Below are 54,321 nucleotides of genomic sequence, written 5' to 3'. Positions count from 1 at the left end.
GATCTTCGAACTCGCCCTCGCCCCCGGCGAGCGCCGCACCCTGCTGGTCGAGACCCATTGCATCAGCGATGCCGACGCGGCGCCAGGTGCCGAGCGGGACGAGCCGCGCGAGGCCGCCGGCGCCGCCTTCCTGCGCGCCCTCTGGGAGGACAGCCGGGCGCGGCGCGCGGCGCAGGCGCGCTCGGCCTCCGTCGTCACCGCCGATACCGGCTTCAACGAGATGATCGGCCGCTCGGTCGCCGACCTCGCCATGCTCAGCACCCACACGCCGCACGGGCCCTTCCCCTATGCCGGCGTGCCCTGGTTCAGCACCGTCTTCGGCCGCGACAGCCTGGTGACCGCCTGGCTGACCCTGTGGCTCGACCCGGCGCTGGCGCTCGGCGTGCTGCGCCACCTCGCCTCCATGCAGGCGACGGAGTCCGATGCCGCGGCGGATGCCGAGCCGGGCAAGATCCTGCACGAGATGCGCCATGGCGAGATGGCCGATCTCGGCGAGGTGCCCTTCGGCCGCTATTACGGCAGCGTCGATTCGACGCCGCTCTTCGTCGCGCTGGCCGGCGCCTGGCTGGACCGCACCGGCGAGGCCGAGGCGCTGCGGCCGCTCTGGCCCAACATCGAGGCGGCGCTCGGCTGGATCGAGCATTACGGCGACCGCGACGGCGACGGCTTCGTCGAATACGGGCGCCGAACCGAGACGGGCCTCGCCAACCAGGGCTGGAAGGACAGCTGGGATTCCATCTCGCATGCCGATGGCACGCTGGCGCAGGGGCCGATCGCGCTCTGCGAGGTGCAGGCCTATGTCTACGCCGCCTGGCAGGCGGCCGCCCGCATCGCCCGCGCCCTCGGCCTGCCGGAGGCGCGCGCCGCGGCGATGGAAGCGAAGGCTGCGGCGTTGCGCGAGCGCTTCGAGGCCACCTTCTGGTGCGAGGAGCTCGGCCTCTACGCCCTCGCGCTCGACGGCACCAAGCATCGCTGCCAGGTGCGCGCCTCGAATGCTGGGCATGTGCTGCTCGGCGCGCTCGCCGCGCCCGAGCGCGCCGCCAGCGTCGCGCGCCACCTGCTGGATGGCAGCTTCCATTCCGGCTGGGGCATCCGCACCCTGGCCACCACCGAGCGCCGCTACAACCCGATGAGCTACCACAACGGCTCGGTCTGGCCGCACGACACGGCGCTGATCGGCATGGGCCTCGCCCGCTACGGCCATCGCGCCGCGGCGGCGCGGTTGCTCGAGGGGCTCTCGGCCGCCGCGGGCAAGCTCGACCTGCGGCGGCTGCCGGAGCTGTTCTGCGGCTTCCCGCGCCGCGGCGGCCAGGGGCCGACCGCCTATCCGGTGGCCTGCGCGCCGCAGGCCTGGGCGGCGGCGGCGCCGATCGGGCTGCTCGGCGCCTGCCTCGGCCTCTCCTTCGATCCGGCGGCGCGGCTGGTGCGGCTCAACCGGCCCGTGCTGCCGGCGGGGTTGGACCGGGTGCTGCTGCGCAACCTCATGCTCGGCACGGCCAGCATCGATATCGAGCTCACCCGCGCCAATGGCGATTCGGTGGCGATGAACGTGGCACGGCGCAGCGGCGAGATCGCGGCGGTATTGTTGGCGTAGCTCCCGACGACGTCGCTGCGCGTCGCCACGCAGGCCCGTTCCTCCGCTCAGGGCCCCGTATGCGTCACAGCCTGCCGCGGCGAAGCCGCGGCAGGGCAGCGGGAGGCGACAGGGTGACGCTGGCCTGGACCATGATCCGTTCACTCCGGTTCACGGGCCATGGTCCAGGCCGTTGTTTGATCGCGTGATTCACGCGTTTCGGTGAGTCCACCTCAAGCGATCACGCTCTAGGCCGGCGCGCCTCCGCCTGGGTACTCCTCGTTACGGCGGCTGGCCGCCAGCTCCACGCCGGCCCAGCCCTCGGTGAGGCGGGCCAGCGCCGTCACGTCCTCGCCCGCGCCGCCGCCGGCCATCGCCAGCCCGTAGAGCGCCTGCGCCGCCCGGCTGGTCGGCATGACCAGGCCGAGCGCCTCCGCCTCCTGCAGGGCGAGGCGCATGTCCTTCGCCATCAGCTCCATCCGGAAGCCGAAGTCGAAGCGCCGCGACAGCAGCGGCCCGGTGGCGAAGCGCTCGGTCGGGAAGCTGCGGCCGGAGCTGCGGTTGATGACCGAGACCATCAGCTCGGGATCGAGCCCGGCCTTGGCGCCCATGGCCAGAGCCTCGCAGGCCGCCGCCCAGGTGGTCGCCGCCAGCAGGTTGTTCACCAGCTTCAGCGTCTGGCCGAGCCCGACCGCCTCGCCGACATAGACGGTGTTGCTGCCGATCACCTCGAGCACCGGCCGCATCTCGTCGAAGGCGGCGCGCTCGCCGGCCGCCATGACCGAGAGGCTGCCCGCCTCCGCCCCGGCGACGCCGCCCGAGACCGGCGCATCGAGCGCGGCGACGCCATGCGGCGCGAGGCCGGCGGCGACCTGCTGCGCCATCTGCGCGCCCGTGGTGGAGAGATCGGCATAGATCCGCATCGCCCCGCCGCCTTCGAGGCCCTCGCGCAGCCCGCGGGGGGCGAGCGCGACCTGCTGCACCACGGCCGGCGTCGGCAGGCTGACCAGCACCGCGGCGGCCTCGGCGGCGATCGCCGCCGGGCTGTCGCGCCCCGCCGCGCCGCGCGACACGGCGGCGGCCATGGCGGCCGGGTTCACGTCATGCACCAGCACCCGGTGCCCGGCCTCGAGCAGCCGGCGGACCATCGGCGCCCCCATGGCGCCGAGGCCGATGAAGCCGAGCGGGCCCGATACGCCCGCCGATATACCCCCTGGCACGGCCGCGCCGCTCATGGCGCCACCAGCGGGCAGCCGCCCTCGTTCAGCGGCCGGAAGGCCTGTTCGCCGGGGATGGTGGAGACGATGCGGTAGAGATCCCAGGGGCCCTTCGACTCCTCGGGCTTCTTCACCTCGACCAGATGCACGTCATGCACGTGCCGGCCATCGGCGCGGACCCGGCCGTTCCTGGTGAAGACGTCCTGCACCGGCAATTCGCGCATCTTGGCCGCGACCGCCGTCGCCTCGTCGGTGCCGGCGGCCTCGACCGCCTTCAGCCAGTGCCGCACGCCGGAATAGACGCCGGTCTGGTACTGCGTCGGCATCCGGCCCTGGTGCCGCTCGGCGAAGCGCTTGGCGAAGGCCCGCGTCTCCTCGTCCTGGTCCCAGTACCAGGCATCGACCGAGACCACGCCCTGGGCCGTCGGCAGGCCGAGCGCCTTGATGTCGGTGATGTTGACGAAGAAGCCGACCAGGCGTTGGCCCTGCTTGGTCAGGCCGAACTCGCCGGCCTGCTTGATGGCGGTGACCGTGTCGGTGCCGGCATTGGCCAGCGCCACCACCTGCGCGCGGGAGGCCTGGGCCTGCAGCAGGAAGGAGGAGAAGTCGGCGGTGTTCAGCGGGTGCCGGGCGCGGCCCATCACCTTGCCGCCCTCGGCATTGATCACGACCTCGGAGGCGCGCTCCTGCGCATAGCCGCCCTCGTAATCGACGGTGAGGTAGTACCAGCTCTTGCCGCCCTGGCGCATGACGGCGCGGGTGATGCCGCTGGTCAGCGCGTAGCTGTCGAGCACCCAGTGGAAGCCGACCGGCGAGCACTGCTTGCCCGTCAGCTCGGTGGTGGCGGCCGAGGTGTTGATGATGATGCGGCTGCGCTCCCGCCCCACCTGCTGCACGGCGAGGGCGACGGCCGAGTTCGGCATGTCGATCACCATGTCCACCCGGTCGGTGTCGATCCAGCGGCGGGCGAGCGCGGCGCCGACATCGGGCTTGTTCTGGTGGTCGCCGCCGATCACCTCGATCGGCTTGCCGAGCACCCGGCCGCCCATGTCCTCGGCCGCCAGCCGGGCCGCGACCACCGAGCCGGGGCCGGCGAAATCGGCATAGGGGCCGGAGAGGTCGTTGAGCACGCCGACGCGCAGGACATCGTCGGAGACCTGCGCCGTGGCCAGGCCCGGGACGAGCACGGTCGCGAGCGTCAGGGCGAGCGCGCGGAGCGCGCCCCCGGAACGGGACATTTCCTTCCTCCTTGGTGCGGGCGCGCTGCGGGGCGTACCCCGTGTCACGCCACGTGTCGCGCCAGCCTATACCGGCGCGGCGCGGCGGCAACCCGTTCCACCGCCGATCATGCGGGGCGGCGGTGCTTCAGGCCGAGCGGGGCTCGGTGCCGCCCCGCGTCGGCAGCGTCGCCGGCCGCTCCTCCCCCGCCGTCAGGCCGAGGCGGCCGGGCAGGGCGACGAGGTAGGACAGCGCCCGGGCGTAATCGAGCACGATGCCGGGCGTCCAGGCCATGGTGGCGGCGCGGCGCCGCAGCTGCCCGGCGATCCAGAGCTCGGGGCTGAACAGCAGGCGCAGCAGGACGTAGGGCCGGCCGGCATGGGGGGCGAGGATGCCCTCGAGCCCGGCATCGAGCGCGGTCGCCACCGTGCTGGAGCAATTGCGGCTGGTCAGGTTGTAGGTCGTATCGGCGCCATAGACCTCCCAGAAGCGGCGCAGCGCCTCGGCGTCCAGGCCCGGGATCGCCACCTTCATCGTCGATTCGCACCAGCCCGCCGCTTCCTCAGCATAGCTCGGCTGGAAGCGTCCGGGCACGTCGTTGTCCTGCGTCGCGCGGAGGGTGCGGCGGAACTCGTCCGGCGAGCGCTCGATCTCCACCGCCGGATAGTGGCTGATATAGATCCCCGCCGCCTCGAGCGCGGCATGCCCGGTCGAGATCACGCCCTGCGCGTCGCGCGCCGCCACGTAGCGGCTGACGGCGCGGTCCACCGAGGCGAGGGCGCCGGTCGGGGTCCAGACATGCACCGTCGCGGTGATGCGCGGGCCGGGGGTGATCGGGCGGAGCGACGGCAACGACTTCGTCATCGTCAGGCCGCGGCCGCGCTTGAGGATGCCGCGGGCGACCGCGCGCGAGATCGGTGCGCCGGGCGGCAGCCAGGCGAGGCGCCAGGCGAGGGCGCAGATGCCGAGCGCCGAATACATCAGGAGCAGCCCCACATCCTCGCCCACCTGGCCGCGCCAGCGCGTCGGCCAGGGGATGAAGGACCAGACGGCGAGGGCGATCTCGAAGGCGGCGAAGCCGATGGCCCGCCGCCATCCCTGGAACCGCACCACATAGGCGCTGCTGGCGCGCCAGCCGCCATCGACCAGGAGGAAGAGGCCGACGGTGATGCCGATCACCATGTCGGCGCGCCCGGCCGTCGCATAGATGAGCAAGGCAAGGAAGAGGAACAGCCCGGCCTTGGCGTAGCGCAGCCCCTTGCCGGCGCCGATGCTGGCGAAGGCGGCGCCGAGCGAGAGCAGCCCGTCGATGACGAGGGGGATGGCGAACCAGACCGGATTGATCCGGACTTCCTCCAGCAGCGCGTTGACGAAGATCGCCAGGCCCAGCCCGAACCACAGCAGGCCGGCCAGCGCCAGCAGCCACCAGCGGCGCCGCACCACATCGGCGCCGTAGAGGATGAGCACGAGTTCCACCATCGATCAGCTCCGGCCCGTGGCAGGCGACGGTCCCGACGCGCGGGGCGCCGCCCGCATGCCCGATCGCGCGACATGCCTGGACCATATCGTTCCTCTATTGCATGAAAACGATATCGGTAAGGAAAAGGCAAGCGCGATGCGGCTAGAGACGACCGCATGACCCGTGACCTTGAGGAGGCGCCGGTGCAGGACGGTCCCGGCATCGCCGGGCGCGCGCGATTGCTCTCGCTCGTCGCGGTGATCGGCGCGGCGACGATCTTCGGCCTGACCTACAGCCTCGCCGCGCCGCTGCTCGCCCTGAACCTCGCCGCCCGCAGCGCCGGGGAGACGCTGATCGGCCTGAACGCCGCCATGCACGCCGTCGGCGTGCTGCTCGTCGCCCCGGTCCTGCCGCGGCTGGCGGGACGGTTCGGCGCCCGGCCGCTGATCCTCTTCGCCCTGCTGCTCACCGCCCTGCTGCTGCCGCTGTTCCCGGCGTTGCCGCTGGTCTGGGTATGGTTCCTGCTGCGCATCGGGCTCGGCATCGGCGCCGAGATCCTCTTCGTGCTGACCGAGACCTGGGCGAGCGAGCTCAGCGACGACGCGACGCGCGGCCGCATCATGGCGGCCTATACCGCGCTGCTCTCGCTCGGCTTCGCCGGCGGCCCGCTGCTCCTCTCCCTCACCGGGGCGGAGGGGCTGCTGCCTTTCGCGGCCGGCAGCGGCGCCGCGCTGCTCGCCCTGCTGCTGATGCTGCATCCGGGCGTCGTGCGGCCGCCGATGCAGGCGCATGGCCATGGCAACCTGCTGCGCTGCCTGCGCCTCGCGCCCGTCGCCATGGCGACAACGGCGCTCAATGCCGGGGTGGAGACGGCGGGCCTCTCCTTCCTCACCCTCTATGCCGTCCGGCTGGGCTGGGAGGAGCAGGCGGGCACGCAGCTCATCACCACGCTCATGCTCGGCGCCATCCTGCTGCAGCTCCCGGTCGGCTGGCTCTGTGACAAGATGGACCGGCACCGGCTGATGCTCGGCCTCGGCCTGCTCGCCACGCTCGGGGCGCTGGCCTGGCCGGTGCTGCTGCGCGCGCCCTGGATAGCCTATCCCGCCCTCTTCCTCTGGGGCGGCGTCTTCGTCGGCATCTACACCACCATGCTGGCGATCATCGGCGCCCGCTTCCGCGGCACCGACCTGGTCGGCGTCTATGCCGCGATGGGCCTGCTCTGGGGGGCGGGGGCGCTGCTCGGGCCGAGCCTCGCCGGCCTCGCCCTCGATCTCTCGACGCATGGCCTGCCGCTCGTCGTCGCGCTGGCCTGCGGCGTCTTCACCGCCTTCCTGCTGCGCCGGCGGGAGGCGCATGGCGGCCAGGCCCGGGAGGCATCCGCCACATGACCCTTTCCTCGATCTGGCGGCGCGGCCTGGCGCTGCCCGGACTGCTGGCCGCGGCCGTCGTCCTGGCCGTCGCGGTGCCGGCCCTGGCGCAGGAGCCGCCGGATTTCGGCCAGAAGCGTCAGGGGTTCGAGCTCAATCTCGGCGCCGGCGCGACCTTCTGGCCGGCCTATCCGGGCAGCGCCGTCACCCGCGTGCGGCCCTTTCCCTTCATCAATGGCGGCTATGGGGAATGGCTCGATTTCGACGTGCTGGACGGGCTGCGGCTCTCGGCGCTGCGCGGCCACGGCGTCTCCTTCGGGCCGATCCTGCGCTTCCGCGAGGGGCGCGACTCGGATTCCAGCCGGCGCAACCTGACCGGGCTGCGCAGCTTCTCCGACACGGTGGAGGCAGGCCTCTTCGTCGCCTACGAGTCCGGCCCCTTCTACGTCGATGCGAGCTTCACCCAGGACGTGGCGCACAACCATCGCGGCGCGGCGCTCGATGCCCGGGCGCTGGTCTCCGTGCCGGTCGGCCGGGTGGCCTTCTCGATCGGCCCGGAGCTGCGCGTGGTGACGCAGCGCTTCGCGCAATCCTTCTACGGCGTCAGCGAGGCGGAGGCGGCGACCTTCCGCTACCAGCCCTACCGGGCGGGCGGCGGGCTCGAGCGCATCGGCGGGCTGCTCGCCGTGCAATGGAAGGTGACGGAGCGCTGGAACCTGTTCGGCTATGCCGAATACGGAAGGCTGCAGGGCGCGGCTGCCGATTCGCCGCTCGTGCGCACCACCGACGGCTCCGCCGACCAGGTGCTCGGCGGCCTCTTCCTCTCCTATCGCTTCTATTGAGCGCGGCCTCAGCCGCGCGGCGCCGCCGCCCGCGCCAGGCGATCGTTGATGGCGGCGCCGAGGCCGGTCTCCGGCACCGGCATGACGGCGATGCCGCGGCAGCCCTGGCGCGTGCCCTCGGCATCGAGCCAGCGCAGCCCGGCGAAGAGCCGCGCCGCCGCCTCCCGCAGGTCGCCGCGCTCGGAGAGGTTCCAGGCGACCGCGGCACCCTTCAGCGGTGGGCCGAAGGCGAGCAGCGCCTCGTCGCGCCCGAGGCTGGTGGCGCCGAGCCGCACCGGCAGGCCCGGCGCGTAATGCGAGAGCAGCAGCCCCGGCGAGCGCAGGCTTTGCGTCGCCGCCGCGGCCGCGACCGGCAGGGCCCGGCCGATCGGGCCGAGTAGCGCCTCGATCGCCTCGACCGGCACGCCGCCCGGTCGCAGCAGCACCGCCGCGCCATCCGCCTCGTTGCCGGTGAGGTCGAGCACCGTGCTCTCGACGCCGACCTCGCAGGGCCCGCCATCCAGCACCGCGGCGATGCGACCGCCAAGGCCGTCGAGCACGTGCTGCGCCGTGGTCGGGCTGACCTGGCCGGAGCGGTTGGCCGAGGGGGCGGCGACCGGCCGGCCGACCTCCGCAAGCAGGGCGCGGGCCAGCGGATTGGCCGGCACCCGCACCGCCAGCGTGTCGAGCCCGGCCCCGGCCAGCAACTCGACCCGGCAGCCGGCGGCGCGCGGCAGCACCAGGGTCAGGGCGCCGGGCCAGAACCGCTCGGCCAGCCGCCGCGCCCGGTCATCGGCGCGCACATCGGCGAAGGCCGCCTCGGCCGAGGGATAATGGCAGATCAGCGGGTTGAAATGCGGCCGGCCCTTGGCGGCGAAGATGCCGGCCACCGCCTCGGCATTGGTGGCGTCGCCGCCGAGGCCGTAGACCGTCTCGGTCGGGAAGGCGACGAGGGCGCCCTGGCGCAGCAGCGCCGCGGCGCGGGGGAGCTCCGCCGGGCCGAGCTGCTCGGTCATGCCCCGGACCCGCCATGGCAGACGAAATCGGGGTTGCGCCAGCCCGGCTTGCCGTAGCGCAGCGGCCGGCCATCGACCAGCGTGACGCTGCCGCCCGCCGCCTCGACGATCGCCTGGCCGGCCGCCGTGTCCCATTCCATGGTGCCGCCGAAGCGCGGGTAGAGATCGGCCGCGCCCTCGGCGACGCGGCAGAATTTCAGGGCCGAGGAGACGGCGCGCCGCTCGGCGATCGGCCGGCCGGCGAGGAAGGGCTGCATGCGCGGGTCCTCGGCATAGGTGCGGCTGGCGAGCACGGTGAGCCCCTCGGGCGGCACCGCGCGCACGGCGATCCGCCGCCGCCCGCCGGCATCCTCCTTCCAGGCGCCGTCGCCGCGCCGGCCGGCGAAGAGCTCGCCGCTCGCCGGCAGGGCGATGGCGCCGAGCAGCGGCCGCCCGTCCTCAACCAGGCCGATGCAGGTGGCGTATTCGCTGCGGCCCTTGGCGAAGTCGCGCGTGCCGTCGAGCGGATCGACCAGCCAGGTGCGGGTGGCGGCGGCGGTGACGATGCCGGCCGCGACCTCCTCCTCCGCCACCACGGGGTAGTCGGGCGTCGCCTCGCGCAGCGCCTCGACGATCAGCACCTCGGCGATGCGGTCCGCCTCGGTGACCGGGCTTTCGTCCGTCTTGCGCTCGACCGCGAAGCCGGCGCGCTTCACCGCCTCGATGGCGGCGGCGGCGCGGCGGGCGAGGGAGGCGGCGAGCTCCAGCAGGTCGGCATCGGTCATGCGATGGGTGTAGCAGGGCTGGCGGGGCGGCAGAACCGGTCCTGGCCCGTCATGGCGCCTCCCAGTGGCCCCTCCTATATGGCCCCTCCCGCTGGCGGCCCGGCGACCGGGTGCTATCCTCGGGCGCGGCCGTCAGCCAAGGATTCCTGCAGGATGCTCGACATTGCCTTCGTGAAGCCCGCCCTGCCGCGCAGCGGCGCCCTGGTGCTGCCCCTGGCGGAGGGGGCCGAGGGCGTGCCGGCGCTTGCGGGCCTCGCCCAGGCGATCGATGCGGCGAGCGGCGGCGCCATCGCCCGCGGCCTCGCCGCCGCCGGCTTCAAGGGCCGCAAGGGCCAGAGCGCGACGCTCTGGGCGCCGGCGCTCGAGGGCGGTGCGGCCGGCCCGGCCCGGGTGGTGGCGATCGGCCTCGGCAAGCCGGGCGAGTTGACGCCGGAGGCGGCCGAGGCCGCGGGCGGCGGCACCCTGCCGCTGGTCGGCGCCGAGCGCGAGGCGGTGGTCGCCGCCGAGGCGCTGGCGGCGCCGCATGCCGCCGCCTTCGCCTTCGGCCTGCTGCTGCGCAGCTACCGCTTCGACCGCTACCGCACCACGGTGAAGGAGGAGGACAAGCCGAAGCTCGAGCGCGTGGCGGTCGCGACCGATGCGGCGACGGCGGCCAAGACCGCCTGGGCGCCGATGCGGGCGGTGGCCGAGGGCGTCTTCCTCTCCCGCGACCTGGTGTCCGAGCCGCCCAACATCCTCGACCCCGAGGAGATGGCCGAGCGCTGCAAGGTGCTGGAGAAGCTCGGCGTCGATGTCGAGGTGCTGGGGCCGAAGGAGATGCGCAAGCTCGGCATGGGCGCGCTGCTCGGCGTGGCGCAGGGCTCGGTGAAGGAGCCGCGCTTGGTCGTCATGCAGTGGCACGGCGCGGGCGGCGGCAAGGGCAAGAAGGCGACGACCAGCCCCGTCGCCTTCATCGGCAAGGGCGTGACCTTCGACACCGGCGGCATCTCCATCAAGCCCGCGGGCGGCATGGAGGACATGAAGTGGGACATGGCCGGCGCCGGCGCCGTGGTCGGGCTGATGGCCGCGCTCGCCGGCCGCAAGGCGAAGGTCGATGTGGTCGGGCTGGTCGGGCTGACCGAGAACATGCCCTCCGGCGCGGCGCAGCGCCCGGGCGACGTGGTGCGGACCATGAGCGGCCAGACGGTCGAGGTGATCAACACCGACGCCGAGGGCCGACTCGTCCTCGCCGACGTCATCCATTATTGCCGGGAGCGATTCGAGCCGCGCTTCATGATCGACCTCGCCACCCTGACCGGCGCGATCATCGTCTCGCTCGGCCATGAGCATGCCGGGCTGTTCAGCAATGACGACACGTTGGCGCAGCAGCTCGCCGCGGCTGGCAAGGCGGTCGGCGAGCAGGTCTGGCGCATGCCGATGGGCGAGGCCTACGACAAGGCGCTGAAATCCGACATCGCCGACATGAAGAATGTCGGCGGCCGGCCGGGCGGCTCGATCACCGCGGCGCATTTCATCCAGCGCTTCGTCGGCACCAAGGCCGGGCCGATGCAAACCCCCATCCCCTGGGCGCATCTCGACATCGCCGGCACCGCCTGGAGCAGCAAGGACCTGCCGACGGTGCCGAAGGGCGCGACCGCCTTCGGCGTGCGCCTGCTCGACCGGCTGGTGGCCGACCATTACGAGGGCTGAGGCGCCCCAGGGACGGCCTCGGCGGCGAACGGGGCGGCGGGCCGCGGCGGCGCGCGGATGCTGAAGGTCCGGCTGCGGCAGGCGCCGCGCGGCGGGGGCGAGCCGCGCCTGCTGCCCGTCGGCGAGCCGGCCGGGGTGCCGCATGCGCTGCGGGCCGCCGCCGCCGCTTCCGGCTTCACCGGCGCCGCCGGCCAGCGCCTCGACCTGCCGCTGCCACCGGGGGAGCCGGAGGGCAGGCTGCTGCTCATCGGCACCGGCGCGGCGCGGCGGGCGCTCGACTGGGAGCGGGCCGGCGGCGCCGGGCTCGCCGCCCTGCTCGCCTCGCGCCCAGGCTCAGGCCCGGGTCTGAGCCGGGGACCGGTGCCACGCCTCGCCCTCGATGCCCGCGGGCTGCGGCCCGAGGCCGCGGCGGCGCTGGCGGCCGGCGCCTGCCTGCGCGCCTGGCGCTACGGGGCCGCGCGCCCGGAGGCGGCGCCGGCGCCCGAGGCGCTCGACCTGCTGGTCGACAGCCCGGAGGCGGTGGCGCCGCACTGGGCGCGCGCCGCCGCCGCGGTGCGCGGCTGCCTCTTCGCCCGCGACCTCACCGCCGAGCCGGCGAATCGCCTGACCACCCGCGCCTTCGCCGCCCGGCTGGAGGCGCTGGCCGAGCATGGCATCGCCGTCGACGTGCTCGGCCGCAAGCGGCTGGCGCGGGAGGGGCTGGGCGGGCTGCTCGCGGTTGGCGGCGGCAGCGTCAACCCACCGCGCCTCGCCGTGCTGCGCTGGCGCGGCAGCCATGCCGCGCCGCCCATCGCTTTCATCGGCAAGGGGCTGTGCTTCGACACCGGCGGCATCAGCCTGAAGCCCGCCGCGGGAATGGAGGCGATGCGCGCCGACATGGCCGGCGGCGCCGCCTGCGCCGGCGCCATGCTGGCGCTCGCGCTCCGCCACTCGCCGGCCCCGGCGGTCGCGGTGCTGCCGCTGGCCGAGAACGCCATCGGCGCCGCCGCCTACCGGCCCGGCGACGTGCTGCGCATGGGATCGGGCCGGACGGTCGAGGTCGTGGATACCGATGCCGAGGGGCGGCTGGTGCTGGCTGATGCGCTGCATGTCGCGCGGCGCTTCCGCCCGGCGGCGATGCTCGACCTGGCGACGCTGACCGGCGCCATCGTCACCGCCCTCGGCGCGCATCGCGCCGGCCTCTTCGGCACCGATGCGGCGCTGATGGCGCAGGCGGCGGCGGCGGGCGAGGCGGTGGGGGAGCCACTCTGGGCCATGCCGATCGGCGCCCGGCACCGCGAGGACCTGAACAGCGCCATCGCCGACCTGAAGCAATGCGCCAGCGGCCGGCTGCTGCCGGATGCCTGCCACGCCGCCGCCTTCCTGCGCGAGTTCGCCGGCGACTGCCCCTGGGCGCATCTCGACATCGCCGGGGTCGAGGCACGGGCCAGCGCGGATGCGCTCGGGCCGAAGGGGCCGAGCGGCTTCGGCGCGCGGCTGCTCGATTCCCTCGTCGCGCACTACTTCGAGGATCCCGATCGGCACTAGAGCGTGATCGCTTGAGGTGGAAACACCGGAAAGCGTGACTCACGCGATCAAGCCACGGCCTGGACCATGATCCGCGACCCCGTGCGAGCGGATCATGGTCCAGGGCGGATCGCAGGAGGGCGTGAACGCCCGGAGACGTGAATCTGCCCGGAAAGCAACAGACCGGGGCATTTCCTGAAAACGCAGGTGAACGGAAATGCTCCGAGCGCGCCCGGCAACGTGCCGTGCCGCGCCGCGTTGGCGCCAGGATGGCCGAAGGCGATCGGGAGGGCGGATGCAGGACGAGACGGTGAGGCCGGGCACGGAGCCCGATGCGGAGACCCTGGCCCTCGCCCGTCGTGTCTTCCAGGCAGCGCGCGCCGGCGAGGGAGAGGTGCTGGCGGAGCTGCTGCGCCGCGGCCTGCCGCCCAACCTTCGCAACGAGAAGGGCGACAGCCTGCTGATGCTCGCCGCCTATCACGGCCAGCTCGAGGCGGTGCGGGCCTTGCTTGACGGCGGCGCCGATCCGGACCTCGCCAATGACCGCGGCCAGATGCCGCTCGCCGCCGCGGCCTTCAAGGGCGTGGTCCCGGTGGTGACGCTGCTGCTCGATCGCGGCGCGGCGGTGGACGGGCGCGGCGAGGGCGGCCGCACGGCGCTGATGGTGGGCGCGATGTTCAATCGCACCGAGATCGTCGAATTGCTGCTCGCTCGTGGCGCCGATTCTTTCCTCGAGGACGGCGCCGGCCATACCGCGCTGAGTGCCGCCGAGCAGATGGGTGCGCAGGACACGCCGGAGCAGTTGCGCGAGGCGATGGATTGGCGGGCGCGCCAGGCGGCTCAACGAGCGACCAGGTGATCGGGATGCCGGGCGGGTCGCTCCCGCCGACGGGCCGCGACAGGGCAGATCGCGGGAGGGCGAGACCGCCCGGACGCGTGACTCTGCTCTGAAAACAACAGGCTGCAGCGAGGCGGCGTTCAATCTTGAACGCAATCCGCTGTAGTCTCGGCCGGCCATGGCCGAGATCGCTTTCTATCACCTGACCCGCACGCCGCTGGACCAGGCGCTGCCGAAGCTGCTCGGCCGCGTGCTGGCGAGCGGCGGCCGCGCCCTGGTGCTCTGCGGCAGCGAGGAACGGGTCGCCGCGCTCGATGCCGCGCTCTGGCTGAGCAGCGATCCCGACTGGCTGCCGCATGGCAGCAAGGCGATGGGGCATGCGGCGCAGCAGCCGATCTGGCTCACCGCCGAGGATGTGGGCGAGGCGGGCGCGGCGAATGGTGCGCGCTTCCTGGTCCTGGTCGATGGCGCGGAGAGCGCCCGGCTGGCGCTGTTCGACCGCGTGCTCGACCTCTTCGATGGCGGCGACGAGGCGGCGGTCGCCGCGGCGCGGCGGCGCTGGAGCGCGGCGCGGGCGGCGGGGCATGCGCTCTCCTACTGGCAGCAGGGCCCGCGCGGCTGGGAGAAGAAGATGGGCTGATCGCTGGCGTGGCGATTGCAAGGCCGGGCGCCGAGAGGGAGCCTGGTCCATGCTTCTGCGCCGCCGTCGCCGCCTGCCGATGCCTCGCTTCGAGGCACCGCGCCCGGAAAGCGCCTCGCCGCCGCGCACCGGCCACAACAACGGCCCACCCCTCGATCCGGAAGAGAGCTGGCGCGGCTTCGTCTGGCGGAAGAAATGCAAGCAGGCCTGGAAGGTGCCGCGGGAGATCGCGCTGCGCCGCCTCGCCCGGGCCGAGGCGCTGGGCATGAGCTACCGCGACTACACGCTCGAGATCCTGGAGCGCGGGACGTACCTCTGACCGTTCCCGGCGACGCCGCTGCGCGGTCCTATCCCTCCAGCCGGATGCCGGTGAGCTCCACCAGCCCGCGCCAGCGCTCCACCTCCGCCCGCTGGAAGGCGGCGAAGGCCGCGGCCGGCAGCGGCGCCGGCAGGAAGCCGAGATTGGCCAGCCGCGCCGTCATCTCCGGCTCCGCTAGGATGCGCGGCAGCGCCTCGGAGAGGCGGTCGATGATCGGCTGCGGCGTCTGCGCGGGCGCCCAGAGGCCGAACCAGGCGTCGACCGCCATATAGGGCGCGCCGGCTTCGGCGAAGCTCGGCACCTCCGGCAGCTCGGCCAGGCGCTGCGGCGCGCCCAGGCCGAGGCAGCGCAGCCGCCCGTCCTTCACCAGCGTCACCACCTGCGGCCAGGTGGAGACGAAGAAGTCCACCGTGCCGGCCACCGTATCCGTCACCGCCTGGGCGCCGCCGCGATAGGGCACATGGGTCGCCTGCAGCCCCTCGCGCCGCACGAAGCTCTCGGCGATGACATGGCTCGCCGAGCCGACGCCGGAGGAGGCATAGGTCAGCCGCCCGCCCTCCCGCCCGCGCGCCGCCAGCGCGGCGAGGCTGCGGACGGGGGAGCTGGCCGGCACGACCAGCGCATGGTGCACCTCGGCGAGTCGGCCGATCGGCGCGAAATCCTCGACCGGCCGGTAGGGCAGGCCCTGCACCATGGCGGCATTGGCCGCATGCGTCTGGTTGTTGCCGAGGCTGAGCGTGTAGCCGTCCGGCGCCGCCACCGCCGCGGCCTGGGTGCCGACCACCGCCGCGCCGCCCGGGCGGTTCTCCACCACGAAGCCGGGCCCGCCGATCGTCGCCGCCAGCCGCTCGGCCAGCGTGCGCGCCAGCACATCCGTGCTGCCGCCGGGCGGGTAGGCGAGGAGGATGCGAACCGGGCGGTTCGGCCAGGAGTCGGGCGCTGCCGGTGTCTGGCCCTGGCCCTGGCCCTGGGCCCGCGCCAGCCCGGCCGGGATGAGGGAGACGGCGAGCAGCCGGCGACGGGCGATCATGGACGCATCCTTCTCGAGACTCGGCGAGGCCGATGGCGGGCTTGCCGCAGGCGCGGCGGCTTGGCCAGGGGTGGCGCCGGCCGACGATCAACCCCGCAATAATCACTGTGTTGTGCAACCCACACCGGGGCGAAAGCTGCACTTGGAAACATCTGGTATTATTTCCGCCGTCATTACTCCACGACAGTTGTGCGATACTCTTCTCGCAACCAGGGGTACGGGCTATGTCGGGCGAGGACGCATCCCCTCTCAGGATGAGCCGGAGGTGACGCGCATGGACAAACGCGTCGATCCCTGGGGCGACTTCCTGCGGCGGTTGCTGCTCTCGGCCAGCCTCGCCGGCACCGCCCTGCCGGCCGCCGCCGCCGCTGAGGAGCCCGAGGCGCCATCGGCCGAGATGGCGGGGGCCGAGCCGGCTGCGCCGCCGCATCCGCCGCAGCCAGCCGCCGCCACAACCTGACCTCATCGTAATTGTTGCGGAGTGGCATGGCGTTGCACTGAGCGCCGCCGCCCCTCAGCGCCGGGCGGCGAAGAAATCGCGCAGCAGCGCCGCGCAGTCCGCCTCCCGCAGCCCGCCCACCACCTCGGGCCGATGGTGGCAGGAACTGGCGGCGAGCACGCGGGCGCCATGCTCCACCCCGCCGCCCTTCGGGTCATAGGCGCCGAAGACCAGCCGCCCGATGCGGAAGAAGCTCGCCGCCTGGGCGCACATCGGGCAGGGCTCGAGCGTCACGGTCAGGGTGCAGCCGGCGAGGAATTTCTCCCCCCGCCCGGCGGCGGCGGCGCGCAGCGCCAGCATCTCGGCATGCGCCGAGGGATCGTGCCGTGCCTCCACCTCGTTGCCGGCGGCGGCCAGCACCCGCCCGGCGGCATCCGTCACCACTGCGCCCACCGGCACCTCGCCGCGCGCCGCCGCGATGCGGGCCTCGGCCAGGGCGTGTTCGATGGCGGGGGCGACCGGGCGCGGCATCGACGAATCTTGTACCGGTAAGGTGTTCAGGTCTAGCAACCGCGCATGCGCACCCGCCCCGTCATCGGCGTCACCCTGGATGCGGAGGAGCCGGGCGGCTACTCCAAGCTTCCCTGGTACGCCCTCCGCAAGAACTACTTCTCCGCCCTGGCCGAGGCGGGGGCCCTGCCCATCGCCCTGCCGCACCATCCCGAGCTCGCCGAGACCTATCTCGACGAGATCGACGGGCTGCTGATCACCGGCGGCGCCTTCGATGTCGATCCCTCGCTCTATGGCGGCGGCCCGACCCATCCGACGGTGACGCTGAAATCCGGCCGCACCGATTTCGAGCTCGCCGCGACGCGCGGCGCGCTGGCCCGCGACATGCCGGTGCTCGGCATCTGCGGCGGCCAGCAGCTGCTCGCCGTCGCCTTCGGCGGCACGCTCATCCAGCACATTCCCGATTCGGTGGCCGATGCGCTGGAGCACGAGCAGCCCAATCCGCGGCACGAGCCGGGGCATGAGATCGCCATCGCCGCGAACACGCTGCTCGCCCGCATCACCGGCCGGCCGCGCATGGCGGTGAACAGCGCGCATCACCAGGCGGTGGCGACGGCCGGCCCTGGCGCCGTCATCAACGCGCTGGCGCCGGACGGCGTGGTGGAAGGGGTCGAGCATCCCGGGCACCGCTTCGCCCTCGGCGTGCAGTGGCACCCGGAATACGCCGTTGACCCGGCCGATCCGCTGATCTTCCGCGCCTTCGTCGCCGCCTGCCGTGGCTGAGCCGGCAGAGGAGGCGGCCCCGGAGGCGCGGGGCGAGCGCATCGCCAAGTGGCTGGCCCGCGCCGGCGTCGCCAGCCGGCGCGACGCCGAGGCGATGATCGCCGAGGGGCGGGTGAAGCTGGAGAACCGCGTCGTCGAGTCGCCGGCCACCTTCATCCGGCCGGGCGACCTCGTCACCGTCGATGGCCGCCCGGTCGCCGAGCCGCAGCGCAGCCGGCTGTTCCGCTACCACAAGCCGGTCGGGCTGGTGACCACGCATCGCGACGAGAAGGGCCGGCCGACGGTCTTCGATTCGCTGCCGCCCGGCCTGCCGCGCCTGGTCTCGGTCGGCCGGCTCGATCTGAACTCGGAGGGGTTGCTGCTGCTGACCAATGACGGCGCCCTGGCGCGGCGGCTGGAGCTGCCGGCCAATGGCTGGCTGCGCCGCTACCGGGTGCGGGTGAACGGCTTCGTCGACGAGCGGGCCCTGGCGGCGCTGGCCGGCGGCGTCACCGTGGAAGGCGTGCGCTACGCCCCGATCGAGGCCGGGCTCGACAGCCGCAAGGGCGCCAATGCCTGGCTCACCGTCGCCCTGCACGAGGGCAAGAACCGCGAGATCCGGCGCGTCATGCAGCATCTCGGCCTGAACGTCTCCCGCCTGATCCGCACCGCCTACGGGCCCTTCCAGCTCGGCGCCCTGCCGCGCGGCGGGGTCGAGGAGGTGAACCCGAAGGTGCTGCGCGAGCAGCTTGGCCTGAGGGCGCCGCCGCGGCCCCGGCATGGCGGCGCGGCGGAGGGCTGAGGCGCGGGCGGGGGCGCGGCCATGCGCATCATCGCCGGACGGCATCGTGGCCGGCGCCTGCTCGCCCCGGCCGGCGCCGCCACCCGCCCCACCGCGGACCGGGTGCGGCAGGCGCTGTTCGACATGCTCTGGCACGCGCCCTGGGCCGGGCGCGGGCGGGTCGAGGGCGCCACGGTGCTCGACGCCTTCGCCGGCACCGGGGCGCTCGGCCTCGAGGCGCTGTCGCGCGGCGCCGCCGCGGCCAGCTTCCTCGAGACCGACCGGGCGGCCCTCGCCGCGCTGCGCGCCAATATCGCCGCCTGCCGCGAGGAGGCGCGCTGCCGGGTGCTGGCCGCCGATGCCACGCACCCGCCCCGCGCCGCGGCGGCCTGCGACCTGCTCTTCCTCGACCCGCCCTACCGCGAGGGGCTGATGGCGGCGGCCCTCGCCGGACTCGGTGCCGCCGGCTGGATCGCGCCGGGCGCCCTGGTCTGCGCCGAATACGGCGCCGCGCCCGAGGCGCCGCCGCCGGGCTTCGCCCTGCTCGCCGAGCGGGCGCATGGGGCGGCGCATCTGCTGGTGCTGCGCGCCGAGGCGCTGGCGTGACGCCTGGTGCGCCAAGGGGAGGGCCAAGGGGCGGGCCAGGTGGGGGCGTCTCGCGCATCCTGCTGGCCCTGCCCTCGGTCGGGCTGGGCGGCACGGAGCGGCACAGCGCCGTCCTCGCCGCCGCGCTGGCCGCCGCCGGCGTCGCGGTCACGGTCGCCCTGGCGCCGCCGCTCGCCGCCGGCTTCGCCGCCATGCTGGAAACGCCAGGGGGGACAGGGGGTAGGGCCGAGGGGCGGGCCGCGGTGCGGTTGCAGCCGGCGCCGCTCGCCTGGCGGCCCGATGCCTCGGCCGGCGGCGGGATCGAGGCCGCCATCCGGGCCCAGGCAGCGGCCCTCGCCCCGGTCCTGGCGGCGGTGCGGCCGGACCTCGTCCTGTTGCCGCTGCCCTGGCCGGATCACGGTCTCGGCCTGTTCCAGGCGGTGATCGAGGCCGGCCTGCCGGCCCTGGCCATTCACCACCTCGCCCCGCGCGAGCCGGAGCCGCCGCTGCCGGCGGCGGCGCTTTCCGTCACCGCCCGCCTCGCCGCGGCGCCGCTGCGCTTCGCCGCGGTCTCCGCGCCGGTCGCCGCCCGCGCCGCGGCGCGGCTCGGCCTGCCGGCGGCGCGCTTCGCCGTGGTGCCGAACGGCGTGCCGGTGCCGCCGGAGGATCCCGCACTGCGGGCGGCGGCCCGGGCGCGGCTGCGCGGCCGGCTCGGCCTGCCGCCGGGGGCGCGGCTGCTGCTCTTCGCCGGTCGGCTGGAATGGGAGAAGGGCGCCGACCTGCTGCCCGGCATCGCCGCGCGGCTGCGGACGGCCTGCGACGCCACCCTGGTCGCGCTCGGCGACGGCTCGCTGCGCGAGACGCTGCGCCGCAGCCCGGCCGCGCGCGAGGCGGCGCTGCGCCTGCCCGGCCATGTCGCCGACGCGCCGGACTGGATGCTGGCCGCCGATGCGCTGCTGCTGCCCTCGCGCCTGGAGGGCTGCCCGCTGGTCTTCCTCGAGGCGGCGGCGCGGCGCTGCCCGGTCATCGCCTCGGGCGATGCGATGGAGGGGTTCGGCGAGGAGGCCGACCGTCTCGCCGCCATCGCGCCTAACGGCGGCATTACGGACTTGACGGCTCTATGCGCGGTAAGGTTGAACAACCATATGATTTCGTGCGCATGTGTTGAGTCGGCCTACCGCCTGGCCCTGGCCACGGACCAGGCCGCCATGCTGCGCCGCTATGCCTCGCTGATCCGGGCCGCCTTTGCCTGACACCCACTCCCTCGGTCCGGTGATCGCCATGCCGGCGCCGGCGGGCGCCGCGGCGGTGCGAATCGCCGTCATCATCCCCGCCTGGAACCAGCCCGGCTTGCTGCCGGAGGCGATCGCCTCCGCCCTGGCGCAGGAGGCGGCCCCACCCTTCGCCCTGGTGGTGGTGGATGACGGCTGCCCGGCGCCGGAGACGGCGGCGACGGCGCTGCACCTCGCCGCGGCGCATCCGGGCCGCATCTTCCTGCTGCGGCAGCGCAACCAGGGCCTCTCGGTGGCGCGCAATGCCGGGATCGACTTCGCCCTCGCCGCCTTCCCGGCCTGCGAGGCACTGTTCTTCCTCGATGCCGACAACCGGCTGCGGCCGGGTTTCCTCGCCCGCGCCTTCGCGGCGCTGCGGGCGGCGCCGGCCTCGATCGGCTGGTTCTATCCCGACATCGACAGCTTCGGCATGGGCGAGGGCTGCGCCTGCGGCGGCGAATTCTCCCTGCTGCAGCTCCTCGTGCAGAATTACTGCGAGGCCGGCAGCCTGGTGCGGCGCGCGGTCTTCGAGCGCGGCCTGCGCTTCGACACCACGGCGATGCGCGCCGGCTTCGAGGACTGGGACTTCTGGCTGCAGGCGGCACGCGCCGGCTTCCGCGGCGAGCACCTGCCGGGGGCGGGCTTTCTCTACCGGCGGCGGCCGGAGAGCATGCTCGCCGCCGCCGAGCGGCAGCGCGAGCACCTGCTGCGGCTGCTGCGCGAGCGGCACGCGCCCCTGCTGCGGCCGCGGCACCTGATGACGCTCGAGGCCGAGGAGGCGCCGCGCTTCGCCCTCTTCGCCGCCGATGCGGCGGAGGTCGATCTCTTCCTCGATCCCGCCCACCCGGCGCCGGTCGCGCCCGCCGCCATCCGGCACCGCCTGCGGCAGGCGGCGGCGGCGCCGGGGGCGGTGCATGCGCCCGCCATCGCCCTCTTCGCCGCGGCGGGGGCGGTGCCACGGCTGCGCGCCCTCGGCCTGCTGCCCATGCTGCTCTGGTGGGTGGAGCGGCTGCTGCGGGAGCATGAGGCGGTGACGCTCGAACTCGTCGCCGCGACGGGGACGGAGCTGGCCCTGGAGCAGCCGCAGGAGGCGGCGTCGGGCATCGCCGGCGCGGCGCTGCTGGCGCTCGGCACGGAGCGGCTCTGGCAGCTTGCGGAGGATCCGCTCTCGCCCGGGCTGGCCAGCCTGGAGGCATCGGGCCTGGATGGGTCGCGGTCCGCCCTGCGCATCGCCCGGCTGCGGCTGCGGCTGCCCGGCGGGGCGCCGCAGGCGGGGCCGGCGGCGCTGCGGCGGCTGCAGGCGGAGCTGGCGGCGCTGGCCGCGCTGCGGACGGCCGCGGGGATGCCGCCGCGGCCCTGGCGCACCGATTGGCGCGGGCCGCGCAGCGGCATGGCGGCGGCGGCGCGGGCCGGCCTCGGCCTCGGCGCCACGCTGCCGCTGCTGCCGGATGCGGACCGGCGTGACATCGCCTTCCTGCTGCCGGTCTTCGCCTTCGCCGGGCTGGAGAAGGTGGTGCTGCGCCAGGCCGCCGTGCTGCGCGCCCGGGGCTGGCGCACGCATCTCGTCATCGCCGGGGCGATGCGCATGGAATGGGCGCCGGAGATCGCCGCGAGCTTCGACACGGTCAGCCTGTTCCAGGGCCTCGGCGAGGACCGGCTGGCCCATGACGAAGGGTATTTCGGCGGCACCGTCTCGCGCATGGCGGAGCATCCCGGCGCCCGCGACGCGCTCGGCCTGCTCGCGCAATGCCATGTCGTGGTGAACACCCATGCGGTCGGCTGCCACGCCCTCGCCGCGCCGCTGCGGGCGCTCGGCGTGCGGGTCTTCGGCGCGCTGCACCTGGTGGAGCGCACGCCCTGGGACGAGCCGCACGGCAATCCGCACATGCTGGCCGCCTACGAGCATGCCTATGACGGCGTGCTGGTGATCTCCGAGGCGCTGCGGCGCTGGTGCCTGGCGCATGCGGTGCCGGCGCAGAAGCTCATCCTGGTGCCGAACGCCCCCGGCTACGCCAGCACGCCGGCGCGGCGGCAGGCGGCGCTGGCGGCGCGGCCGGGGCGGGAGGGGAGGCTGCGCGCGCTCTTCCTCGGCCGGCTCGATGCGCAGAAGGGGATCGACCGCCTCGCCGCCATCATCGCCGCCACCGACCCTGCCGCTGAGGGGCCAGATGGGGGGCCAGATGGGGTGCCAAACATCGCCTGGCGCGTCGTCGGCCGGCCGGTGCTCGGCGATGCGGCACCCCATGGGGCGCCAGGCGGGGCGCAGCCGCTGCTCGCCGTGGCGCCGGAGCCGCCGGTGCAGGCGCCGGCGGCACTCGACGATCTCTATGCCTGGGCCGACCTGCTGGTCCTGCCCTCGCGCTTCGAGGGCGTGCCGCTGGTGATCCTGGAGGCGCAGCGCATGGGCTGCGTTGTCCTCGCCACCGATGTCGGAGCGGTGGCGGAGATCGTCACGGACGGGGAGGACGGCATCCTGATTCCCGCCGATCTGCCGGAGGAGGCCATCATCGCCCGCTTCATCGCCGCCATCCGCAGCCTCGAGGCCGACCGGACGGGGCTGCGCACCCTCGGCGCCCGGGCCGCGGCCCGGGCCGGCGCGCTCGACTGGGAGGCCAATCTGCGCGCCTTCATGGCGCGGCTCGACGCGCTGGTGCCGCCCCCGGTGCCGGATGCGGCGCCGCGCGGGGCCCGGCAGCCGGCGGCGGTGGCGTGATGCTGGCCGGCGCCGCGCCGATGGTCGCCCGTGGCCGTCTCGCCGCCCTCTTCGACGGCGGCCCGAAGCTCATCCTGCTGCCAGGGGTGGCGGCGCCCGAGGTCCTGGCCCTGCCCGGCCTCACCCTCTGGGAGGCCCGACTGCAGGGCGGCCTGCCCTGGTTGCAGCCATGGGGCGCCGAGGAGGCCGCCGCCGAGGGGCTGCCGCTGCCGGCCGCGCCCGGCGGGGTGCTCGCCCTGGTGACGCCCGCGCCCGAGGCAGCGGCCGCGCTGCGTGACTGGTGGGAGAGGGCGGCGCCACAGGCGGTGCCGCCGCTGCTCCTGGCGGCCGATGGGGCGGCGGCGCTGCCGGGACTCGCCGCCCATGCCGTGGCCGCGCTGGCGGCGAGCGCCCAGGCGGCGGCGGCGGCGCGGCAGGCGCTGGTCGCGCTGCGCGGCGAGCACGAGGCGCTGCGTCTCGCCCAGGCCCGGCTGCGCCAGGCCAGCGCGCAGCTCCAGCCGCCCGCGCCGCCGGTGCTGGTCGCCGCGACCATGCCGGCCGAGAGCGGCGAGGCGGTGGCGGCGGCGGAAGGACAGCTCGCCCTCGGCCAGTCGCTCGGCGTCAAGCTCGAGGGGCTGGCCGCCATCGCGCTGCATCTTCGCCAGGCCGCGCTCGGCCCTGCTGGCCTGCTGCGGCTGCGCCTGCTCGGCGCCGAGAGCGGCCGCATCCTCGGCGCCTGGCGGGTGCCGGGGGAGGCGCTCGCCGAGGGCTGGCTCACCCTCGATCTGCCGGAGCCGGTCGGGCCGCTGCGCGAGACGGCCTGGCTGGAGGTGAGGGCGGCCCTCGGGCCGGGGGATCGCCTCGCCCTGTCGCTCGCCGGGGAACCGGCCGGGCCGGGCGGCGCCGTCGCCGTCGCGGGCGGCCCGCCGCAAGAACGCGCCCTGGCCCTCGCTCTCTGGACCGCCCTGCCGGGCCGGCGCCTGGTGCAGGCCGCCTGGTGGGATGACGAGGCGATCAGGCTGCCGGCGCCGCCCGCCGGCGCGCCGGTCGAGCTGCCGCAGCAGATCTGGCAGGCGGCGCGGCTGGCCGAGGGCCGGGTCGAGCGGGTGGCGATCGGCCGGGAGGCGGCGCGGCTGGTGGCGTCGTTGGGGCCGGGCGAGCGGGCGCTGGTGGTGCTGCCGGGGGTGCCGCTGCACGGGCTCGACCTGCTGCGGGCGGAGCTGGTGGTGGCGCTCGGCGACGCCGCCTGGCTGGATGCCGCGCTCTGGCTGCAGCCGGCGGGGCGCGAGATCACCGCGGTGGCCGATCTCTCGACCACCGCACCCGGCGCCGGCTGGTCGGGCTGGCATGCCGGCCAGTCCGGCGAGGCGGAATGCCGGCCGGTGCTCACCCTGCCGCCGGAGACGTCGCGCCAAGCGGTGGTGGCGCTGGTGCTGCGCAACCGCAACACGGCGCCGGAGGCGGTGCTGCAGGTGGAGATCGCCCGGCTCGCTGGTATCCGCCGGGTGCAGCCGCCGCCCGGGGCGATCCCCGAGACGATCCGGCAGGCAGCGCCGCCGCGGCCGGTTTCGCAGGCGCCCGAGGCCCCCGCCGCCGCCAGGGTGCGGCTGATGGAGTGCTATCGCAGCGAGGGCGGCGGCTACCGCCATCTCGACCTGCTGCTCGAGGCGGTGCAGGCGGGCGCGCAATCCTGGCCGCGGCTGCGCTGCAAGCTGGCGCTCAACGGCAAGCAGCCGCTGCTGGAATTCCGCCAGCGGCCGGACTGGCCGGTGGTGTTCGAGCGCTGGCCGGCATCGACGCCCGTCGATGCCGCCGGCCCCTATCTGCACCTGCCCGAGACGCGGCTGACCGGCGGCTTCGCGCGGGAGCTCGCCACCGAGCGCGACCGGGCGGCGCTGCTCGCGGTGCTGCGGCTGCTGCCGGCGGCGGTCGCCACCGCGGCGCGGGACGCCACTACGGATCCGGAGGAGTACGAGCGCTGGATCGGCGCCGCCCGGCAGCTGGCGGCGACGGCGAGCCGAACGGAGGCGGTCGCGGCGGCCTGAGGCCGGACCCGGCTACGACAACGCCGGGCACGGGGCCCGGCGTGGCGATCCCGGCGCAGCGGAGCTGCGTCGAGGGCTACTAGAACAGTCGCTTCCCGTGGCCCTGCCCTGGCAGGCTGCGCCATGCCTCGGGCCTGCGAAGCGCCATTGGGATCCTCTCGAAGCCGCGCAGTGGCTCCGTGGGAGCGTTTTCAGGCCGCGGCGGCGGCCTTCTTCGCCTGGGCGCGCTGGATGCGGCGCTTCAGCACCTGCGCCTCGTTCGGCAGCTTGCGGTTCGGCGTGCCGAGCAGGAAGGCGTCGAGCCCGCCATTGTGCTCGATCGTGCGGATGCCGTTCGTGGTCAGCCGCAGCTGCACGCTCGTCGCCAGCACGTCGGAGAAGAAGGACGTCTCCTGCAGGTTCGGCAGGAAGCGCCGACGCGTCTTGTTGTTGGCGTGGCTGACGTTGTTACCCGTCAGCACGCCCTTGCCGGTGATGCCGCAGCGGCGGGCCATGGCGCAAAATCCCGAATACAGCAGCACGCGGCGGAGGCCGCCGCGTGCGGGTGGGCGAAGAAGGTTGCGGCGTATGGCCCGCAGCGCCGCGGGAGTCAAGCGGCGGCGGGGGCGGTCCGCCGCCGCCCGCTCAGTTCCCCGGCGGCTGGTCCGGCATCTGCTCGCGCATCTCCCGCAACTCGCCGGATTCCACCGACATCAGCGCGTTGCGCAGCACGCCGGCGATGGCGCGGTCGTCCATGGTGCGGGCGAGCAAGCCGAGGGCGCCGCCGAGCAGCGCCGAAGCCACCGAAATGGGCGCGATCTTCTGGTCCATCATGTATTCGATGGCCTTGTCCACCACCGAGCCGGCATGGCTGAGGTCGTCCGGGGCCATGCCCTGGGGGTCAAGTTGCATGCAGCGCCCTCCTGTCGCCAAGGCAGATAGGCAGCGAAGCACCGGCATGGAACCCCTATCGATCCGCACCTCGATCCACCCCTGGCCACATTCGCCGGCGGCGGGCCTCCGCCAGGGGCGGCATCAGGGAGGGCTTCAGGGGCCGGGGCGCTCGATGCCCTCGATCACCGGCTCCGGCCCGTCCGGCAGGCTGGCCTCCGTCGCCGCCTCCACCGGGGCCGCGGCCTGGCCGGCGGTGCCGCGCAGCACCGCCGCCCGGCCCTGGCGCGGCTGGTCGAGATCCGCTGCCGCCTGCGCCGCCGCGGCCGCCTCGGCCATCGCCACCGCCTCGGACTGGCGCCGCCACATCTCGGCATAGAGGCCGCCGGTGGCGATCAGTTCGGCATGGGTGCCGCGCTCGGCGATGCGGCCCTCCTGCAGCACGATGATCTCATCCGCCTCCACCACGGTGGAGAGGCGGTGCGCGATGACCAGGGTGGTGCGGTCGGTCGAGACCTGGCGCAGCGCCGCCTGGATCTCCTGCTCGGTGCGGGTGTCGAGGGCGCTGGTCGCCTCGTCGAGGATCAGGATGCGCGGATCCTTAAGGATGGTGCGGGCGATCGCCACGCGCTGCTTCTCGCCGCCGGAGAGCTTCAGGCCGCGCTCGCCGACCATGGTGCGGTAGCCCTCGGGCAGCCGCATGACGAAGTCGTGCACCTGGGCGAGCCGGGCCGCCCGGATCACCTCCTCGTCGGTCGCGCCGGGGCGGCCATAGGCGATGTTGTAGCGGATGGTGTCGTTGAACAGCACCGTATCCTGCGGCACCACGCCGATGGCGGCGCGGAGCGATTGCTGCGTCACCCCCTCGATCGGCTGGCCGTCGATCAGGATGCGGCCGCCGGTCACGTCGTAGAAGCGGAAGAGCAGGCGGGAGATGGTGGATTTCCCGGCCCCCGTCGGACCGACGATGGCCAGCGTCCGGCCGGGCGGGACATGGAAGGTGACGCCCTGCAGGATCGGCCGGTCGGGGCGGTAGGCGAAGCGCACATCCTCGAAGGCCAGGGCGCCCGGGCCGGGGGCGAGGTCCGGCGCGCCGGGGCGGTCGGACACCTCCTGCGGCTCGCCGAGCAGGGTGAACATCGCCTCCGTGTCGGTCAGCCCCTGCTTGATCTCGCGGTAGGCGAAGCCGAGGATGTTGAGCGGCATGAAGAGCTGGATGAGATAGGTGTTCACCAGCACGAAATCGCCGACCGTCATCTCGCGGGCGAGCACGCCGCGGGCGGCGAGCAGCATCACGGCGGTCAGCCCGAGGGCGATGATCGCCGCCTGGCCGCCGTTCAGCATGTTCAGCGTGGTCTCGGAGCGCACATAGGCGCGCTCGTAGCGGGTGAGGCTCTCGTCGTAGCGGCGGGCCTCATGCGCCTCGTTGCCGAAATACTTCACCGTCTCGTAGTTCAGCAGGCTGTCGATCGCCTTGGTGTTCGCCTCCTGGTCCGTCTGGTTCATCTCCCGCCGGAAGCGCAGGCGCCAGTCGGTGAAGAGCAGGGTGAAGGCGACGTAGAGGCCGACGGTGACCAGCGTGACCGCGGCGAAGGTGAGGCTGAACATCCGCCAGAGGATCGCGGCGACGAGCAGGATCTCGAGGATCGTCGGCAGGATGTTGAAGAGCAGGAAGTTGAGCACGAAGGTGACGCCGCGCGTGCCCCGCTCGACGACGCGCGAGAGGCCGCCGGTCTGCCGGTCCATGTGGTAGCGGAGCGAGAGCGCGTGCAGGTGCACGAAGACCGCGAGCGCGATGCGCCGCGCCGCCCGCGCCTGCACCTTGGCGAAGACGGCGTTGCGCAGCTCGCCGAAGCCGCTCGCCGCCAGCCGCAGCAGGCCGTAGCCGACGATCAGCGCGACCGGCACCGCGAGCGCCGCGGCCACCGCCTCCTTCGGCGCCAGCGCGTCCACCGCGCGGGCATAGGCGATCGGCACCAGGACATTCGCCGCCTTGGCCGCGACCAGGCAGAGCAGCGCCGCCCCCACCCGCAGCCGCAGCCCCCTCTCGCCCACCGGCCAGAGCCAGGGCAGCAGGTCGCGCAGGGTCTGCCAGTGGGAACGTTCGGCCGGCAGGGGCGGGGCGGCGGCAGGGGGCAAGGGATCGGCTCTCCGGCGGGGCCCCCGGACATAGGCCGGATGGGGCCGGTGACAAACCGGCCATCCGGCTCCCCGTTGCCGGCGGCGGGGCGTGCAATTGCCGCCGGGATGGGCTGTAGATCGAGCGATGAACCCCTTCCAGCGCCATATCGACGCCTGCAACAGCCTCGGCTCGACCGAGGGCCTGCTGCCCTTCTCGATCGCCGGCCAGCAGGTGGGCTGGCTCGGCCCCGACCTCGCCCGGGCGCTGACCTTCTTCCCGCGTGAGCTGCATTTCGACGCCACGGGGGCCAGCCTCGCCGGGCGGCTGCGCAGCCCCGCCGCCCGCAGCGAGGCCCTGGCCGGCATCGCCCGGGCGCTGGCCGGGCGCGGGCATTTCAAGCTGCGGGACGAGCCCTTCGATGTCCGCGCGGCGCCGGAGGGGCCGGTGCTCGCCACCCTCGACCGCGGCGCGCTGCCCGCCTTCGGCATCCGGGCGGCGGGCGTGCATGTGAACGGGCGGGTGGCGCGGCCGGACGGGCTGCATCTCTGGATGGGCTGGCGCTCCCGCCACAAGGCGGTGGCGCCGGGCAAGCTCGACAACCTGGTCGCCGGCGGCATCCCGGCCGGGCTCGACGAGCAGGCGACCTTGCTGAAGGAGGCGGGGGAGGAGGCGAGCCTGCCGCCAGACCTCGCGCGGCAGGCGCGGCGGGTCGGCCGCGTCTCCTACGCCATGCGGGTGGAGGAGGGGGTGCGGCGCGACCTGCTGCACTGCTTCGACCTCGACCTGCCCGAGGATTTCGAGCCGCGGCCGAACGACGACGAGGTGGAGCGCTTCGAGCTCTGGCCGATCCGCCGCGTCCTCGAGGCGGTGCGGGACACGGATGACGTCAAGTTCAACGTCAACCTGGTGCTGATCGACCTCTTCCTGCGCGAGGGGCTGATCGATCCCGACAGCGCGGAGGGGCGAGCCCTTCGCGCCGGTCTCGACCAGGGCGGCTGACCGGGCCGGCCGCTACCAGCCCCAGCCATAGGCCGGCTGGTAGGGCACCGGCGGCGGCGGGGCGTAATAGGCGACCGGCGGCGGCGCATAGACCACGGCTGGCGGCGGCGCGTAATAGGCCGGCGGCGGGGGCGGCGGCGCGGCGAGGGCCGCGGCGCCGAGGGCACCGAGCGCCAGACCACCGATGATGCCGGCGGCGATGGCGCCGCCCGAGCCGCCGTGATGCCGCGGCGGGCCGCCCCAGCCGGGACCGCCCCAGCCGGGACCGCCCATCGGCCTGCCCATCGGGCCACCATGCGGCGGGCCGCCGGCGAAGCCCGGGCCGGACCCGCGGCCCCAGCCCTGCGCCTCGGCGGCGGTGGGGGCCAGCGGGGCGGCGAGGGCGGCGGCGAGCAGGGCGACGGTGGCGATGCGGAGCTTCATGATCGAGACCCTCCTGGGTCTATGCCCAGGAGAAGACACCCCAATCGCGCCCGGATCATGGCGGGAAGCCGGCGGAACGAGGCTGTTTCGACAAATCAACGGACTGGTCGCCTGACCGGTCCGAGGCCCCGGACGGGGCCCGCCGCAGATGCGGCGAAGCCAGGCAGGCCGGAGGTTTGCGCCCGGCGTTTGAGGGGGACGTCGATGCGCCAGCATCAACGGCCATCGGCATCAGAGCCCGTGCAGGAAGCCGAGCAGCGCCGCGTTCACCGCCTCGGGCGCTTCCTGCTGCACCCAGTGGCCGGCGCCCTCGACGATGACCCGGTCGCGCAGCGCCGGGGCGGTCCGCGGCAGCGCCTCCACCGCCTTGCCCGCCCAGCCCAGCACCGGGTCGCGGCTGCCGGCGAGGAAGAGCGCCGGCACCGTGACCTTGGCGCCGAGGAAGGGCGCCATCAGCGCCCAGTTGCGCTCGATGTTGCGGTACCAGTTCAACCCGCCGCGGAAGCCGGTGTGGCGATAGGTCTCGACATACTGGGCGAGTTCGGCCGGCGGCATCCAGGCGGGCGGGGCGGGCGGCTCGTGCAGGCTGGCGAGGAAGCCGTCCTCGGGCAGGTCGGGGTTCCAGCGCTGCGCCTCCGGCGGGTCGCCGGAGAGGGTGTAAAAGGTGCGGCGCAGGGTGAGCGCCGGGTCGGCTTCGAGCTGCGCCTCGGCCTGGCCGGCTGGCTGGAACCAGAGCTGGTAGAAATTGCGCCGCCCGGCGCGGCGCAGCGCCTCGAAGGGGCTGACGGGGCCGCGCGGCGCATAGGGGACGGAGAGGGCGGCGACGGCATGGAACAGGTCCGGCCGCAGCAGCGCCGCGTTCCAGGCGACCGGCGCGCCCCAATCATGCCCGACGATGACGGCCCGCGGGATCTCCAGCGCCCCGAGCAGCCCGACCATGTCGCCGACGAGATGCAGCAGCGTGTAGTCCTCGACCGCCGCCGGCGCCTCCGTTCCGCCATAGCCGCGCATGTCGGGGGCGATGGCGCGGTAGCCGGCCGCGGCCAGCGCCGCCATCTGGTGCCGCCAGGAATGCCAGGCTTCCGGGAAGCCGTGACAGAGCAGCACGGTCGGCCCCTCGCCGGCCTCGGCGAGGTGCAGGCGGATGCCGTTGGCGGCGATGGTGCGGTGGCGGATCTCCATAGCGGCCCTTTCCCGATCCTTGAGGCGGGAGGCTCAGCGCGCGAAGTCAGGCGCCTCCTGCATCAGGATCCGCTTGACGCTCTCCAGGTGCAGCCGCGCGCTCTCGCGGTCGCCCTCGCGCATCTGCTCGTAGGTCCTGGCCGCCAGCGCCGGCGGCACCGGCTTCAGCGCCCGCCCCGTCGCCATGGCGAGCCGCTGCACCTCGCAGGCGCGCTCCAGGTAGTAGAGATCATCCCAGGCCTCGGCGATGGAAGGGCCGAGCACCATGACGCCGTGATTCTTCATGAAGACGACATCCGCCTCGCCGACCGAGGCGGCGATACGGTCGCCCTCCGCCTCGTCCAGCGCCAGGCCGCCATACTCCTCGTCGACGACGGTGCGGCCGTAGAATTTCAGCGCCGTTTGCCCGGCCCAGACCAGCGGCGGGCCCTCCAGCATCGCCAGCGCCGTCGCGTTCGGCATATGGGTGTGGAAGCAGGCGCGGGCCCGGGCGACGTTCTTGTGGAGGCGGGCATGGATGAAGAAGGCGGTCGCCTCCGGCACACCCTCGCCGGCGACGACATTGCCGTGGAAGTCGCAGACCAGCAGGCGGGAGGCGGTGATCTCCGAGAAGCCCCAGCCATAGGGATTGACCAGGAAGAGGTCGTCGCGGCCCGGCACGACGAAGCTCAGATGGTTGCAGATCCCCTCATGCAGGCCGAGCTTCGCCGCCATGCGGAAGCAGGCGGCGAGATCGATCCGCGCCTGCTGCACGGCATCGGCATCGAGGTCGCTGTTGCGGAGAAGGGCGGGCGCCTTGGCGCCCCCGAAGGCATGGGCCATGTCCAGGGCTCCCGGTGGGTGGGGGGACGCTAGAGCAGATCGCGGGAGGGCGTGAACGCCCGGACGCGTGACGCTGCTCTGGAAACAACAAACTACAGCGGAGCAGCGTTCAATCTTGAACGCAATCCGCTGTGGAGCAGATCGCGGCGGGGCGCGAAGGCCCGAGATGGGCGGGGAGGAGGACGCATGGCGGTCAGGCGCATCGTGGCGAACATCGCGGCCGGGGACCTTTCGGCGGCCGCCGGCTTCTATGGCGGGGTGCTCGGCCTCGATTGCGTCATGGACCATGGCTGGATCGTGACCTTCGCCGCGCCCGGCGCCGCGCCGCCGCAGGTCAGCATCGCGCGGGAGGGCGGCAACGGCACGCCGGTGCCGGACCTCTCCATCGAGGTCGACGACCTGGAGGCGGTGCTCGACCGGGCGCAGGCGGCAGGCTGCGCCATCGCCTATGGCCCGGTGCGCGAGGCCTGGGGCGTGCGCCGCTTCTTCCTCCGCGATCCCTTCGGTCGCCTCCTCAACATCCTGCAGCACGACTGAGCCGCCCGCTGCACCCTGTCGCCCCCGTTGCCCTGCCACGGCAGGCTGTGGCGAATCTCGGGTCAGAAGTAACGTCGCGGGGAACTCTAGAGCGTGATCGCCTGAGGTGGACTGAGCGAAAAGCGTGAATCACGCGATCAAACAACGGCCTGGACCATGATCCGCGACCCTGTGTGAGCGGATCATGGTCTAGTACGGGTAACTGCGCCAGCCCTGCCGACGCCAGCGCTGGTAGTCCCAACGCTCGAACTGGTCGCGGCTGAGATTGCGCCGGGCCTCGCGCGGGCCGTTCCAGAAGCGGTCCTCCGCCTCCTTCTGCTGCTGCCGCGCCCAGAAGGCGTCGAGCTGGCGCTGCCGCTCGGCCGGGCTGGTCGGGGAGGGCGGGTCCTGCAGGCCTTGCTGCGCCGCGGCGGGCCGCGCGGCGATGACGAGCGCGGCGAGGAGGGTGCGGCGGCGCATCCCCGCCATATCGGGTCGCCCCCGGCCATCGGCCAGGGCCCGCGCGCGCCGCCGGCATGGGACTTGCGCGCGCCACCGGCATGGGACTTGTGCGCGCCGGCGGCGCGGGGCCAGGATCGGGCATGACCGATGCCCCGCCGCTCGCCGGCGTGCTCGAGACCGCCCTCTACGTCGAGGACATGGCCCGGGCGCGCGGCTTCTACGAAGGCCCGCTCGGCCTCGCTCCGATGTTCGCCGATGAGCGCCTGACCGCCTATCCGGTCGGCGGCCGCAGCGCGCTGCTGCTCTTCCTGCGCGGCAGCACCACCGAGACGGTGCACCTGCCCGGCGGCACCATCCCGCCGCATGACGGCCATGGCCCGGTGCATTGCGCGCTGGCCATCGCCGCTGCCGACCTGCCGGGCTGGGAGGCGCGGCTGGCCGCCCATGGCGTGGCGGTGGAGGGGCGCACCCGCTGGCCGCGCGGCAGCGAGAGCGTCTATTTCCGCGACCCCGACGGGCATCTGATGGAGCTTGCCACGCCTGGCCTCTGGCCGGTCTGGTAGGGCTCGGCTACACAGAAGTGGAACGAGCGGCCCGCTGCGGCCCGCCGGAGCGTCTTCCGTTCACACGGATTCACGGAAGCCGCTCCAGCTTGTTGTTTTCGGAGCATCGTCATCCGGTCGGGCATCCAGGCCTGGCCGGGATCTGCTCCAGGACGCGTCCAGGGAACGAGAACATGCCGCTGCCAGGGCTTGAAGGCCTCGAATGCTACCGTCTGGAGGTCGCGGATTTCGTCGCCACCGCGACCATCGACCGGCCACCGGTGAACGCCCAGAACGGCCGCTTCCGCGAGGAGACCTGCCGTCTCTTCGACGTGCTGCATGACAGCCCGGAGGTGCGCGCGGTGGTGCTGACCGGCGCCGGCCGCGCCTTCTCGGCCGGCGCCGACCTGAAGGAGCGGGGCGGCATGGCGGAGATCCGCGGCGCCTATCCGCGCCACAACCGCCTGGTGCGCGCCGCCTTCGACTCGCTGATCGAATGCGACAAGCCGATCATCGCCGCGGTGAACGGCGCGGCGATCGGCGCCGGCGCCGCGCTCGCCCTCTGCGCCGACATCATCCTCGTGGCCGAGGACAGCTTCATGTCGATGACCGAGGTCGATGTCGGCCTCGCCGGCGGCGTGAAGCACATCCTGCGGCATTTCGGCCAGTCCGATGCGCGGCTGATGATCTACACCGCGCGCCGCATCAGCGGGCCGGAGCTGCTGCGCATGAACGTCGCCTCGGCCTGCCTGCCGGCCGCCGAGCTGCTGCCGGCGGCGCAGGCGATCGCGCGCGAGATCGCCGGCAAGGTGCCGCTGGCGGTGCGGGCGGCGAAGCGCTCCTTCACCCTGGTCGAGGACATGCCGCTGCACGAGGGCTACCGCTACGAGCAGAGCCAGACCGTGGCGCTGGCCACCACCGAGGACACGCGGGAGGCGCAGCGCGCCTTCGCCGAGAAGCGCAAGCCGGTCTTCAAGGGCCGCTGAGGGGGGGCTGCCGTGATCATCCCGCTTCCCCGCCGCGCCCTGCTGACCGGCCTCGGCGCCGCCCTCGCCGCGCCGCCTCTCGCCCGGCCGACGCTCGCCCAGCAGCGCACCGTCCGCGCCCTGCTCGGCTGGCCGCCCGGCGGCTCCTCGGATGTCGTGTGCCGCACCGTCGCCGAGCGGCTGCGCGGGCCGCTGAACGCCAATATCCTCGTCGAGAACCGCCCCGGCGCCGGCGGCCGCATCGCGCTGGAGGCGGCGAAATCCTCGCCGACCGATGGCAGCTTCTACGTCCAGACGCCGGCCTCGATGCTGGTGATCTACCCGCATCTCTACAAGTCGCTGCGCTACGACCCGGATGCCGATTTCGTGCCGGTGACGCCGGTCTGCGCCTTCCCCTTCGCCTTCACCGTGCGGGCGGACCATCCGGCGAAGACGCTGGCCGAGTTCATCGCCTGGGCGAGGGGGCGGCCGCAGATCGACTGGGCCAGCCCCTCGCCGGGGACCATGCCGCATTTCCTCGGCGTCGAGCTCGCCCGCCGCGCCGGCCTCGCCCTCAACCACGTGCCCTATCGCGGCGGCGCGCCGGTGATGACGGATGTGCTGGCCGGCGTCATCACGGCCGGGATGAACGTGCTCTCCGAGCCGGTGCCCTTCCACCTGGCGGGCCAGATGCGCATCCTCGCCGTCAGCGCGCCGCAGCGGGTGCCGCGGCTGCCGGACGTGCCGACCTTCGCCGAGGCCGGCTTCCCCGAGCTGACGCGGCAGGAGTGGTTCGGCATCCTGCTGCCGGTGGGGGCGAAGCCCGAGGTGGTGCAGCCGCTGCATGCGGCGCTGGTCGCCGCGACGCGCATGCCGGAGACGCTGGAGGTGCTGGGCAAGCTGGAATTCACGCCCGACACGATGGAGCCGGCCGCCTTCGCCGAGCGCATCCGCAGCGAGCGCGAGAGCTGGGGCCCGATCGTCGCCGCATCCGGCTTCAAGCCGGAGGAGTAGATCCCCACGAAGCCGCTGCACGTCTTCGCGGGGGCTCCGTGATTCGCCTCTGATGCAAGGTGCATCACAGCCTGCCGCGGCGAAGCCGCGGCAGGGCAACGGATGACGACTTTGCTGCGTGCGTGTTGTGTGCCCGGCCTGCGTAGGTTCAGCCCGGCTTTTTCGGGGCGGCGTCGAGGAAGGCGGAGAGGGCGGCGGTGCGCTGGCGCGGGCCAGCCTGGTCGGCGGCCATCTCCTCGTAGAAGCGGGCGATCGCCTGGTAGATCGCCGCCGCCTCGGGCCCGGTGAAATCGGCGATCTCCTGCATCTCGCCGACCCAGCGATAGGCCTTGTCGTACATCGGCGGCACCATGCGCCGGAAGAAGCCGAGCAGCTCCGGCTGGCTCCGCGCCAGCTCGGCGCCGAGCCCCTCCGCCGCGCCGGCGCGCGTCGCCGCCAGCAGCATCGCCGAGCCGAGCGCGGTCAGCCCCTTGGTGATGCCGGCATAGGACATCTTCAGCGCCGAGGCGGCGCCGACCGGACCCGGCGTCACCCGCACCTCGAGCCCATGCGCCCGCAGCGGCTCCAGCCGGTCCGCCGCCTCGCCGGCGACGTAGAGCACGGGCGTGTAGCCATCCTCGCGCGGCGGCCCGCCGATGATGCCGCCATCGACGAAGGCGGCGCCGGTCGGCGCGACGATGCCGGCGACCTCCACGGCCGTCGCCGGGCTGACCGCGTTGCAGTCGACATAGACCGCCTTCCGCGCCGCCGCCCGCAGCGCCGGCGCCAGCCAGGTGGCGCAGGCGCGGGCCTCGGCGGGCGGCAGCACGCTGAGGAAGATGTCGGCCGTGGCCAGCGCCTCCGGCGCCGCATCCCGCATGCCGGCCTCGGCGGCGCGGCGGGCGCTGGCGGCGCTGCGGCCGGCCAGGCTGGTCAGCACCGTGGCGCCCTTGCCGGCGAGGCGGCGGCCGATCCCGGCGCCCATGGCGCCCTGGGCGACGATGGCGATGACGGCCATGCTGTGCTTCCTTCCTGCCGCCGGCAGGATAGGGCCGATGCGGCGGGGCGGGAACGCCCCAGGGGAGAGGGAATATCTGCCCATGGATCGCCTGACGCTCGCCGTCGTCTCGCGCAATTACTTCAACCTGCCCGCCTGGATCGGCCTGCATGCCGGCTTCTTCGCCGCCGAGGGGCTCGACCTGCGCATCGACCATATCGAGGGCATCGAGGAGGTGAACGACCGGCTGCGCGACGGCCGCGCCCAGCTCGCCTATGGCGTGACCGAGCACGTGATCCTGGATGCCGAGGCCGGCGGCGGCCAGCGCATCGTCGGCGGCAACGTCAACCGGCTGCCCTTCACCCTCATCGCCCGCCCCGGCATCCGCGACATCGCCGGGCTGCGCGGCAAGCGGATCGGCGTCTCCTCGCTGCGGGCCGGCTCCTCCTCGCTGATCATGCGCATCCTCGCCGGGCACGGGCTGCACTGGCCCGGCGATTACGAGCTCGTCGCCTGCGGCCCGATCCTGGCGCGCTGGAACCTGCTGCGCACGGGGGAGATCGATGCCGGGCTGCAGGGCGCGCCGCTCGACCGCATGGCGCTCGACGAGGGTTTCGTCAGCCTCGGCAGCCCGCGCGACGCGGTGCCGGAATTCCAGTTCACCAGCCTCGATGTCGAGGCCGGCTGGGCGGCGGCGCAGCACGACCTGATGCTGCGCTTCTGCCGCGCCTTCCTGCGCGCGCATGAGAGCGTCTACGAGGACCGCGAGACGGCGACGCGCATCGCCATGCAGGAGAGCGACATCGCCCGCCGCTATGCCGAGCTGGCCTGGGAGGACTACACCCGCGACGCCATCTTCCCGCGCGACGGCGAGGCGAGCGAGGCCGGGGTGCAGGCGCTGATCGAGACCAGCGCCCTGATCCGCGATCTGCCGGACCGGCCGCGCCGCGCCGCCGACTACATCGACCGCTCCTGGCTGGCCGCGGCGCGGGCCTCCCTGTGAGCAACGACGCGAGCATTGATTACGGCGACACCGCCCGGCTCGGCCTCATCATGCCCTCCGGCAACAGCATCGCCGAGCCGGAGCTGCGCGCCATGCTGCCGGAGGGCGTGGGCATGCTGGTGACGCGCCTGCCGCTGCGCGGCAGCGGCGCCGCCGAGCTCAAGGCCATGCTTGATGCGCTGGAGGATGCGGCGCGGCTGCTCGGCGATGCCGAGCCGCACCTCATCGGCTTCCACTGCACCGCCGTCTCCACCTTCGCGCCCGAATGGGCGGCCGGGATCCGGCAGCGGATCGAGGCGGCGACGGGCCTTCCGGCCTGCAGCACGGCGGATGGCATCCTGGCGGCGCTCGATGCGCTCGGCGCGCGGCGCGTGCTGCTGGCGACGCCCTATATTGAGGAGGTGCATGCGCGCGAGGTCGCCTGGCTCGGCAGCCAGGGCATCGCCGTCGTCGGGGGCAGCCATCTTGGCATCGACCGCAATGCCGAGATGGCGCGCCTGCCGCCATCGGCGATCCTCGACCAGCTGCGCGCGGCGGCGCGGCAGGCGCCGGGCGCCGAGGCCTGCTTCATCAGCTGCACCGCCATCCGCAGTGGCGGGCTGATCGCCGCGCTCGAGGACGAGCTGGGCCTGCCGGTCCTCACCAGCAACCAGGCCATGGCCTGGCATGCGCTGCGCCGGCTCGGCCTTGCCGTGCGGCGACCGGGCTTCGGGCGGCTGATGACGTTGTAAGGCGGCGCGCCCCTGGGACCGGGGCGTTTCGCCCTCCGGCGATCGGCTCTAGGATGGCCGCAAGGAGACGCCCATGCCGAGAGCCATGCCCGATCGAGCCGCGCCGGCGCGCGCCGGCCGCCATCCCAGTGCCGGGGGCCGCGCATGTCCGCGACGCTGAGCCCGGAGCTGCAGGGCTGGGTCGGCCGCAGCCGCGTCGTCGAGGAGGATGTCGGCCTCGCCGCGGTGCGCCGCATCGCCGGCATGCTGGACATGGACCCGGCCGCCTTCCGCAACGGCGACTTGCTGCCGCCGCACTGGTTCACCCTGTTCTTCGCCGATGCGACGCGGCAGAGCGAGATCGGCCCGGACGGCCATCCGCAGCCCGGCGTCGTCCTGCCGCCCATCCCGCTGCCGCGCCGCATGGGGGCCGGGCGGCGGGTGGTGATCCATGACTGCCTGCGCGTCGGCGACACCGCCAGCAAGACCGCCGAGGTGGCGGCGATCCTGCCCAAGCAGGCGCGCACCGGCTTCATCACCGTGCTGACCATGCGCCACACCATCCGCCGCGGCAGCGACCTGATCGCCGTCGACGAGTTCGACGCCATCTACCGCGAGGCGGTGAAGCCCGGCGAGACGAGCGGCACCGGCGCGCCGCTGCCGGCGCCGGCCGGCGCGGCCTGGCGGGTGGAGAAGCATCTCAGCCCTGCCCTGGTCTTCCGCTACTCCGCCATCACCTGGAACGCCCATCGCATCCACTACGATGCCGATTACGCGCGGCAGGAGGAGGGCTACCCGGCCACGGTGCAGAATGGCGGGCTGACCATGCAGCTGCTGCTGGACGCCGCCGTCGCGCACACGCCGGGCCGGCTCGCCGGCTTCACCGCGCGGCTGACGCGGCCGATCTATGTCGGCGACACCGTCGCGCTCTGCGGCGAGGCGCCGCGCGACGGCAAGGTGACGGCCTGGGTCGAGGACCGCGACGGGCATCTCTGCGCCCAGCTTGATTGCAGCTTCGCCTGATGCCCGAAGGCGGATCGACGGGCGGGCCGCTGGAGGGGGTGCGGGTGGTCGACCTCACCACGGTGGTGGTGGGGCCGATCTGCACCCGCAGCCTGGCCGACCAGGGAGCGACGGTGATCAAGGTGGAGGCGCCGGAGGGCGATATCCTGCGCCGCCTCGCCTCCGGCTGCCGCACGCCCTCCATGTCGGGCAAGTTCATCAACTTCAACCGCAACAAGCGCGGCATCACGCTCGACATCAAGCGGCCCGAGGGGTTGGCGGCGCTGCGGCGGCTGATCGCCGGCGCCGATGTCTTCGTCTCCAATGTCCGCCCCGCCGGGCTGCGCCGCGCCGGGCTCGACGCCGCCGCGCTGGCGGTGCTGAACCCGCGGCTGATCCATTGCGGCATCACCGCCTTCGGCAGCGGCGGGCGCTATGCCGGCCGCCCGGCCTATGACCCGATCATCCAGTCCCTCTCCGGCGTCGCCGGCACCTTCCACCGCGCGGTGGGCGAGCCGCGCTTCGTACCCATGGTGATGACGGACCACGTCACCGGCCTGGTCGCGGCGCAGGCGATCGGCTTCGCGCTCTACCGGCGGGAGAAGACCGGGGTGGGGGAGGCGATCGAGGTGCCGATGTTCGAGGTGGCGGCGAGCTTCGTCGCCAGCGAGCATCTCGGCGCCGCCAGCTTCGACCCGCCCGAGGGACCGACCGGCGATGTGCGGCTGCTCAGCCCGGATTACCGGCCGCTGCCGACCAGCGACGGCTACATCACCGTGCATCCGAACAGCGATGCCCAGGCGCATGCCTTCTTCGAGGCGATCGGCCGGCCGGAACTGAAGGCCGATCCGCGCTTCGCCACCGCCATCGCCCGCACCGAGAATGCCGCCGACTACTTCCGCCTGCGCGTCGCGGCCCTGGCGCAGCGGAGCACGGCGGAATGGCTGGAGATCTTCGCCGCCCGCGACGTGCCGGCGGCGCGCTACAACACGATCGACGACCTGCTGGAGGACCCGCATCTGCAGGATGTCGGCTTCTGGCAGGGCGAGGACCACCCGACCGAGGGGCGGCTGCGCCACGCCCGCACCGCCGTCACCTTCGGCGGCGGCATGCGCACCGAGACCCTGCCGGCGCCGCGGCAGGGGATGCAGACCGACGAGATCCTGGCCGAGATCGGCTATTCCCCGGCCGAGATCGCCGCCCTGCGCGAGACCGGCGCCGCCCGATGAGGATCACCCCCATGCCCTTGCCCAATTGGCGCTCCCTGCTCTTCGTCCCGGCGACCGCCGAGCGCTTCGTCGCCAAGGCGCATACCCGCGGCGCCGATGTCGTCATCCTCGATCTCGAGGACAGCATCCCGCCGGCGGAGAAGGTGGCGGCGCGCGCCGCGCTGGCCGGCGCCGCGGCGGTGGTGGGCCAAGGGAGCCATGGATCGGGGGCGGAGGTGGCGGTGCGCATCAACCGGCCACTCGAGCTCGCCGTGCCGGACATCGCCGCCGCCGTGATGCCCGCGGTCACGGCGCTGATGCTGCCGAAGGTGATGGGGCCGGAGCATGTCCGGCTGCTCTCCGAGGTGGTGGCGGCGCGCGAGGCGGCGCTCGGCATCCCGGTCGGCCGCACCCGCTTCATCGGCATCGTCGAGACACCGCAGGCCCTGCCGCATCTCGCCGCCATCGCCGCGGCGGATCCGCGCATGGCGGCGCTCGGCGTCGGCTCGGAGGACCTCTCGACCGAGTTGGAAGCGGTGCCGGGCGCCGACATGCTCTACCATTTCGGCATGATGGTGGTGGCGGCGACGCGCGGGGCCGGCATCCTGCCCATGGGCTCGGTCGGCGCCTTCGCGGATTTCCGCGACCTCGAGGGCTACCGCGCCTCGCTGCGGCGCTCCCGCAAGCTCGGCTTCGCCTGCACCGCCTGCATCCATCCGGCGCATGTGCCGATCATCAACGAGGAATACGGCGTGCCGCCCGAGGAGGCCGACCGCGCCCGCCGGCTGATCGCCGCCTTCGAGACGGCGCTCGCCCGCGGCGAGGGCGCCGTCGCCTTCGAGGGCGCCATGATCGACCTGCCGGTGGTCGAGAGGGCGCGCCGGTTGCTCGCACGCGCACGATAGGTGAGGGCGAGACAGCGAAGGGGAGGGGGTGATGGGCGTGCTGGCGGGCATCAGGGTGGTGGAGCTGGGGCAGGTGCTCTCCGGGCCCTTCGCCGGTGCCATCCTCGCCGATCTCGGCGCCGAGGTGGTGAAGGTGGAGAAGCCCGATGGCGGCGACGATGCGCGCCAGATGGGCCCCGCCTTCCGGCACGGCGACGCGCTGAACTTCCACGAGTTCAATCGCGGCAAGCGCAGCGTCACCCTCGACCTGAAATCGCCCGACGGCGTCGTGGCGCTGCACGCGCTGCTGCGGGACGCCGACATCCTGGTGCACAACCTGCGCCCCGGCGTCGCCGAGGCGCTCGGCATCGGACCGGCCGAGGTGACGGCGCGGCATCCGCGGCTGATCTACTGCGCCATGGGCGCCTTCGGCCATAAGGGCCCGCTGGCGCATCGCCCGGGCTACGAGCCGCTGTTCCAGGCCTTCGCCGGCCTCTCCTCCATCACCGGCGAGCCGGGCGGGCCGCCGGTGCGCATGGGCGCCAGCGTGGTCGACCAGGGCACCGGCATGTGGACCGTGATCGGCGCGCTGGCGGCCTTGCAGCAGCGGGCCCGCACCGGCCGCGGCTGCGTGGTCAACACCTCGCTCTTCGAGACGGCGCTGATGTGGGCCGGGCAGAAGATCAGCGCCTATGTGAACCAGGGGAAGCTGCCGGAGCGGCATGCCTCGGGCCATCCGAATTTCGTGCCCTACCAGGCCTTCGACTGCGCCGACGGGCCGCTGCTCGTCTGCTGCGGCAATGACCGGCTGTTCCGCAAATTCGCCGAGGTCGTCGGCCGGCCCGACTGGCCCGGCGATGCGCGCTTCGCCAGCAACCGCGCGCGGCTGGCGAACCAGGCGGCGCTGCTGCCGGAGATCGCGGCGCTGCTCCGCGCCTGGCCGCGCGCCACGCTGGCCGAGGCGCTGGTCGCGGCCGGCGTGCCTTGCGCGCCGGTGAACGGCATCCCCGAGGTGCTGGCCGAGCCGCAGACCGCGGCGATGGAGATGCTGCAGACGGTGCCGGGCGAGGATTTCCCGCTGGTCGCCATGCCGCTCTCCTTCGACGGCGAGCGACCGCGCATCCGCTGCGGCGCGCCGCGGCTTGGGCCGATCGCGGACGGGCGTGAACGCCCGGACGCTGTCGGCGAAGACATGACCTCCAAGGTAATCGATCCGGCGCGGCGCGACGGGTGATCCTGCCGGCGTCGATGGCAAAGCGGCCATCGCGCAGGACAGGAGAGACCCGATGCATGACCAGCTGATCGAGCGCTACATCGCCTGCTGGAACGAGGGCGACGCGGCGCGGCGACGGGCGCTGATCGCCAGCACCTTCACCGAGGGCGCGCAATATTGCGATCCGATGCTGCAGGGCGAGGGCCATGCCGGCATCGAGGCGCTGATCGCCGCGGCGCAGGGGCATTTCCCGGGCCTGCGCTTCCGCCGCCGCGGCGGCGCGGAGGCGCATCACGACCGGCTGCGCTTCGCCTGGGAGCTCGGGCCGGAGGGCGCGGCGGCCATCGCCGGCGGGACGGACATGGCGGTGATCGCGGCGGATGGCCGCCTCGCCGCCGTCACCGGCTTCATCGACTTCGCGCCGCAGGGGTGAGGGCCATGATGAACCGCATCATTCCCTCGGACGTCCTCCGCGGCGTGCTCTGGGCCGATGCCGCGAGTTGCACCGCGATGGGGCTGCTGCTCTCGGTTCTGGCGACGCCGCTGGCGCGCTGGTTCGGCCTGCCGGCCGCGATGCTGCTGCAGGCCAGTGTCTTCCTGCTCGGCTTCGCGCTGCTCGTCGCCTGCCTCGCCTGGCGCCGCTCCTCGCCGCGCCTGCTGGTCTGGGCGGTGATCCTCGGCAATGCCGTCTGGGCGCTGGACAGCCTCTTGCTGCTGGTCTCCGGCTGGGTGGCGCCGACGCTCCTCGGCGGGCTGTTCGTCGCGGCGCAGGCGCTGGTCGTCGCGGTGCTGGCGGAGCTGGAATATGCCGGCCTCCGCCGCTCGGCGCCGCTCGCGGCCTGACCCCGCGGCCCGCTCTACCGCTTCCGGCCGGCGACCGGCGGCAGCGTCTGGTCGGCGGGCGGGACGATCCATTGCGGGCCCGCCGGCGGCGCGTAGATGACCGGCGGCGGGGCGTAGATCACGGGCGGCGGCACGTAATAGACCGGCGGCGGGTAATAGGCCGGCGGGCCCCAATAGCCGCCGTAATAGCCATAGGGCGCGACCGGGCCGATGGTGACGCCGAAGCCGCCGCCATACCAGCCCCGGGCCTCGGCGGCGCCGGGCAGGGCGAGGGCAAGACCAAGCCCGGCAGCGAGCCAGGCGAAGCGGCGGCGGGACATGATGGCGATCTCCGACGGCGGTCTCCGGGTCGCGCCCAATGCGGCGCGGCCCGCTGCGTATAGATAGGGCGCGGGCGCGGCGGATGCGACAACCCGCAGCGCGTCCCTGTCGTGCCCCTGCCGCGCCCGTGTCGCGCGCCCGTGTTGCGCGCCCATCGGGGGCCGTCGCCTGGGCCGGGCCCCGCATCTCAGCCGGCGAGGTCGCGGGCGAGGGCGAGGCAGCGCGTCCGCGCCGCTGCCACCCGCCCGGCCATGGCGTCGAGCGCCGCCGCGTCGCGCGCCAGCCCGCCCCGCCGGGCCGCCAGCATCCGCGCCATCTCCTCCGGCGCCGGACCGCCCGCCACGCCGCGGGCGCGGATGTTCTCCCCGGGGTCGAGGGCCTGCGCCACCGCCGCCTCGGGCAGGGCGAGCGGCCGGCCGAACAGCGCCGCTGCCGCGCGGTCGAGATCGGCGCCGCGGATGGCGTCGGCGCTGCGCCCGGCCTCCAGCGCCTCCCGCACCACCAGGGCGACGATGTTGTGCGCCATGCGGAAGGAAAGGCCGCTCTCGCGCACGATGACATCGGCGAGCTCGGTGGCGCTGCCGAAGCCCTCGGCGGCGGCGCGGGCCATCCGCTCCGGCCGTAGGGTGAGGCCTTCCAGCACCTCCTCCAGCAGGGCGAGGATGCGGCGGCTGCGCGTGGCGGCATCGAGCGCCGGCTCGTTCACCGCCGTCACCGCGTCGTTCACATCGGCGAAGCTGGTGTTCTTGGTGCAGGCGAGGGTGGCGGCGAGGGCGCCCTGCACCATGCCGGCGGCGGCGCGGATATGCTCCAGCGCCGCCGGGTTCTTCTTCTGCGGCATGATCGAGGAGACGGCGCAGTGCCGGTCGGCGAGCTCGAGGAAGCCGTATTCCCAGGTGGACCAGGCCATGAGGTCGGTCGAGAGGCGGGAGAGCAGGCCGGCCAGGACCGCGAGCGCCGCCACGGCCTCCTGCGCATCGTCGCGCGAGGAGACGGCGTCGTAGGCGATCTCGAGCGGCGCGGCGAAGCCGAGCAGCGCGGCGGTCAGGTCGCGGTCGAGCGGGAAGGCGGTGGTGGTGAGCGCCCCGGCGCCGAGCGGGCAGAGATCGGCATGCCGCAGCGCGCCGGCGAGCCGCGTGCTGTCCCGCGCCAGCGCATCCGCCGCGGCGAGCAGCCAGTAGCCGAAGGTGACGGGCTGGGCGTGCTGGCCATGGGTGTAGCCGGGCATCACCACCCTGGCATGCGTCTCGGCGAGGCGCAGCAGCGTGCCGCGCAGGGCGAGCAGGGCGCGCTGCGCCGCGATCAGCTCGCCGCGCAGCGCCATGCGCCAGGTGGTGGCGTTGAGGTCGTTGCGGCTGCGCCCGGTATGCAGCCGGCCGCCGATATCGGGGCCGAGCGCCTGGACGATGCGGCGCTCGACATAGGAGTAGAGGTCTTCCTGCCGGTCATCGACCGGCACGCTGTCCGGCCCCTGCTCGGCCATCTGCAGCACCAGGCGCAGGCAGGCGGCGATGGCCTCGCGGGCGACGATGCCCTGGCGTTCCAGCATCAGCCCGTGCGCGCAATGCGCCCACATCTCATGGTCGAAGACGCGGGCCTGGGCGCGGGCGACAGCGGGGCGGTAATAGCTCTCGACCAGGCGGGCGGAGGGCGGCTCCTTCACCCGCTCCCGCAGGCTTGTGTCGGTGTTCCTGAACGTTGCCGCGGTCAGGCCCTCAGTCACCGGGCGCAAACCTCCGGTTTGCTTGGCTTCGCGCCACTCGGCGCGGGCCGCATTCTCGGCCTCGGACCGGTCGGGGGACCGGTCCGTTGGTGTCGCGTCCTCTGCCATCGCCGCCTCCCCTTGTCCCTGCCTTGCTTTGACGCGAGGCTAGGCCAGGGACGGAGACGGGGAAAGCGCCATGCGGATCGAGCGCGTCGAGGCCATCGCCATCGAGATCCCGCTGCCGCGGCGCTTCGCCGGCAGCGTCTATGCCATGACCACGCGCTGCGCCGTCATCACCCGCATCCGCACCGCGGGCGGGCTGGTGAGCGAGGTCTATAACGGCGACAACCGCGAGCATGGCGCCGAGATCGTGCGCATCGTCACCGAGGAGCTGGCGCCGCTGCTGCTCGGCGAGGAGGCCATCGCCTATGAGCGGCTGTGGCAGCGGATGCACGCCATCACCATCCCCAACCGCGACCGCAAGCTGGCCATGGAGGCGATCGCCTGCGTCGACACGGCGATCTGGGACCTGCTCGGCAAGCGGGCCGGGCTCTCGGTGCGGCAGCTTCTCGGCGGCAGCCGCGGCGCGCTGCCGATCATCTCCATCGGCGGCTACTACGCCGAGGGCAAGACGCTGCTCGACCTGGCGCGGGAGATGGAGCAGCTCCGCGCCTCCGGGATGGGCGGCTGCAAGGTGAAGGTGGGCGGTCTCTCGCCCGGGCAGGACGCCGAGCGGGTGAAGGCGGCGCTGGATGGCGCGGGCGATGGCTTCATGATCGCGGTCGACGCCAATCGCGGCTGGAGCACGGCGGAGGCCATCCGCTTCGCTCGCCTCATCGAGGACCTGCCCATCGCCTGGTTCGAGGAGCCCTGCCACTGGGTGGACGAGGCGCGCGCCATGGCCGAGGTGCGGCGCGCCACGCGCATCCCGGTCAATGCCGGGCAGAGCGAATACTCGGCGCATGGCGTGCGCCGGCTGGTCGCGGCCGGGGCGGTCGATATCGTGAATTTCGACGCCTCCGAGGCCGGCGGCATCACCGAATGGCGCCGCGCCGCCGCGCTTTGTGCCCTGCACGACATCCGCATGGCGCATCACGAGGAGCCGCAGATCGCGGCGCATATGCTGGCCGGCATCCCGCACGGCCTCTGCGTCGAATGCTTCGCCGATCCGGCGCGCGACCCGCTCTGGCCGCATCTGCTGCCGGAGGCGCCGCGGCCGCGCGATGGCATGCTGGCGGTGCCCGACCGCCCCGGCTTCGGCATCACCCTCGATGCCGAGGCGGTGCGACGCTACACCATCGCCTCGGCGGCCGCTGGCTGAGGACGGCACCGCAAGCGGTAACCCCGCAAGGCTGCCCGCCGCCCCGGTCGTCCCCCGTTGCCCTGCCGCGGCTTCGCCGCGGCAGGCTGTGACGCGCCTACGGCCTGAGGCGAATCCGGGGCCCCCGCGGCGGCGCGCAGCGACGTCGTGGGGAACTCTATTCGTAGACGAGCGACAGCGTCTCGGCGACCAGGGCCGGGCGCTCATTGCCCTCCACCTCCACCGTCGCCTCCATGGTCAGCCGGGCGCCGCCCTCGATCTTCTCGACATTCTTCAGCGTCAGATGCCCGCGCACCCGCGCCCCGGCCGGCACCGGCGCGGTGAAGCGCACCTTGTTCGAGCCGTAATTTACCCCGCGGCTGCGCTTCTTCAGCGTCCAGATGCCGTGGTTCAGCCGCGGCAGCAGCGAGAGGGTGAGATAGCCATGCGCGATGGTCTTGCCGCCCGGCATCTCCCGCTTCGCCCGCTCGACATCGACATGGATCCACTGGTGGTCGCCCGTCGCCTCGGCGAACTGGTCGATCATCTTCTGGTCGACCACGACCCAGTCGCTGCTGCCGAGCTTCTTGCCGACATAGCTGGGCAGGTCGGCGATGGTGGCGATCTCGAGCATCGTTTCCTCCTCGGGCGTCGCGGAATTCCTGCCATGCCCGATCCGGCTTGGCCAGATGCGCCCGGCCTGCTGGGCGGGCCCTGGGCTTGGCCGCCGGGCCCGGGCGCGGGATCATGCGCGGCGATGCCCGATTTCCAGCCCGCTCCCGCCAGCCTGCCGCCCGGCCAGCGCGTCTATGCCATCGGCGATGTGCATGGCTGCGACGACAAGCTCGCCACGCTACATGCCCTGGTCGCCGCCGACCTCGCCGCGCGCCCGGTCGCCGCGCCCCTGCTGCTGCATCTCGGCGACTATGTGGATCGCGGGCCGGACAGCGCCGGCGTCGTCGCCCGGCTGGCCGCGGGCCCGCCGCTGCCCGGCGTGCCGGTGGTGAACCTGATGGGCAACCATGAGCGCACCATGCTGGATGCGCTGCGGGGCGAGCGCGCGGCGGTAACCGACTGGCGCATCAGCGGCGGGCGGGAGGCGCTGGCGAGCTGGGGTCTCGACCCGGATGCCGACCCGGCCGGCTGGGAGGCCGGCATCCCGCCGGCGCATCTCGCCTTCCTGCGCGGCCTCGGCCTGCACCACCGGGCCGGCGGCTATCTCTTCGTCCATGCCGGGCTGCGGCCGGGCCTGCCGCTGGAGGCGCAGTCGCCCGACGACCTGCTGCGCATCCGCCACAGCTTCCTCGCCTCGGAGGCGGATTTCGGCGCCGTGGTGGTGCATGGCCATTCGCCGACCCGCGGCCCGGTGGTGAAGGCCAACCGCATCGGCATCGACACCGGCGCGGTCTTCGGCCGCGAGCTCACCTGCCTGGTGCTGGAGGCGGACCGGCTGGCCTTCCTGCAGGCCTGAACCCCCCGCCTCAGCGGCGGTACTGCTCGTCCGTGACCTGCTCCATCCAGGTGACGGGCGAGCCGTCCAGCTTCTCCTGGATGGCGATATGGCTCATGGCGGTGCTCGGCGTGGCGCCGTGCCAGTGCTTCTCGCCGGGCGGGAACCAAACCACGTCGCCCGGCCGGATCTCCTCGACCGGCCCGCCCTCGCGCTGCACCCAGCCGCAGCCGGTGGTGACGATCAGCGTCTGGCCGAGCGGGTGGGTGTGCCAGGCGGTGCGCGCGCCGGGCTCGAAGGTAACGAGGGCGCCGGCGACGCGGGCCGGCTCGGGCGGGCTGAGGAGCGGGTCGATCCGCACCGTGCCGGTGAAGTACTCCGCCGGCCCCTTGCCGGAGGGTTGCGAACCTGCGCGTCTGATCTCCACGGCCGGTCTCCCTGGCTGCCTGGGTCGTCCGGCCGGAACGCCGGTGGGCCCGCCCCGGATGCGGACCCCGGATGCGGGTCCCGGATCTGGGGCTTGCGCAGCGGCGTTTTCGCGCTCCCCGGCAGGCCGGCGCAGGTCTAGCCTCTCGTCCCGAGGCGAACGACCGAATCAAGGGGGAAGCCAGCCATGCTGCATCGCCGTGCCGCCCTGGCCCTGGCCGGGGGCGCCGCCCTCTCGGCGGGCTTGCCCGGCGCCGTCCGCCCCGCCGCAGCGGCGCGCGACCTGCCGCGGGCCCGGCCGGAGGAGGTAGGCTTCCTCCCCGACCGGCTCGGCCGCATCACCGCCTGGATCGCCGGCGAGAGCGAGGCCGGGCGCATCCCCGGCGCCGTTGTCGCCGTCGGCCGCAAGGGCCGACTCGCCCTGCTCGAGCCGGTCGGCTACCGCGATGCCGAAACGCGGGCGCCGATGGAGGCGGACAGCATCTTCCGCCTCGCCTCCATGACCAAGCCCATCGTCTCCGTCGCGCTGATGCTGCTGGCGGAGGAGGGGAAGGTGCAGCTCCAGCACCCGGTCTCCCGCTACCTGCCGGAATTCGCGCAGCAGAAGGTGGGGCTGCAGGGCGAGGCGGTGCAGCGCGCCGCGACGGTGCAGGACCTGCTGCGCCACACTTCCGGCCTCACCTACGGGCTCGGCCGCGACCCGGTGGCGGAGGCCTATCAGGCGGCCAAGCTGCGGGAGGCGGGGATCGACGCGGCGGAGTTCATCCGCCGGCTGGCTGCCCTGCCGCTCGCCTCGCAGCCGGGCAGCAGCTGGGCCTACAGCTATTCGACCGATGTCGTCGGCCGTATCGTCGAGGTGGTGAGCGGCGAGGACCTGGACGCCTTCACCCGCCGCCGCATCACCGGGCCGCTGCGCATGCTCGATACCGGCTTCCATCTCGGCGCCCGGGCCGAGGGGCGGGTGGCGCAGCCGCCGGCCGACCCCGCCACCGGCCGCAAGCCGGAGCTGCCCGATCCGCTGCAGCGGGCGGCGCGCTTCTCGGGCGGCGGCGGCATGTCCGGCACCGCGCTCGACTATGCCCGCTTCTGCCAGATGCTGCTCGATCTCGGCCGCACCGACGAGGTGCGGATCGTCTCGCGCAGCACCGTGGCGCTGATGCGGGCCAACCATCTGCCGCCCGGCATCGCCTACAGCCCGGACACGCCGGGCCGCTTCGGGGCGCTGGCGCCGACGCCGGCGATGGGACAGGGCTTCGGCCTCGGCTTCTGCGTCCGCACCGATGCGGGCCGCAACCCGCTGCCGGGCAATGTCGGCGACCACTACTGGGGCGGCGCCTATGGCACCTATTTCTGGATCGATCCGGCCGAGGAGATGTATGTGGTGTTCCTGATGCAGGCGCCGGAGCAGCGGCTGCAGGCCCGCTACGTGATGCGGCACCTGGTGTACCAGGCCCTGGCCTGACCCCTCAGGCCTAACCCCTGGCATGTCGTCCCGCCCGGTGGTCCGGGCCGGGGCATAGCTCCGGGGCGCAGGGCAGGGATGCCGCTGGCAGCGGCGGCGCACGCCGCTTTTCCTCGCAATGGTCAGGATCGCTCCTATATATGGCGCATCGCAGTCTGGGGCGCGCGGCGCCCCGGCGATGCCCCAGCCAGACAGGCCCTCGAACGGCCCGGGGCTTGCTTCTCCCCCATGCGGGGGCGTGCAGCCCGTCTGGCCCGTTCCATGGCGCGACCCCCGCGCGGGTCGCGGAGAGTCCTGAATTGAACACGATGTTCGATGCCGCTTTCGACCGCGCCGAGGCGCCGGGCGAGGCCCCAGAGCAGGCCGTTTCGCCGGCCGAGGCGGCGATCCTTGCCTCCGGCCTGGAGGTCGAGGCGCGGGAGATGCCCGCCCTGATCCGCCGCGTCGCGCGGCAGTTGCCGGCCGATGCCGATGCCATCCGCACGGCGCTGCTGGCGCTGCGCCGCCGCGGCTGGGTCGCCCGGCTGAACGACCTTGCCAACCGCACCGGCCGCCTCTGGGCCCGCCGGGCGGATAAGGAGACCGCCGCCGGCGCCGTCGCCGAGCTCGCCCCCAGCGACGAGAGCCTGCTCGCCGCGCTGGAGGAGGTGCTGGCGAACCGGTTCCGCGCCCTCGGCCCAACGCCGGAGGCGGCGCTGGAGGCGGTGTTGGCCGAGCTCACCGAGGCCGGGCAGCAAAGCCTCTCGGCCGACCGGCACGCGCAGCTCGCGCGTGAGGTCGCCGCCGCCTTCGGCCTGTCCGGCGCCGATTCGACCCCCTTCCTCGATGTTGTCGGGGCCCGCGAGGCCCGCCGCCGCCGCGAGCAGCGCGAGGCCGAGACCACCGCCCGCAACCGCAAGCGCGAGGAGGTCGCCCGGCTCCGCGCTTGGGAGAAGAGCCTCGTCGAGTTCCGCGAGCTGCCCGGGCTGCTGGGCTGCCAGGAGAGGGAGGCCCTGCGCTGGATCGCGGCGGGGTTGATCCCGGTCGCCCGCCGCATCCCGCAGCGGGGCGGGCGGGAGCGCTGGGAATTCGACCCGGCCGAACTCGCCACCCTGCGCCGCGCCGTGCCGCAATGGCGCGAGGCGGACCGGGCGGCGGTCGAAGCGAAGCGCCGCGGCGGCCCGGCCACGCCGGCGCTGAAGCTCGGCAAGGGCGCGGTCGCGGCCATCGCCCGGGTCGCGGCGCTCGATCGCTATGCCGGGCATTTCGCCACGGCGCGGGCGCTGAACCGCCGCATCACCCTGGTCACCGGCCCGACCAATTCCGGCAAGAGCCACACCGCGCTGGACGCGCTGGCCGGCGCCGAGACCGGCATGGCCCTCGCCCCGCTGCGACTGCTGGCGCATGAGTTCCGCGACGCTCTGGCCAGCCGCGGCGTGCCGGCCTCCCTCTCCACCGGCGAGGAGCGCATTCCCGTCGCCGGCGCGCGCCACCTCGCCGCGACGGTCGAGATGTGCCCCTTCCACCTGCCGGTCGATGTGGCGGTGGTGGACGAGGCGCAGATGCTCGCCGACCGCGATCGCGGCGCCGCCTGGACGGCGGCCATCATGGGTGCCCCGGCGCGGCAGGTCTTCGTCCTCGGCGCGCCGGAATGCGCGACCCAGGTGAAGCGCATCGCCGCGCTCTGCGGCGACCCGGTCGAGGAGGTGTCGCTGCGGCGCAAGGGGCCGCTGGTGGCGGCCCGGGCGCCGGTCGCGCTCGGCGATCTGGGGCCCGGCGATGCCGTCGTCGCCTTCTCCCGCCGCGAGGTGCTGGACCTGCGGGCCGAGCTGGTCCGCCGCGGCCGCCGCGTCGCCGTGGTCTATGGCGCGCTGAGCCCCGAGGTGCGGCGCGCCGAGGCGGCCCGCTTCCGCGACGGCGACGCCGATATCCTGGTGGCGACGGATGCCATCGGCATGGGCCTCAACCTGCCGATCCGCCGCGTCATCTTCTCGACCCTGCGGAAGTTCGACGGCACCGAGCGGCGCGAGCTGAACACGCAGGAGGTCAAGCAGATCGGCGGCCGGGCCGGCCGCTTCGGCCGCTTCGAGGAAGGCGTGGTCGCGGTGCTGGCCGGCGGCGGCAGCCCGGAATTCGTGAAGATGATGCTGGAGGCGGCGCCGCAGCCGCCCGAGGATCCGCGCCCCCTGGTGCAGCCGGATGCCGACATCATCGCCAATGTCGCGCAGGAGATCGGCTCGGACAGTCTGTTCGGCGTGCTGGCGCGCATCAAGCGCGCGGTGCTGCGGCCGGACGACCCGAATTACCGCCTCGCCGACCTCACCCAGGCCATGGCCGTCGCCGGCGCCATCGATGGCGTCGCCGGGCTGGACCTGCTGCAGCGCTGGACCTATGCGCTCTGCCCGATCGATGAGCGCGACAACGGCGTCGCCCGGCTGGCGCGCTGGGCGATCGAGCATGGCGCCGGCCGCGGCGTGACGCCGCCCAATGCCGGCCGCCTGCCGGCCCCCGAGCGGGCCAGCCGCGACGAGCTGGAGCGGGCCGAGAAGACCCATAAGCGCCTGGTCGCCTGGCGCTGGCTGTCGCTGCGCTTCCCCGCCGCCTATGTCGCGCGCGAGGAGGCGATGGCCGAGACCGAGCGGCTGGACCGCTGGATCGAGGATGTCCTGCGCCAGCAGCGGCGCGCCAAGCTGGTGGCCTGATACCCGTTGGAGATGGCCGGCCGCCGCGCCGGCCGGCTTCCCCCTCTGTTTTTTCGGGGCTGCCGCAAGCCCCGCTGCGAGTAGCCGAGTCATGCCCTTTCCTGCCCTTCCCGAACCCCTTCTCGCCGCCCTCGCCGAGCGCGGCTATGCCGAGCCCACGCCCGTCCAGGCCGCCGTGCTGGAGCCGGAGACGCTCGGCCGCGACCTGCTGGTTTCCGCCCAGACCGGCTCCGGCAAGACCGTCGCCTTCGGCCTCGCCATGGCCGCCGAGCTGCTCGGCGAGGCCGATCGCCTGCCGCCGCCCGGCGCGCCGCTGGTGCTGGTGGTGGCGCCGACCCGCGAGCTGGCGCTGCAGGTGCAGGCCGAGCTGGCCTGGCTCTACGCCAAGGCCGGCGGCCGCGTCGTCTCCGGCGTCGGCGGCACCGATCCGGTGGCCGAGCGGCGGGCGCTGGCCCGCGGTGCGCATATCGTCGCCGGCACGCCAGGCCGCCTCCGCGACCATCTCGAGCGCGGCAATCTCGACCCCTCGGCGATCCGCGCCGTGGTGCTCGACGAGGCGGATGAGATGCTCGACATGGGCTTCCGCGAGGAGCTGGAAGCCATCCTCGAGACCACGCCCGCCGAGCGCCGCACGCTGATGTTCTCCGCGACGGTGCCGAAAGGCATCGCGCAGCTCGCCAAGCAGTACCAGCGCGACGCGCTGCGCATCTCGGCCGGCGACGAGGGCGGCCAGCATGGCGACATCGACTACCGCGCCCTGCTGATCGCGCCGCACGAGACCGAGCGCGCCGTGGTCAATGCGCTGCGCTTCTTCGAGGCGCGGGCCGCCATGGTCTTCTGCCGCACCCGCGCGACGGTCGCGCGGCTGCACGGCAACCTCGCCGAGCGCGGCTTCGCCGCCGTGGCGCTCTCCGGCGAGCTGTCCCAGGCCGAGCGCAACCGCGCCCTGCAGGGCCTGCGCGACGGCCGTGCCCGGGTCTGCGTCGCCACCGATGTGGCGGCGCGCGGCATCGACCTGCCGGATCTCGGCCTGGTCATCCATGCCGAGCTGCCGAACGATCCGGAGACGCTGCTGCACCGCTCCGGCCGCACCGGCCGCGCCGGCCGCAAGGGCACCAGCGCGCTGCTGGTGCCGCACAACCGCCGCCGCGCCGCTGAGCGGCTGCTGCAGGCGGCGCATGTGCGGGCGGAATGGGGGCCGGCGCCCTCGGCCGAGGCGATCCGCGAGCAGGACGACACCCGCATCCTGGCCCAGGCGCTGGAGGGCACCGCGGAGGAAGCCGGGGAGGGCGACCTCGCTTTGGCGCAGAAGCTGCTCGCCGAGCGTTCGCCCGAGGCTGTCGCCGCGGCGCTGGTCCAGGCGCTGCGCGCGCCGCTGCCGGCGCCCGAGGAGCTCGCCGCCCCGGCCGAGCGCGGCGCCGCGCCGCCGCGCCTGCCGCGCGAGCCCGGGCAGGAGGGCGTCTGGTTCCGCATGAGCCTCGGCCGCAACGGCAATGCCGATCCGCGTTGGGTGCTGCCCTTCCTCTGCCGCCGCGGCCATGTGACGCGGCAGGAGATCGGCCGCATCCGCGTGCTGGAGCGCGAGACGCAATTCGAGGTCGCGCCCTGGGCCGCCTCCCGCTTCGCCGCCGCGGCGCAGAAGCCGGGCGACGAGGAGGATGCGCATATCGGCATCCAGCCCCTGGCGGGCGGCATGGGGGCGCCGCGCGGCGGCACCCGCGATGGCGAGGCCGGTGGCCGGCCGCCGATGCGCCGCGAGCGCCAGCATGGCGGCGGCGAGGCGGGGCGGCGGCGAGTCGCCCGCTGAGCACGGCGTCGCCGGGGCGAGGCCCGATCCGGTAATTCCGCCCGGCCGGGATCTGCTCTAGCCTCCCGCCGCATGCGCCTCTTTCACACGCCCGGCTCGCCCTTCGCCCGCATCGCGCGCGTGGCGCTGCGCGAGACCGGGCTGCTCGCCCGCGTCGAGGAGGTCGAGACCACCCTGCGCGATCCGGCATCGAGCCTGCTGCCGGTGAACCCGGTGGGGCGCGTGCCGACCCTGCTGCTGCCGGATGGCACGGCGCTGACCGAGACGGCGCTCATCATCCCCTTCCTCGACGGGCTCGGCCGCGCCGCGCCGCTGCTGCCCGCCGGCGATGCCGCGGCCTGGGCCGCCTTCGGCCGCATCCTCGGCATGCTGGACGGCATCGGGGTGTGGAACCGTGAGCTTCGCCGCCCGGTGGAGGAGCGTTCGCCCGGCGTGATCGCGCTCGAGACCCGGCGCGCGACCCGCGTCGCCGATGCGCTGGAGGCGGAGATCGCCGCCGGCGGTTGGCAGGTCGGGGAGCGGCCCGGGGAGCGGTTGGATGCGGCGCGCATCGCGCTCGGCTGCGCCCTCGGCTATGGCGAGCGGCGGCACCGCGCCTGGGCCTGGCGGGAGGGACGGCCGGCGCTCGCCGCCTGGTTCGACCGCATCGCCGCGCGCCCGTCCTTCCTGGCGACGATTCCGCCCGTCAGCGGCCTCTAGCAGCCTGTCGGATTCCCAACGGGCCTGAGATTGGCAAATCTGTTTGGCATGACAGGGTTCATACCGTTCAGCCGCGATCAGGCCTTCCTGCTGCCGCCTGACGCGAAGGACTGGCTGCCGGCGGATGACGTGGCGCACTTTGTGGTGGCGGCGGTGGATCGGGTGCCGCTCG

Annotated in this window: 53 protein-coding genes (1 of these 53 only partly in view); 34 read left to right on the top strand and 19 right to left on the bottom strand. The window is 74.0% G+C overall.

What is annotated here, in order from left to right; translation table 11 throughout:
- Positions 1-1,594 carry the 3' portion of an amylo-alpha-1,6-glucosidase gene (locus tag HJG45_RS23940; RefSeq protein ID WP_171615840.1) on the top strand. 635 nt of this gene lie to the left of the window's left edge, so only the last 1,594 of its 2,229 coding nucleotides appear in the window; its start codon lies off the left edge, out of view; its stop codon occupies positions 1,592-1,594.
- Positions 1,595-1,821: 227 nt separating this feature from the next.
- On the opposite strand, the gene HJG45_RS23935 is transcribed toward HJG45_RS23940, so the two are convergent.
- The 3 genes from HJG45_RS23935 to HJG45_RS23925 form a co-directional block, all read right to left on the bottom strand.
- A complete protein-coding gene (locus HJG45_RS23935; protein ID WP_171615838.1) occupies positions 1,822-2,808 on the bottom strand; it encodes an NAD(P)-dependent oxidoreductase in 987 nt (328 codons plus the stop codon).
- Positions 2,805-4,028, bottom strand: a complete 1,224-nt coding sequence (locus HJG45_RS23930; protein WP_171615836.1) for an ABC transporter substrate-binding protein — start codon at positions 4,026-4,028, stop codon at positions 2,805-2,807. Before HJG45_RS23930 ends, HJG45_RS23935 begins: the two co-directional genes overlap by 4 nt.
- A 127-nt stretch (positions 4,029-4,155) precedes the next feature.
- A complete protein-coding gene (locus HJG45_RS23925) occupies positions 4,156-5,487 on the bottom strand; it encodes a protease (RefSeq protein ID WP_174890551.1) in 1,332 nt (443 codons plus the stop codon).
- A gap of 156 nt (positions 5,488-5,643) precedes the next feature.
- On the opposite strand from HJG45_RS23925, the gene HJG45_RS23920 reads away from it, so the two are divergent.
- Together HJG45_RS23920 and HJG45_RS23915 are read left to right on the top strand one after the other, a co-directional pair.
- Positions 5,644-6,855 (top strand): MFS transporter, encoded by a 1,212-nt coding sequence (locus HJG45_RS23920; protein WP_171615833.1) that lies wholly within the window; start codon positions 5,644-5,646, stop codon positions 6,853-6,855.
- Positions 6,852-7,676: a MipA/OmpV family protein gene (locus HJG45_RS23915; RefSeq protein WP_171615831.1), complete on the top strand. Its 825-nt coding sequence runs from the start codon at positions 6,852-6,854 to the stop codon at positions 7,674-7,676. Before HJG45_RS23920 ends, HJG45_RS23915 begins: the two co-directional genes overlap by 4 nt.
- Before the next feature lie 8 nt (positions 7,677-7,684).
- Here the strand turns inward: HJG45_RS23915 and HJG45_RS23910 are convergent, their stop codons facing one another.
- Both HJG45_RS23910 and cysQ read right to left on the bottom strand, forming a co-directional pair.
- The gene (locus HJG45_RS23910; RefSeq protein ID WP_171615829.1) at positions 7,685-8,671 is read right to left on the bottom strand and encodes an L-threonylcarbamoyladenylate synthase; all 987 of its coding nucleotides are present in this window, start codon (positions 8,669-8,671) and stop codon (positions 7,685-7,687) included.
- Positions 8,668-9,435 carry a 3'(2'),5'-bisphosphate nucleotidase CysQ gene (gene cysQ / locus HJG45_RS23905; RefSeq protein WP_171615827.1) on the bottom strand — a complete coding sequence of 256 codons (768 nt, stop codon included), beginning with the start codon at positions 9,433-9,435 and terminating at the stop codon, positions 8,668-8,670. Before cysQ ends, HJG45_RS23910 begins: the two co-directional genes overlap by 4 nt.
- 153 nt (positions 9,436-9,588) lie before the next feature.
- Between cysQ and HJG45_RS23900 the strand changes: the two genes are divergently transcribed.
- The 5 genes from HJG45_RS23900 (at position 9,589) to HJG45_RS23880 (ending at position 14,427) form a co-directional block, all read left to right on the top strand.
- Entirely contained in the window at positions 9,589-11,124 is a 1,536-nt protein-coding gene (locus tag HJG45_RS23900; protein ID WP_171615825.1) for a leucyl aminopeptidase, read from the top strand.
- Between the two features lie 57 nt (positions 11,125-11,181).
- Entirely contained in the window at positions 11,182-12,651 is a 1,470-nt protein-coding gene (locus HJG45_RS23895; RefSeq protein ID WP_171615823.1) for a M17 family metallopeptidase, read from the top strand.
- A 274-nt stretch (positions 12,652-12,925) separates the two neighbouring features.
- Entirely contained in the window at positions 12,926-13,489 is a 564-nt protein-coding gene (locus HJG45_RS23890) for an ankyrin repeat domain-containing protein (protein ID WP_171615821.1), read from the top strand.
- Between the two features lie 157 nt (positions 13,490-13,646).
- Positions 13,647-14,108, top strand: a complete 462-nt coding sequence (locus tag HJG45_RS23885; protein ID WP_171615819.1) for a DNA polymerase III subunit chi — start codon at positions 13,647-13,649, stop codon at positions 14,106-14,108.
- Positions 14,109-14,157: 49 nt separating this feature from the next.
- Positions 14,158-14,427, top strand: a complete 270-nt coding sequence (locus tag HJG45_RS23880; protein WP_254452745.1) for a hypothetical protein — start codon at positions 14,158-14,160, stop codon at positions 14,425-14,427.
- 28 nt (positions 14,428-14,455) lie between these two features.
- On the opposite strand, the gene HJG45_RS23875 is transcribed toward HJG45_RS23880, so the two are convergent.
- Positions 14,456-15,457: a tripartite tricarboxylate transporter substrate binding protein gene (locus HJG45_RS23875; RefSeq protein WP_171615817.1), complete on the bottom strand. Its 1,002-nt coding sequence runs from the start codon at positions 15,455-15,457 to the stop codon at positions 14,456-14,458.
- Positions 15,458-15,731: 274 nt separating this feature from the next.
- Between HJG45_RS23875 and HJG45_RS23870 the strand changes: the two genes are divergently transcribed.
- The gene (locus HJG45_RS23870) at positions 15,732-15,917 is read left to right on the top strand and encodes a hypothetical protein (RefSeq protein ID WP_171615815.1); all 186 of its coding nucleotides are present in this window, start codon (positions 15,732-15,734) and stop codon (positions 15,915-15,917) included.
- Between the two features lie 54 nt (positions 15,918-15,971).
- On the opposite strand, the gene HJG45_RS23865 is transcribed toward HJG45_RS23870, so the two are convergent.
- Complete coding sequence (locus tag HJG45_RS23865) at positions 15,972-16,427, bottom strand: nucleoside deaminase (RefSeq protein ID WP_171615812.1); 456 nt, start codon at positions 16,425-16,427, stop codon at positions 15,972-15,974.
- A 45-nt stretch (positions 16,428-16,472) separates the two neighbouring features.
- Between HJG45_RS23865 and HJG45_RS23860 the strand changes: the two genes are divergently transcribed.
- The 6 genes from HJG45_RS23860 to HJG45_RS23835 are packed head-to-tail and all read left to right on the top strand — an operon-like array spanning position 16,473 to position 24,542.
- Entirely contained in the window at positions 16,473-17,189 is a 717-nt protein-coding gene (locus HJG45_RS23860) for a gamma-glutamyl-gamma-aminobutyrate hydrolase family protein (RefSeq protein WP_171615810.1), read from the top strand.
- Complete coding sequence (locus HJG45_RS23855) at positions 17,182-17,970, top strand: pseudouridine synthase (RefSeq protein WP_368040665.1); 789 nt, start codon at positions 17,182-17,184, stop codon at positions 17,968-17,970. Before HJG45_RS23860 ends, HJG45_RS23855 begins: the two co-directional genes overlap by 8 nt.
- Positions 17,971-17,991: 21 nt before the next feature.
- Entirely contained in the window at positions 17,992-18,555 is a 564-nt protein-coding gene (gene rsmD / locus HJG45_RS23850) for a 16S rRNA (guanine(966)-N(2))-methyltransferase RsmD (RefSeq protein WP_171615808.1), read from the top strand.
- Complete coding sequence (locus HJG45_RS23845) at positions 18,552-19,787, top strand: glycosyltransferase (RefSeq protein ID WP_171615806.1); 1,236 nt, start codon at positions 18,552-18,554, stop codon at positions 19,785-19,787. Before rsmD ends, HJG45_RS23845 begins: the two co-directional genes overlap by 4 nt.
- Positions 19,780-22,518 carry a glycosyltransferase gene (locus tag HJG45_RS23840; protein ID WP_171615804.1) on the top strand — a complete coding sequence of 913 codons (2,739 nt, stop codon included), beginning with the start codon at positions 19,780-19,782 and terminating at the stop codon, positions 22,516-22,518. The genes HJG45_RS23845 and HJG45_RS23840 overlap by 8 nt, the downstream gene beginning before the upstream one ends.
- Positions 22,518-24,542, top strand: coding sequence for a DUF6212 domain-containing protein (locus tag HJG45_RS23835; RefSeq protein ID WP_171615802.1), 2,025 nt, complete (start codon positions 22,518-22,520; stop codon positions 24,540-24,542). Before HJG45_RS23840 ends, HJG45_RS23835 begins: the two co-directional genes overlap by 1 nt.
- A 191-nt stretch (positions 24,543-24,733) precedes the next feature.
- Here the strand turns inward: HJG45_RS23835 and rpmB are convergent, their stop codons facing one another.
- From rpmB to HJG45_RS23820, 3 genes are all read right to left on the bottom strand, one after another.
- Positions 24,734-25,036 carry a 50S ribosomal protein L28 gene (gene rpmB / locus HJG45_RS23830; protein WP_171615800.1) on the bottom strand — a complete coding sequence of 101 codons (303 nt, stop codon included), beginning with the start codon at positions 25,034-25,036 and terminating at the stop codon, positions 24,734-24,736.
- Between the two features lie 130 nt (positions 25,037-25,166).
- Positions 25,167-25,433, bottom strand: coding sequence for a hypothetical protein (locus HJG45_RS23825; RefSeq protein ID WP_171615798.1), 267 nt, complete (start codon positions 25,431-25,433; stop codon positions 25,167-25,169).
- A gap of 135 nt (positions 25,434-25,568) precedes the next feature.
- The gene (locus HJG45_RS23820; protein ID WP_254452744.1) at positions 25,569-27,551 is read right to left on the bottom strand and encodes an ABC transporter ATP-binding protein/permease; all 1,983 of its coding nucleotides are present in this window, start codon (positions 27,549-27,551) and stop codon (positions 25,569-25,571) included.
- A 127-nt stretch (positions 27,552-27,678) separates the two neighbouring features.
- On the opposite strand from HJG45_RS23820, the gene HJG45_RS23815 reads away from it, so the two are divergent.
- Positions 27,679-28,533, top strand: coding sequence for an NUDIX hydrolase family protein (locus tag HJG45_RS23815; protein ID WP_171615796.1), 855 nt, complete (start codon positions 27,679-27,681; stop codon positions 28,531-28,533).
- 12 nt (positions 28,534-28,545) lie between these two features.
- Here the strand turns inward: HJG45_RS23815 and HJG45_RS23810 are convergent, their stop codons facing one another.
- The 3 genes from HJG45_RS23810 to HJG45_RS23800 form a co-directional block, all read right to left on the bottom strand.
- Positions 28,546-28,956: a hypothetical protein gene (locus HJG45_RS23810; RefSeq protein WP_174890550.1), complete on the bottom strand. Its 411-nt coding sequence runs from the start codon at positions 28,954-28,956 to the stop codon at positions 28,546-28,548.
- 231 nt (positions 28,957-29,187) lie between these two features.
- On the bottom strand, positions 29,188-30,138 hold the full coding sequence (locus tag HJG45_RS23805; protein ID WP_171615794.1) for an alpha/beta fold hydrolase: 951 nt from the start codon (positions 30,136-30,138) through the stop codon (positions 29,188-29,190).
- A gap of 33 nt (positions 30,139-30,171) precedes the next feature.
- Positions 30,172-30,960 (bottom strand): aldolase, encoded by a 789-nt coding sequence (locus HJG45_RS23800; RefSeq protein ID WP_171615792.1) that lies wholly within the window; start codon positions 30,958-30,960, stop codon positions 30,172-30,174.
- A gap of 186 nt (positions 30,961-31,146) precedes the next feature.
- Here HJG45_RS23800 and HJG45_RS23795 point away from each other — a divergent pair, with 186 nt between their 5' ends.
- Entirely contained in the window at positions 31,147-31,497 is a 351-nt protein-coding gene (locus tag HJG45_RS23795; protein WP_171615790.1) for a VOC family protein, read from the top strand.
- 189 nt (positions 31,498-31,686) lie between these two features.
- On the opposite strand, the gene HJG45_RS23790 is transcribed toward HJG45_RS23795, so the two are convergent.
- The gene (locus HJG45_RS23790; protein ID WP_171615788.1) at positions 31,687-31,965 is read right to left on the bottom strand and encodes a hypothetical protein; all 279 of its coding nucleotides are present in this window, start codon (positions 31,963-31,965) and stop codon (positions 31,687-31,689) included.
- A gap of 113 nt (positions 31,966-32,078) precedes the next feature.
- Here HJG45_RS23790 and HJG45_RS23785 point away from each other — a divergent pair, with 113 nt between their 5' ends.
- From HJG45_RS23785 to HJG45_RS23775, 3 genes are all read left to right on the top strand, one after another.
- Positions 32,079-32,501, top strand: a complete 423-nt coding sequence (locus tag HJG45_RS23785; RefSeq protein WP_171615786.1) for a VOC family protein — start codon at positions 32,079-32,081, stop codon at positions 32,499-32,501.
- A gap of 173 nt (positions 32,502-32,674) precedes the next feature.
- Positions 32,675-33,466 carry an enoyl-CoA hydratase/isomerase family protein gene (locus tag HJG45_RS23780; RefSeq protein ID WP_171615784.1) on the top strand — a complete coding sequence of 264 codons (792 nt, stop codon included), beginning with the start codon at positions 32,675-32,677 and terminating at the stop codon, positions 33,464-33,466.
- A 12-nt stretch (positions 33,467-33,478) separates the two neighbouring features.
- Positions 33,479-34,459: a tripartite tricarboxylate transporter substrate-binding protein gene (locus tag HJG45_RS23775; protein ID WP_171615782.1), complete on the top strand. Its 981-nt coding sequence runs from the start codon at positions 33,479-33,481 to the stop codon at positions 34,457-34,459.
- A 148-nt stretch (positions 34,460-34,607) separates the two neighbouring features.
- On the opposite strand, the gene HJG45_RS23770 is transcribed toward HJG45_RS23775, so the two are convergent.
- Complete coding sequence (locus tag HJG45_RS23770) at positions 34,608-35,456, bottom strand: NAD(P)-dependent oxidoreductase (protein WP_171615780.1); 849 nt, start codon at positions 35,454-35,456, stop codon at positions 34,608-34,610.
- An 82-nt stretch (positions 35,457-35,538) separates the two neighbouring features.
- On the opposite strand from HJG45_RS23770, the gene HJG45_RS23765 reads away from it, so the two are divergent.
- The 8 genes from HJG45_RS23765 (at position 35,539) to HJG45_RS23730 (ending at position 42,298) form a co-directional block, all read left to right on the top strand.
- Positions 35,539-36,438: an ABC transporter substrate-binding protein gene (locus HJG45_RS23765; RefSeq protein WP_171615778.1), complete on the top strand. Its 900-nt coding sequence runs from the start codon at positions 35,539-35,541 to the stop codon at positions 36,436-36,438.
- Positions 36,435-37,169, top strand: a complete 735-nt coding sequence (locus HJG45_RS23760; protein WP_217363024.1) for an aspartate/glutamate racemase family protein — start codon at positions 36,435-36,437, stop codon at positions 37,167-37,169. Before HJG45_RS23765 ends, HJG45_RS23760 begins: the two co-directional genes overlap by 4 nt.
- A gap of 144 nt (positions 37,170-37,313) precedes the next feature.
- Positions 37,314-38,171: a MaoC/PaaZ C-terminal domain-containing protein gene (locus HJG45_RS23755; RefSeq protein ID WP_171615776.1), complete on the top strand. Its 858-nt coding sequence runs from the start codon at positions 37,314-37,316 to the stop codon at positions 38,169-38,171.
- On the top strand, positions 38,171-39,379 hold the full coding sequence (locus HJG45_RS23750) for a CaiB/BaiF CoA-transferase family protein (protein ID WP_171615774.1): 1,209 nt from the start codon (positions 38,171-38,173) through the stop codon (positions 39,377-39,379). Before HJG45_RS23755 ends, HJG45_RS23750 begins: the two co-directional genes overlap by 1 nt.
- A gap of 11 nt (positions 39,380-39,390) precedes the next feature.
- Entirely contained in the window at positions 39,391-40,263 is an 873-nt protein-coding gene (locus HJG45_RS23745; RefSeq protein WP_217363023.1) for a CoA ester lyase, read from the top strand.
- 31 nt (positions 40,264-40,294) lie between these two features.
- The gene (locus HJG45_RS23740) at positions 40,295-41,476 is read left to right on the top strand and encodes a CaiB/BaiF CoA-transferase family protein (protein WP_171615770.1); all 1,182 of its coding nucleotides are present in this window, start codon (positions 40,295-40,297) and stop codon (positions 41,474-41,476) included.
- Between the two features lie 52 nt (positions 41,477-41,528).
- Positions 41,529-41,888, top strand: coding sequence for a nuclear transport factor 2 family protein (locus tag HJG45_RS23735; protein WP_171615768.1), 360 nt, complete (start codon positions 41,529-41,531; stop codon positions 41,886-41,888).
- 5 nt (positions 41,889-41,893) lie between these two features.
- Complete coding sequence (locus tag HJG45_RS23730) at positions 41,894-42,298, top strand: hypothetical protein (protein ID WP_217363022.1); 405 nt, start codon at positions 41,894-41,896, stop codon at positions 42,296-42,298.
- Positions 42,299-42,312: 14 nt separating this feature from the next.
- Here the strand turns inward: HJG45_RS23730 and HJG45_RS23725 are convergent, their stop codons facing one another.
- Both HJG45_RS23725 and argH read right to left on the bottom strand, forming a co-directional pair.
- Positions 42,313-42,618 carry a hypothetical protein gene (locus HJG45_RS23725; protein WP_171615766.1) on the bottom strand — a complete coding sequence of 102 codons (306 nt, stop codon included), beginning with the start codon at positions 42,616-42,618 and terminating at the stop codon, positions 42,313-42,315.
- A 188-nt stretch (positions 42,619-42,806) separates the two neighbouring features.
- Positions 42,807-44,342, bottom strand: a complete 1,536-nt coding sequence (gene argH / locus HJG45_RS23720; RefSeq protein WP_171615764.1) for an argininosuccinate lyase — start codon at positions 44,340-44,342, stop codon at positions 42,807-42,809.
- 178 nt (positions 44,343-44,520) lie between these two features.
- On the opposite strand from argH, the gene HJG45_RS23715 reads away from it, so the two are divergent.
- Positions 44,521-45,645: a mandelate racemase/muconate lactonizing enzyme family protein gene (locus HJG45_RS23715; RefSeq protein ID WP_171615762.1), complete on the top strand. Its 1,125-nt coding sequence runs from the start codon at positions 44,521-44,523 to the stop codon at positions 45,643-45,645.
- 157 nt (positions 45,646-45,802) lie between these two features.
- Here HJG45_RS23715 and HJG45_RS23710 read toward each other — a convergent pair whose 3' ends face one another.
- Positions 45,803-46,258 (bottom strand): MaoC family dehydratase, encoded by a 456-nt coding sequence (locus HJG45_RS23710; protein ID WP_171615760.1) that lies wholly within the window; start codon positions 46,256-46,258, stop codon positions 45,803-45,805.
- Positions 46,259-46,381: 123 nt separating this feature from the next.
- Between HJG45_RS23710 and HJG45_RS23705 the strand changes: the two genes are divergently transcribed.
- A complete protein-coding gene (locus tag HJG45_RS23705) occupies positions 46,382-47,095 on the top strand; it encodes a metallophosphoesterase family protein (RefSeq protein WP_171615758.1) in 714 nt (237 codons plus the stop codon).
- Between the two features lie 10 nt (positions 47,096-47,105).
- Here HJG45_RS23705 and HJG45_RS23700 read toward each other — a convergent pair whose 3' ends face one another.
- Positions 47,106-47,501: a cupin domain-containing protein gene (locus HJG45_RS23700; RefSeq protein ID WP_171615756.1), complete on the bottom strand. Its 396-nt coding sequence runs from the start codon at positions 47,499-47,501 to the stop codon at positions 47,106-47,108.
- Between the two features lie 186 nt (positions 47,502-47,687).
- Between HJG45_RS23700 and HJG45_RS23695 the strand changes: the two genes are divergently transcribed.
- From HJG45_RS23695 to HJG45_RS23680, 4 genes are all read left to right on the top strand, one after another.
- Positions 47,688-48,962, top strand: a complete 1,275-nt coding sequence (locus tag HJG45_RS23695; protein WP_171615754.1) for a serine hydrolase — start codon at positions 47,688-47,690, stop codon at positions 48,960-48,962.
- 308 nt (positions 48,963-49,270) lie between these two features.
- Positions 49,271-51,643, top strand: coding sequence for a helicase-related protein (locus HJG45_RS23690; protein ID WP_171615941.1), 2,373 nt, complete (start codon positions 49,271-49,273; stop codon positions 51,641-51,643).
- Positions 51,644-51,734: 91 nt separating this feature from the next.
- A complete protein-coding gene (locus tag HJG45_RS23685; protein ID WP_171615751.1) occupies positions 51,735-53,450 on the top strand; it encodes a DEAD/DEAH box helicase in 1,716 nt (571 codons plus the stop codon).
- Between the two features lie 72 nt (positions 53,451-53,522).
- Entirely contained in the window at positions 53,523-54,149 is a 627-nt protein-coding gene (locus HJG45_RS23680; RefSeq protein WP_171615749.1) for a glutathione S-transferase family protein, read from the top strand.
- The last annotated feature ends 172 nt before the right edge of the window (positions 54,150-54,321 follow it).

Source organism: Roseicella sp. DB1501 (genome assembly GCF_013112485.1).
Classification (GTDB): domain Bacteria; phylum Pseudomonadota; class Alphaproteobacteria; order Acetobacterales; family Acetobacteraceae; genus Paracraurococcus.
This window is presented reverse-complemented; position numbering and strand designations above follow the sequence as displayed.

What these genes read in the sequence shown, in the direction of transcription:
- HJG45_RS23695 (WP_171615754.1), top strand. Translation starts at nt 47,688, where the DNA reads ATGCTGCATCGCCGTGCCGCCCTGGCCCTGGCCGGGGGCGCCGCCCTC.
- rsmD (WP_171615808.1), top strand. Translation starts at nt 17,992, where the DNA reads ATGCGCATCATCGCCGGACGGCATCGTGGCCGGCGCCTGCTCGCCCCG.
- HJG45_RS23920 (WP_171615833.1), top strand. Translation starts at nt 5,644, where the DNA reads ATGACCCGTGACCTTGAGGAGGCGCCGGTGCAGGACGGTCCCGGCATC.
- HJG45_RS23770 (WP_171615780.1), bottom strand. Translation starts at nt 35,456, where the DNA reads ATGGCCGTCATCGCCATCGTCGCCCAGGGCGCCATGGGCGCCGGGATC.
- HJG45_RS23725 (WP_171615766.1), bottom strand. Translation starts at nt 42,618, where the DNA reads ATGTCCCGCCGCCGCTTCGCCTGGCTCGCTGCCGGGCTTGGTCTTGCC.
- HJG45_RS23730 (WP_217363022.1), top strand. Translation starts at nt 41,894, where the DNA reads ATGATGAACCGCATCATTCCCTCGGACGTCCTCCGCGGCGTGCTCTGG.
- HJG45_RS23690 (WP_171615941.1), top strand. Translation starts at nt 49,271, where the DNA reads ATGTTCGATGCCGCTTTCGACCGCGCCGAGGCGCCGGGCGAGGCCCCA.
- HJG45_RS23935 (WP_171615838.1), bottom strand. Translation starts at nt 2,808, where the DNA reads ATGAGCGGCGCGGCCGTGCCAGGGGGTATATCGGCGGGCGTATCGGGC.
- HJG45_RS23885 (WP_171615819.1), top strand. Translation starts at nt 13,647, where the DNA reads ATGGCCGAGATCGCTTTCTATCACCTGACCCGCACGCCGCTGGACCAG.
- HJG45_RS23680 (WP_171615749.1), top strand. Translation starts at nt 53,523, where the DNA reads ATGCGCCTCTTTCACACGCCCGGCTCGCCCTTCGCCCGCATCGCGCGC.
- rpmB (WP_171615800.1), bottom strand. Translation starts at nt 25,036, where the DNA reads ATGGCCCGCCGCTGCGGCATCACCGGCAAGGGCGTGCTGACGGGTAAC.
- HJG45_RS23805 (WP_171615794.1), bottom strand. Translation starts at nt 30,138, where the DNA reads ATGGAGATCCGCCACCGCACCATCGCCGCCAACGGCATCCGCCTGCAC.
- HJG45_RS23755 (WP_171615776.1), top strand. Translation starts at nt 37,314, where the DNA reads ATGTCCGCGACGCTGAGCCCGGAGCTGCAGGGCTGGGTCGGCCGCAGC.
- cysQ (WP_171615827.1), bottom strand. Translation starts at nt 9,435, where the DNA reads ATGACCGATGCCGACCTGCTGGAGCTCGCCGCCTCCCTCGCCCGCCGC.
- HJG45_RS23865 (WP_171615812.1), bottom strand. Translation starts at nt 16,427, where the DNA reads ATGCCGCGCCCGGTCGCCCCCGCCATCGAACACGCCCTGGCCGAGGCC.
- HJG45_RS23930 (WP_171615836.1), bottom strand. Translation starts at nt 4,028, where the DNA reads ATGTCCCGTTCCGGGGGCGCGCTCCGCGCGCTCGCCCTGACGCTCGCG.
- HJG45_RS23810 (WP_174890550.1), bottom strand. Translation starts at nt 28,956, where the DNA reads ATGAAGCTCCGCATCGCCACCGTCGCCCTGCTCGCCGCCGCCCTCGCC.
- HJG45_RS23800 (WP_171615792.1), bottom strand. Translation starts at nt 30,960, where the DNA reads ATGGCCCATGCCTTCGGGGGCGCCAAGGCGCCCGCCCTTCTCCGCAAC.
- HJG45_RS23685 (WP_171615751.1), top strand. Translation starts at nt 51,735, where the DNA reads ATGCCCTTTCCTGCCCTTCCCGAACCCCTTCTCGCCGCCCTCGCCGAG.
- HJG45_RS23735 (WP_171615768.1), top strand. Translation starts at nt 41,529, where the DNA reads ATGCATGACCAGCTGATCGAGCGCTACATCGCCTGCTGGAACGAGGGC.
- HJG45_RS23900 (WP_171615825.1), top strand. Translation starts at nt 9,589, where the DNA reads ATGCTCGACATTGCCTTCGTGAAGCCCGCCCTGCCGCGCAGCGGCGCC.
- HJG45_RS23835 (WP_171615802.1), top strand. Translation starts at nt 22,518, where the DNA reads ATGCTGGCCGGCGCCGCGCCGATGGTCGCCCGTGGCCGTCTCGCCGCC.
- HJG45_RS23785 (WP_171615786.1), top strand. Translation starts at nt 32,079, where the DNA reads ATGACCGATGCCCCGCCGCTCGCCGGCGTGCTCGAGACCGCCCTCTAC.
- HJG45_RS23860 (WP_171615810.1), top strand. Translation starts at nt 16,473, where the DNA reads ATGCGCACCCGCCCCGTCATCGGCGTCACCCTGGATGCGGAGGAGCCG.
- HJG45_RS23745 (WP_217363023.1), top strand. Translation starts at nt 39,391, where the DNA reads ATGCCCTTGCCCAATTGGCGCTCCCTGCTCTTCGTCCCGGCGACCGCC.
- HJG45_RS23715 (WP_171615762.1), top strand. Translation starts at nt 44,521, where the DNA reads ATGCGGATCGAGCGCGTCGAGGCCATCGCCATCGAGATCCCGCTGCCG.
- HJG45_RS23870 (WP_171615815.1), top strand. Translation starts at nt 15,732, where the DNA reads ATGGACAAACGCGTCGATCCCTGGGGCGACTTCCTGCGGCGGTTGCTG.
- HJG45_RS23795 (WP_171615790.1), top strand. Translation starts at nt 31,147, where the DNA reads ATGGCGGTCAGGCGCATCGTGGCGAACATCGCGGCCGGGGACCTTTCG.
- HJG45_RS23750 (WP_171615774.1), top strand. Translation starts at nt 38,171, where the DNA reads ATGCCCGAAGGCGGATCGACGGGCGGGCCGCTGGAGGGGGTGCGGGTG.
- HJG45_RS23915 (WP_171615831.1), top strand. Translation starts at nt 6,852, where the DNA reads ATGACCCTTTCCTCGATCTGGCGGCGCGGCCTGGCGCTGCCCGGACTG.
- HJG45_RS23790 (WP_171615788.1), bottom strand. Translation starts at nt 31,965, where the DNA reads ATGGCGGGGATGCGCCGCCGCACCCTCCTCGCCGCGCTCGTCATCGCC.
- HJG45_RS23825 (WP_171615798.1), bottom strand. Translation starts at nt 25,433, where the DNA reads ATGCAACTTGACCCCCAGGGCATGGCCCCGGACGACCTCAGCCATGCC.
- HJG45_RS23875 (WP_171615817.1), bottom strand. Translation starts at nt 15,457, where the DNA reads ATGATCGCCCGTCGCCGGCTGCTCGCCGTCTCCCTCATCCCGGCCGGG.
- HJG45_RS23895 (WP_171615823.1), top strand. Translation starts at nt 11,182, where the DNA reads ATGCTGAAGGTCCGGCTGCGGCAGGCGCCGCGCGGCGGGGGCGAGCCG.
- HJG45_RS23910 (WP_171615829.1), bottom strand. Translation starts at nt 8,671, where the DNA reads ATGACCGAGCAGCTCGGCCCGGCGGAGCTCCCCCGCGCCGCGGCGCTG.
- HJG45_RS23780 (WP_171615784.1), top strand. Translation starts at nt 32,675, where the DNA reads ATGCCGCTGCCAGGGCTTGAAGGCCTCGAATGCTACCGTCTGGAGGTC.
- HJG45_RS23815 (WP_171615796.1), top strand. Translation starts at nt 27,679, where the DNA reads ATGAACCCCTTCCAGCGCCATATCGACGCCTGCAACAGCCTCGGCTCG.
- HJG45_RS23880 (WP_254452745.1), top strand. Translation starts at nt 14,158, where the DNA reads ATGCTTCTGCGCCGCCGTCGCCGCCTGCCGATGCCTCGCTTCGAGGCA.
- HJG45_RS23740 (WP_171615770.1), top strand. Translation starts at nt 40,295, where the DNA reads ATGGGCGTGCTGGCGGGCATCAGGGTGGTGGAGCTGGGGCAGGTGCTC.
- HJG45_RS23710 (WP_171615760.1), bottom strand. Translation starts at nt 46,258, where the DNA reads ATGCTCGAGATCGCCACCATCGCCGACCTGCCCAGCTATGTCGGCAAG.
- HJG45_RS23705 (WP_171615758.1), top strand. Translation starts at nt 46,382, where the DNA reads ATGCCCGATTTCCAGCCCGCTCCCGCCAGCCTGCCGCCCGGCCAGCGC.
- HJG45_RS23890 (WP_171615821.1), top strand. Translation starts at nt 12,926, where the DNA reads ATGCAGGACGAGACGGTGAGGCCGGGCACGGAGCCCGATGCGGAGACC.
- HJG45_RS23925 (WP_174890551.1), bottom strand. Translation starts at nt 5,487, where the DNA reads ATGGTGGAACTCGTGCTCATCCTCTACGGCGCCGATGTGGTGCGGCGC.
- HJG45_RS23765 (WP_171615778.1), top strand. Translation starts at nt 35,539, where the DNA reads ATGGATCGCCTGACGCTCGCCGTCGTCTCGCGCAATTACTTCAACCTG.